General features: G+C 71.3%; 56 protein-coding genes (1 of these 56 cut by a window edge). 34 read left to right on the plus strand and 22 right to left on the minus strand.

The features are described 5' to 3' along the window. The first annotated feature begins 229 nt into the window (after positions 1-229). Together AB0K67_RS18540 and AB0K67_RS18545 are read left to right on the plus strand one after the other, a co-directional pair. Positions 230-655 carry a helix-turn-helix transcriptional regulator gene (locus tag AB0K67_RS18540; protein ID WP_364061018.1) on the plus strand — a complete coding sequence of 142 codons (426 nt, stop codon included), beginning with the start codon at positions 230-232 and terminating at the stop codon, positions 653-655. Between the two features lie 5 nt (positions 656-660). Continuing rightward, positions 661-1,074 (plus strand): VOC family protein, encoded by a 414-nt coding sequence (locus tag AB0K67_RS18545; RefSeq protein ID WP_364061021.1) that lies wholly within the window; start codon positions 661-663, stop codon positions 1,072-1,074. A gap of 234 nt (positions 1,075-1,308) precedes the next feature. Here the strand turns inward: AB0K67_RS18545 and AB0K67_RS18550 are convergent, their stop codons facing one another. The 3 genes from AB0K67_RS18550 to mce all read right to left on the minus strand — a co-directional run bounded on the left by AB0K67_RS18550 (position 1,309) and on the right by mce (position 4,652). Beyond that, positions 1,309-2,577: an AI-2E family transporter gene (locus AB0K67_RS18550; RefSeq protein ID WP_364061023.1), complete on the minus strand. Its 1,269-nt coding sequence runs from the start codon at positions 2,575-2,577 to the stop codon at positions 1,309-1,311. Between the two features lie 143 nt (positions 2,578-2,720). Beyond that, complete coding sequence (locus tag AB0K67_RS18555; RefSeq protein ID WP_364061026.1) at positions 2,721-4,025, minus strand: DivIVA domain-containing protein; 1,305 nt, start codon at positions 4,023-4,025, stop codon at positions 2,721-2,723. Positions 4,026-4,229: 204 nt separating this feature from the next. Then, positions 4,230-4,652 (minus strand): methylmalonyl-CoA epimerase, encoded by a 423-nt coding sequence (mce, locus tag AB0K67_RS18560; RefSeq protein ID WP_364061029.1) that lies wholly within the window; start codon positions 4,650-4,652, stop codon positions 4,230-4,232. An 85-nt stretch (positions 4,653-4,737) separates the two neighbouring features. Here mce and AB0K67_RS18565 point away from each other — a divergent pair, with 85 nt between their 5' ends. Further along, positions 4,738-5,925, plus strand: a complete 1,188-nt coding sequence (locus tag AB0K67_RS18565) for an acetyl-CoA C-acetyltransferase (protein ID WP_364061032.1) — start codon at positions 4,738-4,740, stop codon at positions 5,923-5,925. A 7-nt stretch (positions 5,926-5,932) separates the two neighbouring features. Here AB0K67_RS18565 and AB0K67_RS18570 read toward each other — a convergent pair whose 3' ends face one another. The 4 genes from AB0K67_RS18570 to AB0K67_RS18585 all read right to left on the minus strand — a co-directional run bounded on the left by AB0K67_RS18570 (position 5,933) and on the right by AB0K67_RS18585 (position 9,034). Then, positions 5,933-6,304: a hypothetical protein gene (locus AB0K67_RS18570; protein ID WP_364061035.1), complete on the minus strand. Its 372-nt coding sequence runs from the start codon at positions 6,302-6,304 to the stop codon at positions 5,933-5,935. A 207-nt stretch (positions 6,305-6,511) separates the two neighbouring features. Beyond that, positions 6,512-6,664: a hypothetical protein gene (locus AB0K67_RS18575; protein ID WP_364061038.1), complete on the minus strand. Its 153-nt coding sequence runs from the start codon at positions 6,662-6,664 to the stop codon at positions 6,512-6,514. A 154-nt stretch (positions 6,665-6,818) separates the two neighbouring features. Continuing rightward, positions 6,819-7,490 (minus strand): DUF4230 domain-containing protein, encoded by a 672-nt coding sequence (locus tag AB0K67_RS18580; protein WP_364061041.1) that lies wholly within the window; start codon positions 7,488-7,490, stop codon positions 6,819-6,821. Positions 7,491-7,642: 152 nt separating this feature from the next. Next, positions 7,643-9,034, minus strand: a complete 1,392-nt coding sequence (locus AB0K67_RS18585) for a hypothetical protein (protein ID WP_364061044.1) — start codon at positions 9,032-9,034, stop codon at positions 7,643-7,645. A gap of 228 nt (positions 9,035-9,262) precedes the next feature. On the opposite strand from AB0K67_RS18585, the gene AB0K67_RS18590 reads away from it, so the two are divergent. The 4 genes from AB0K67_RS18590 to AB0K67_RS18605 are packed head-to-tail and all read left to right on the plus strand — an operon-like array spanning position 9,263 to position 12,835. Beyond that, entirely contained in the window at positions 9,263-9,814 is a 552-nt protein-coding gene (locus AB0K67_RS18590; protein ID WP_364061047.1) for a MarR family transcriptional regulator, read from the plus strand. Next, on the plus strand, positions 9,798-10,730 hold the full coding sequence (locus AB0K67_RS18595) for a tetratricopeptide repeat protein (protein WP_364061050.1): 933 nt from the start codon (positions 9,798-9,800) through the stop codon (positions 10,728-10,730). Before AB0K67_RS18590 ends, AB0K67_RS18595 begins: the two co-directional genes overlap by 17 nt. A 9-nt stretch (positions 10,731-10,739) precedes the next feature. After that, entirely contained in the window at positions 10,740-11,369 is a 630-nt protein-coding gene (locus AB0K67_RS18600) for a cytidylate kinase-like family protein (protein ID WP_364061053.1), read from the plus strand. 56 nt (positions 11,370-11,425) lie between these two features. Then, a complete protein-coding gene (locus AB0K67_RS18605; protein WP_364061056.1) occupies positions 11,426-12,835 on the plus strand; it encodes an NAD-dependent malic enzyme in 1,410 nt (469 codons plus the stop codon). Positions 12,836-13,059: 224 nt separating this feature from the next. Here the strand turns inward: AB0K67_RS18605 and AB0K67_RS18610 are convergent, their stop codons facing one another. Beyond that, positions 13,060-13,557, minus strand: a complete 498-nt coding sequence (locus AB0K67_RS18610; protein ID WP_364061059.1) for a hypothetical protein — start codon at positions 13,555-13,557, stop codon at positions 13,060-13,062. A gap of 192 nt (positions 13,558-13,749) precedes the next feature. On the opposite strand from AB0K67_RS18610, the gene AB0K67_RS18615 reads away from it, so the two are divergent. From AB0K67_RS18615 to rodA, 5 genes are all read left to right on the plus strand, one after another. Beyond that, positions 13,750-14,778 carry a rod shape-determining protein gene (locus tag AB0K67_RS18615; RefSeq protein WP_364061062.1) on the plus strand — a complete coding sequence of 343 codons (1,029 nt, stop codon included), beginning with the start codon at positions 13,750-13,752 and terminating at the stop codon, positions 14,776-14,778. Positions 14,779-14,933: 155 nt separating this feature from the next. Continuing rightward, positions 14,934-15,716: a rod shape-determining protein MreC gene (gene mreC / locus AB0K67_RS18620; protein ID WP_364061065.1), complete on the plus strand. Its 783-nt coding sequence runs from the start codon at positions 14,934-14,936 to the stop codon at positions 15,714-15,716. Next, a complete protein-coding gene (locus tag AB0K67_RS18625; protein WP_364061068.1) occupies positions 15,706-16,401 on the plus strand; it encodes a hypothetical protein in 696 nt (231 codons plus the stop codon). Before mreC ends, AB0K67_RS18625 begins: the two co-directional genes overlap by 11 nt. Next, the gene (gene mrdA, locus AB0K67_RS18630; RefSeq protein ID WP_364061391.1) at positions 16,283-18,142 is read left to right on the plus strand and encodes a penicillin-binding protein 2; all 1,860 of its coding nucleotides are present in this window, start codon (positions 16,283-16,285) and stop codon (positions 18,140-18,142) included. Before AB0K67_RS18625 ends, mrdA begins: the two co-directional genes overlap by 119 nt. Next, positions 18,139-19,308: a rod shape-determining protein RodA gene (gene rodA / locus AB0K67_RS18635; protein WP_364061071.1), complete on the plus strand. Its 1,170-nt coding sequence runs from the start codon at positions 18,139-18,141 to the stop codon at positions 19,306-19,308. Before mrdA ends, rodA begins: the two co-directional genes overlap by 4 nt. A 2-nt stretch (positions 19,309-19,310) precedes the next feature. On the opposite strand, the gene AB0K67_RS18640 is transcribed toward rodA, so the two are convergent. The 3 genes from AB0K67_RS18640 to AB0K67_RS18650 form a co-directional block, all read right to left on the minus strand. Further along, positions 19,311-20,861, minus strand: a complete 1,551-nt coding sequence (locus AB0K67_RS18640) for a glycerol-3-phosphate dehydrogenase/oxidase (protein WP_364061074.1) — start codon at positions 20,859-20,861, stop codon at positions 19,311-19,313. Beyond that, positions 20,858-22,342 (minus strand): glycerol kinase GlpK, encoded by a 1,485-nt coding sequence (gene glpK, locus AB0K67_RS18645; protein WP_364061077.1) that lies wholly within the window; start codon positions 22,340-22,342, stop codon positions 20,858-20,860. Before glpK ends, AB0K67_RS18640 begins: the two co-directional genes overlap by 4 nt. A gap of 74 nt (positions 22,343-22,416) precedes the next feature. After that, positions 22,417-23,166, minus strand: a complete 750-nt coding sequence (locus tag AB0K67_RS18650) for an IclR family transcriptional regulator (RefSeq protein WP_364061080.1) — start codon at positions 23,164-23,166, stop codon at positions 22,417-22,419. A gap of 97 nt (positions 23,167-23,263) precedes the next feature. Here AB0K67_RS18650 and AB0K67_RS18655 point away from each other — a divergent pair, with 97 nt between their 5' ends. Next, positions 23,264-23,884: a TetR/AcrR family transcriptional regulator gene (locus tag AB0K67_RS18655; RefSeq protein ID WP_364061083.1), complete on the plus strand. Its 621-nt coding sequence runs from the start codon at positions 23,264-23,266 to the stop codon at positions 23,882-23,884. 49 nt (positions 23,885-23,933) lie between these two features. On the opposite strand, the gene AB0K67_RS18660 is transcribed toward AB0K67_RS18655, so the two are convergent. Next, positions 23,934-24,449 carry a hypothetical protein gene (locus tag AB0K67_RS18660; protein ID WP_364061086.1) on the minus strand — a complete coding sequence of 172 codons (516 nt, stop codon included), beginning with the start codon at positions 24,447-24,449 and terminating at the stop codon, positions 23,934-23,936. 110 nt (positions 24,450-24,559) lie between these two features. Between AB0K67_RS18660 and AB0K67_RS18665 the strand changes: the two genes are divergently transcribed. Further along, positions 24,560-25,138 carry a YqgE/AlgH family protein gene (locus tag AB0K67_RS18665; protein ID WP_364061089.1) on the plus strand — a complete coding sequence of 193 codons (579 nt, stop codon included), beginning with the start codon at positions 24,560-24,562 and terminating at the stop codon, positions 25,136-25,138. Between the two features lie 215 nt (positions 25,139-25,353). Here AB0K67_RS18665 and AB0K67_RS18670 read toward each other — a convergent pair whose 3' ends face one another. Continuing rightward, positions 25,354-25,968, minus strand: coding sequence for a TetR family transcriptional regulator (locus tag AB0K67_RS18670; RefSeq protein WP_364061092.1), 615 nt, complete (start codon positions 25,966-25,968; stop codon positions 25,354-25,356). Between the two features lie 160 nt (positions 25,969-26,128). On the opposite strand from AB0K67_RS18670, the gene AB0K67_RS18675 reads away from it, so the two are divergent. The 7 genes from AB0K67_RS18675 (at position 26,129) to AB0K67_RS18705 (ending at position 34,849) form a co-directional block, all read left to right on the plus strand. Beyond that, entirely contained in the window at positions 26,129-27,724 is a 1,596-nt protein-coding gene (locus tag AB0K67_RS18675; protein WP_364061095.1) for an MFS transporter, read from the plus strand. An 89-nt stretch (positions 27,725-27,813) separates the two neighbouring features. Further along, positions 27,814-28,071, plus strand: a complete 258-nt coding sequence (locus AB0K67_RS18680; protein WP_364061098.1) for a DUF3039 domain-containing protein — start codon at positions 27,814-27,816, stop codon at positions 28,069-28,071. 75 nt (positions 28,072-28,146) lie between these two features. Further along, entirely contained in the window at positions 28,147-29,094 is a 948-nt protein-coding gene (locus AB0K67_RS18685) for a zinc metalloprotease (protein WP_364061101.1), read from the plus strand. Between the two features lie 23 nt (positions 29,095-29,117). Continuing rightward, entirely contained in the window at positions 29,118-30,503 is a 1,386-nt protein-coding gene (locus AB0K67_RS18690; protein ID WP_364061104.1) for an MFS transporter, read from the plus strand. A gap of 519 nt (positions 30,504-31,022) precedes the next feature. Next, positions 31,023-32,270: a hypothetical protein gene (locus AB0K67_RS18695; RefSeq protein WP_364061107.1), complete on the plus strand. Its 1,248-nt coding sequence runs from the start codon at positions 31,023-31,025 to the stop codon at positions 32,268-32,270. Positions 32,271-32,394: 124 nt separating this feature from the next. After that, positions 32,395-34,146 carry a DEAD/DEAH box helicase gene (locus AB0K67_RS18700; protein ID WP_364061110.1) on the plus strand — a complete coding sequence of 584 codons (1,752 nt, stop codon included), beginning with the start codon at positions 32,395-32,397 and terminating at the stop codon, positions 34,144-34,146. Positions 34,147-34,471: 325 nt separating this feature from the next. Continuing rightward, complete coding sequence (locus AB0K67_RS18705) at positions 34,472-34,849, plus strand: STAS domain-containing protein (RefSeq protein WP_364061113.1); 378 nt, start codon at positions 34,472-34,474, stop codon at positions 34,847-34,849. A gap of 100 nt (positions 34,850-34,949) precedes the next feature. Here AB0K67_RS18705 and AB0K67_RS18710 read toward each other — a convergent pair whose 3' ends face one another. From AB0K67_RS18710 to AB0K67_RS18720, 3 genes are all read right to left on the minus strand, one after another. Continuing rightward, positions 34,950-35,474: a hypothetical protein gene (locus tag AB0K67_RS18710; protein ID WP_364061116.1), complete on the minus strand. Its 525-nt coding sequence runs from the start codon at positions 35,472-35,474 to the stop codon at positions 34,950-34,952. Positions 35,475-35,645: 171 nt separating this feature from the next. Continuing rightward, positions 35,646-36,215: a nicotinamidase gene (locus tag AB0K67_RS18715; RefSeq protein ID WP_364061119.1), complete on the minus strand. Its 570-nt coding sequence runs from the start codon at positions 36,213-36,215 to the stop codon at positions 35,646-35,648. 15 nt (positions 36,216-36,230) lie between these two features. Beyond that, a complete protein-coding gene (locus AB0K67_RS18720) occupies positions 36,231-37,514 on the minus strand; it encodes a nicotinate phosphoribosyltransferase (RefSeq protein ID WP_364061122.1) in 1,284 nt (427 codons plus the stop codon). A gap of 46 nt (positions 37,515-37,560) precedes the next feature. On the opposite strand from AB0K67_RS18720, the gene clpS reads away from it, so the two are divergent. The 5 genes from clpS to AB0K67_RS18745 all read left to right on the plus strand — a co-directional run bounded on the left by clpS (position 37,561) and on the right by AB0K67_RS18745 (position 40,331). Continuing rightward, positions 37,561-37,854: an ATP-dependent Clp protease adapter ClpS gene (clpS, locus tag AB0K67_RS18725; RefSeq protein WP_364061125.1), complete on the plus strand. Its 294-nt coding sequence runs from the start codon at positions 37,561-37,563 to the stop codon at positions 37,852-37,854. A 112-nt stretch (positions 37,855-37,966) separates the two neighbouring features. Then, positions 37,967-38,491 (plus strand): DUF2017 domain-containing protein, encoded by a 525-nt coding sequence (locus AB0K67_RS18730; protein WP_364061128.1) that lies wholly within the window; start codon positions 37,967-37,969, stop codon positions 38,489-38,491. 9 nt (positions 38,492-38,500) lie between these two features. After that, the gene (locus tag AB0K67_RS18735) at positions 38,501-38,902 is read left to right on the plus strand and encodes a M67 family metallopeptidase (protein ID WP_364061131.1); all 402 of its coding nucleotides are present in this window, start codon (positions 38,501-38,503) and stop codon (positions 38,900-38,902) included. Positions 38,903-39,109: 207 nt separating this feature from the next. Continuing rightward, entirely contained in the window at positions 39,110-39,382 is a 273-nt protein-coding gene (locus tag AB0K67_RS18740; protein ID WP_364061134.1) for a MoaD/ThiS family protein, read from the plus strand. A 1-nt stretch (position 39,383) separates the two neighbouring features. Further along, a complete protein-coding gene (locus tag AB0K67_RS18745; RefSeq protein ID WP_364061137.1) occupies positions 39,384-40,331 on the plus strand; it encodes a cysteine synthase in 948 nt (315 codons plus the stop codon). 185 nt (positions 40,332-40,516) lie between these two features. Here AB0K67_RS18745 and AB0K67_RS18750 read toward each other — a convergent pair whose 3' ends face one another. Both AB0K67_RS18750 and AB0K67_RS18755 read right to left on the minus strand, forming a co-directional pair. Continuing rightward, positions 40,517-42,394 (minus strand): DUF3352 domain-containing protein, encoded by a 1,878-nt coding sequence (locus tag AB0K67_RS18750; RefSeq protein ID WP_364061140.1) that lies wholly within the window; start codon positions 42,392-42,394, stop codon positions 40,517-40,519. A gap of 84 nt (positions 42,395-42,478) precedes the next feature. Further along, positions 42,479-42,805 carry a hypothetical protein gene (locus AB0K67_RS18755; protein WP_364061143.1) on the minus strand — a complete coding sequence of 109 codons (327 nt, stop codon included), beginning with the start codon at positions 42,803-42,805 and terminating at the stop codon, positions 42,479-42,481. A 102-nt stretch (positions 42,806-42,907) separates the two neighbouring features. On the opposite strand from AB0K67_RS18755, the gene AB0K67_RS18760 reads away from it, so the two are divergent. The 3 genes from AB0K67_RS18760 (at position 42,908) to AB0K67_RS18770 (ending at position 45,421) form a co-directional block, all read left to right on the plus strand. Next, entirely contained in the window at positions 42,908-43,699 is a 792-nt protein-coding gene (locus tag AB0K67_RS18760) for a thioesterase family protein (protein WP_364061146.1), read from the plus strand. Positions 43,700-43,847: 148 nt separating this feature from the next. Beyond that, a complete protein-coding gene (gene murI, locus AB0K67_RS18765; RefSeq protein ID WP_364061149.1) occupies positions 43,848-44,672 on the plus strand; it encodes a glutamate racemase in 825 nt (274 codons plus the stop codon). Next, the gene (locus AB0K67_RS18770) at positions 44,669-45,421 is read left to right on the plus strand and encodes an MBL fold metallo-hydrolase (RefSeq protein WP_364061152.1); all 753 of its coding nucleotides are present in this window, start codon (positions 44,669-44,671) and stop codon (positions 45,419-45,421) included. Before murI ends, AB0K67_RS18770 begins: the two co-directional genes overlap by 4 nt. 162 nt (positions 45,422-45,583) lie before the next feature. Here AB0K67_RS18770 and AB0K67_RS18775 read toward each other — a convergent pair whose 3' ends face one another. Next, a complete protein-coding gene (locus AB0K67_RS18775) occupies positions 45,584-46,825 on the minus strand; it encodes an MFS transporter (RefSeq protein ID WP_364061155.1) in 1,242 nt (413 codons plus the stop codon). Positions 46,826-46,893: 68 nt separating this feature from the next. Here AB0K67_RS18775 and rph point away from each other — a divergent pair, with 68 nt between their 5' ends. From rph to AB0K67_RS18800, 5 genes are all read left to right on the plus strand, one after another. Next, positions 46,894-47,613: a ribonuclease PH gene (rph, locus tag AB0K67_RS18780; protein WP_364061158.1), complete on the plus strand. Its 720-nt coding sequence runs from the start codon at positions 46,894-46,896 to the stop codon at positions 47,611-47,613. Beyond that, complete coding sequence (gene rdgB, locus AB0K67_RS18785) at positions 47,610-48,200, plus strand: RdgB/HAM1 family non-canonical purine NTP pyrophosphatase (RefSeq protein ID WP_364061161.1); 591 nt, start codon at positions 47,610-47,612, stop codon at positions 48,198-48,200. The genes rph and rdgB overlap by 4 nt, the downstream gene beginning before the upstream one ends. A gap of 242 nt (positions 48,201-48,442) precedes the next feature. Further along, on the plus strand, positions 48,443-50,083 hold the full coding sequence (locus AB0K67_RS18790; RefSeq protein WP_364061164.1) for a molybdopterin-dependent oxidoreductase: 1,641 nt from the start codon (positions 48,443-48,445) through the stop codon (positions 50,081-50,083). Positions 50,084-50,201: 118 nt separating this feature from the next. Next, entirely contained in the window at positions 50,202-51,008 is an 807-nt protein-coding gene (locus AB0K67_RS18795) for a toxin glutamine deamidase domain-containing protein (RefSeq protein ID WP_364061167.1), read from the plus strand. Next, a complete protein-coding gene (locus AB0K67_RS18800; RefSeq protein ID WP_364061170.1) occupies positions 51,005-51,274 on the plus strand; it encodes a hypothetical protein in 270 nt (89 codons plus the stop codon). The genes AB0K67_RS18795 and AB0K67_RS18800 overlap by 4 nt, the downstream gene beginning before the upstream one ends. Positions 51,275-51,375: 101 nt before the next feature. Here the strand turns inward: AB0K67_RS18800 and AB0K67_RS18805 are convergent, their stop codons facing one another. The 3 genes from AB0K67_RS18805 to AB0K67_RS18815 all read right to left on the minus strand — a co-directional run. Further along, positions 51,376-53,862, minus strand: a complete 2,487-nt coding sequence (locus AB0K67_RS18805) for an FtsX-like permease family protein (protein WP_364061173.1) — start codon at positions 53,860-53,862, stop codon at positions 51,376-51,378. A gap of 1 nt (position 53,863) precedes the next feature. After that, entirely contained in the window at positions 53,864-54,616 is a 753-nt protein-coding gene (locus AB0K67_RS18810) for an ABC transporter ATP-binding protein (protein WP_364061176.1), read from the minus strand. A gap of 121 nt (positions 54,617-54,737) precedes the next feature. Then, positions 54,738-55,230 carry the 3' portion of a response regulator transcription factor gene (locus tag AB0K67_RS18815; protein WP_364061179.1) on the minus strand. It continues 191 nt past the right edge of the window, so 493 of the gene's 684 nt are visible here — the last part of the coding sequence; the start codon falls outside the window, past its right edge — the gene reads right to left on this strand; the stop codon is at positions 54,738-54,740.

Consider the following 55,230-nt stretch of genomic DNA (forward strand, 5'->3'; position numbering starts at 1 on the left):
CGCGCGACGACCGGCCTGACGTGCGTGAAGCCGTGCGGTGACCGGGCCGGCCGAGTGCGAGGCGGAGCGCTGCCCGGCCGTGCCGATCCAGGTGGACAGTGGCGCAGCGGGTGACCGGGTGTGCGTGCAGAAGGGCGCGCCGCCGCCGTGACCAGGCGAGTGAAGGGCGGGGCGTGCGTGGCTGAGCCGGGGGCGGGGGATTGTCGGTGGGGTGTGCCATGCTGGGGACGTGACGCTTGAGGACCTGGTCAGGCTGCGGCGAGCACGCGATGTGATCAATCGCGACTATGCCGAGCCGCTCGACGTGCCCGCGCTGGCTCGCGTCGCCCTCATGTCGCCCGGGCACTTCTCGCGCAGCTTCCGTGCGGCGTTCGGGGAGACGCCCTACAGCTACCTCATGACGCGCCGCATCGAGCGGGCCAAGGCGCTGCTGCGGCGCGGCGACATGACGGTGACCGAGGTGTGCTTCGCGGTCGGCTGTACGTCGCTGGGCTCGTTCAGCTCCCGCTTCACCGAGCTGGTCGGCGAGAGCCCGAGCGCCTACCGCGCCCGTGACCACCACGAGGCGGCCGCCATCCCGTCCTGTTACGCGAAGAAGTATTCCCGGCCGGTGCGGCGTCAGGCGGCGAAGACAGCGTCCCGACACGTAACGTGACCGGCATGGACATCCGACTCAACACCTGCTTCATCGCGGTCGACGACCACGACAAGGCGCTCGCCTTCTACCGCGACTGCCTCGGCCTGGAGGTGCGCCAGGACGTCGGTTTCGAGGGCATGCGCTGGATCACGCTCGGCTCGCCCTCGCAGCCCGACGTCAACATCGTCCTGGAGCCGCCGCTCGCCGACCCCGACGCCTCGCCCGCCGACCGGCAGGCCATGGCGGAGCTGCTCGCCAAGGGGCTGCTGCGCGCGGTCATCTTCGAGACCGACGACTGCGATGCGACGTTCGAGCGCATCAGGGACGCCGGCTACGAGGTGCTGGAGGAGCCGACCGACCAGCCTTATGGCGTACGCGACTTCGCCGTCCGCGACCCGGCGGGCAACATGCTGCGCATCAACCAGGCGGCCAAGTGACCCTCCGGGCACTCCGGTAGCCGATGGTCCGATGGGGCGGCCCGCTGGGTCTCGGTCAGACGCGCCGGTGACGGCGCCGCTTGCCGTGACCGGCCCTCTGCTGCGTATCAGCCGGTGACGGCGCTGCTTGCTGAGGTTCGGCCATCTGCTGCGCATCAACAGGTTGCGCGGATCACCACGCTGCTCCGGACCGGCCCGGCCGGGGGCAGGTGCCCCGGTGGTGCGGGGCGGGGGTCAGATGCGGTCTTGGTGGGGTACGACGACCTCGCGGATGATCAGGGCGATCGCCGCCGCCACCGGGATCGCGAGCAGGGCGCCGACGATGCCGAGGAGGGCGCCGCCGAACAGGGCGGCGATCACGGTCACCGCGGGCGTGACGTCCACCGAGCGCTTCATCACCCTGGGGTAGACGAAGTAGTTCTCGATCTGCTGGTAGACCACGAAGAAGATCGCGCAGGCGATGCCCGCGGGCAGGGAGTCGAGCAGCGCCACGCCGGTGACGATGACCGCGCCGATGGTGGCGCCCACGAGCGGGATGAGGTCGGTCAGCGCCACGACGAGGGCGAGCGCGAGCGCGTACTGGACGCCGATGATCGACAGGAAGATCCAGGTCAGCACGCCCGCGATGGCGGAGATGAGCACGTTGCCGGCGACGTACCCGCCGATGCCGGTGAGGATCTCCTCGGCCATCGCCCGCGTCCGCGCCCGCCGCGAGGCCGGGACGAGCTTGAGCAGATACTCCTTGATCGTGTGCAGTGAGCCGAGGAAGTACAGCATGAGCACCACGAGCGTCACCGTGGTGAACACGCCGTTGAGCACCACCAGGCCCGCGCCCATGATGCCGCTGGCCAGCGCCGGGCCGAGCGTGGTGGTGACGAACGTACGGACCTGGGGGAGTATCTGGTACTCGGCGTCGAGCTTGCGCAGCGTGGGATGGTTGCTCAGCTCGGTGATGTAGCCCGGCAGGGCGTCGATGAACTCGGTGAGCTGCTTGCTGACCGGCGGCACGATCGCCAGCCCGAACAGCACGAACGCCACGATGACGCCGATGAACACGATCGCGATGGCGCCCCGCCTGGCCAGGCCGCGGCGCTGGAGCGCCTCGACGATCGGGTTGAGTCCGACGGCCAGGAACATCGCGACGACGACCAGGATGATCGTGCTCAGCGAGGCCACGATCATCTGGGCGAGCGCGATCGCCGTCAGCACGCCCAGGCCGCCGACCAGGCCGAACAGGAAGGGGCCGCGAGCCAGCGGCTTGCCGGGCGCCCCATAGGCCCGCCCGCCCACGCTGCCGGTGGCCTCCTCGCGTTCGGAGGGGCGTCCCGGCTCTCCGTCGCCGGCTGGCTCGCGTGATGCGGAAGGCCGCTCCGCCTGTTCGTGTTCCGGGGGTACTCCTGGCTCGCCGTCCGGTGACTGCTCGCGTACGGGAGGGTGGTCGGCCGGAGGCGGCGGGGGTGGTGCTTCGTCCCGCTTGGTCGCGGGCCCGACGTCTGCGGACAACAGAGAACTCCAGGAGGGGTCGGTGACGACGGTGCATGACGGGCTCGTACCGGTTCGTACACGCCCATCGGCAAAGAGAGAGCCTAGCGACCGTGCGGTCGCCAGGCTCTCCCCAGCCGTCGTTCAGCCCCCGTGAGCGGTCGCTACTCCTGCCACCACTCAGCGTCGTCCTCGGCCTTGGCCTCGGCCTTCGAAGCGGGCGTCGTCGCCGGGGCGGACGACTCCGAGGCCGACGTCGAGGCGGCGGCGAGTGCGGGCTTCGCCGGAGCCGCGGTGACGGGCTCGGGGGCGGGGGAGTCCATGCCCGGCAGCGGGGCGCCGCCGAGGAGCTGGCGGAGCTGCGCGAGGTGGCTGGTGATGCTGTCGCGCTGGCGGGTCAGCTCGTCGACCTGGCGCTGCATCGCGGTGCGGGTGCGCTCGGCCTCGTTCTTCGCCTCGGTGACGATGGTCTCGGCGCTGGCCTTGGCCTCGGCGACGATGCTCTCGGCGCTCTTGCGGGCGTTGGCGACGAGCTGCTTGGCGTGCAGGTCGGCCTCGCGGCGGGTCTGCTCGGCCTGCTGCGTGGCCTTAGTGGCCCGCGACTCGGCGGTGGCGGCGCGCTGCTCGGCCTCGGCGACCAGCTTCTGCGTGGCGGCCTGGGCGGTGGCGTGGCGCTCGGCCTCCTGGCGCTCGGCCTCCTCGCGGCGGGCGGCGAGCTGGATCTCGAACTCGGCTTCGTCCTGGGCCCGCTTGGCCTCGGACTCCTCCAGCACCCGCTGCGCCTGGGCGCGCATCTCGTCGGCCTGCCGCTTGGCGGCGGTGAGGATCTCGTCGCGCTCGCGCTTGGTCGAGGCCCGCAGCTGGGCGACCTCGCGCTCGGTGGTGGTGCGGAGCTTGGCGATCTCGCGCTCGGCGTCGGCGCGCTTCTCGGCGACCTCGTGGTCGGCGGTGGCGCGGAGCTTGGCGGCCTCGCGCTCGGTGGTGTTGGTCAGCTCCTCGGCCTCGCGGCGGGCGGTCGAGCGGATGTCCTCGGCATCGCGCTCGGCGCTGGTGCGCATCTCGTCGGCCTCGCGGGTGGCCTGGGCGCGCTTTTCGGCGGCCTCGGCCTCGGCGGCGGCGCGCATCTCGGCGGCCTCTACCTTCGCGGCGGCCTTGATCTCGTTGGCCTCGGACCTCGCGGCCTGGACGAGCTCGGTCGCCTGCTCCTCGGCCAGGCGGAGCAGCTGCTCGATGCGGGCGCCGAGACCGGAGTAGGTGGGGCGTTCCTGCTCCTGCAGCTGGCGCTGGGAGTCGGACAGGTCGCGCTGGAGCGCGGCGATCTGCTCCTTGGCCTGGCGGAGCTCCCCGTCGAGCTGCTTGAGATGGTCGTGGACCTGGTGCCGGTCGTAGCCGCGCAGCACGACGTCGAACTCGCGTGCTGGGGCGTCCTCGAAGAAGTTGTTGAGCTGGGCGTCGATGTCGGACTGCATGGAGGCTCGATCCTGGGTTGTCGAGACGGCTACACGGGCCGGACGGGGGGTTCGGGGCATCCGTACCAGGAGCCTGTGCCTCTCGGCAGGCCCCATGTCCGGTGGAAGGTCAAGCGTACTCCGCTGGTGCCGCGTGCGAAGCCCCGTCCAACTTTCTGCGTGACTAGTTACATATGAGCGGTTTTTACGTTTTGTGGCGGTCTGCTATCGCTTGGCGGCTTGGACCAGCTCTGTCAGCATTCCACCCACGTCTTTGGGGTGCAGGAACGCGATTTGCGAGCCCATGGACCCGTGCCTGGGACGCTCGTCCAGCAATCTCACACCCTTCTCCCCGATTTTCGACATGGCGTCAGCGACGTCGGGCACCCCAAATGCCACGTGATGGACGCCCTCGCCCCGCTTCGCCAGGAATTTTCCCACAGGTGAGTCGTCGGAGAGCGGTTCAAGGAGCTGAATGTAGGAACCCCCGCCCTCGCCGTCGGCGATGTGCAGCATGGCCTCCTTCACCCCCTGCTCCTCGTTGACCTCCCTGGCGACGACCTCAAGATCGAACAGCCGGGAGAACAGCTCGATCTTCTCTTCCAGATCTCGACAGGCGATCCCGATGTGGTCGATGCGCATGAACATGTGTGGTCCACCTCCATGGCGAGCGGCGCCTTACTCGTGGGTATGGTGTCAAAGACCCGACGCGCGAGCACAGGAGGCCGTTGTCATGTCCAGTTCCGTCATCGTCGCCGGAGCTCGCACCCCCATCGGCAAGCTGCTCGGTTCCCTGTCCGGACTGCAGGCCGTGGAGCTGGGCGGCATCGCGATCAAGGCGGCGCTCGAAAGGGCCGGAGTCGCCCCCGACGCCGTCGAGTACGTGATCATGGGCCAGGTGCTCCAGGCCGGCGCCGGGCAGATCCCCTCCCGCCAGGCCGCCGTGAAGGCCGGCATCCCGATGACCGTCCCGTCGATCACCATCAACAAGGTCTGCCTGTCGGGCCTCGACGCCATCGCGCTCGCCGACCAGCTCATCAGGGCGGGCGAGTTCGAGATCGTGGTGGCGGGCGGCATGGAGTCCATGACCAACGCGCCCCACCTGCTGCCGGGACTGCGCAAGGGCGTCAAGTACGGTGGCTCGCAGGTGATCGACTCTATGGCGCACGACGGCCTGTTCTGCGCGTTCGACCAGTGCGCGATGGGCGAGTCCACCGAGCGCCACAACGCCAGGCTCGGCATCGGCCGCGAGGAGCAGGACCGCCTGGCGGCCCGCTCGCACCAGCTCGCCGCCGCGGCCATCAAGAACGGCGTGTTCGACGACGAGATCGTCCCCGTCGAGATCCCGCAGCGCCGGGGGGAGCCGGTCATCGTCAAGGAGGACGAGGGCGTACGCGGCGACACCACCGTCGAGACGCTGGCCAAGCTCCGCCCGGCCTTCGCGCCCGACGGCACGATCACCGCGGGCTCGGCCTCCCAGATCTCCGACGGCGCCTGCGCGGTCGTCGTGATGTCCAAGGCCAAGGCCGAGGAACTGGGACTGCCCTGGCTGGCCGAGATCGGCCGCCACGGCAACGTCGCGGGCCCCGACGCCTCGCTGCAGTCGCAGCCCGCCAACGCCATCAAGCACGCCATGAAGCGGCAGGGCGTCACGGCCGACGACCTCGACCTGGTGGAGATCAACGAGGCGTTCGCCAGCGTGGTGCTCCAGTCGGTCAAGGAGCTGGGCGTGCCGCTCGACAAGGTCAACGTCAACGGCGGCGGCATCGCGCTCGGCCACCCGATCGGCGCCTCGGGCGCGCGCATCGTGCTCACGCTGGCGCACGAGCTGCGCCGCAGGGGCGGCGGCCTGGGCGCGGCCGGTCTGTGCGGCGGCGGCGGCCAGGGCGACGCGCTGCTGATCAGCGTTCCGAAGTCCTGACGCCCGCTCAGGAGGGGCCGTCCTCCGGCGGCGGCTCGGTGGTCATGCTGCCGTCCTCACGGGGTGGCTGAGCGGTCATGCGGACGTCCCCTCGGGGCGGCTCTGTGGTCATGTGTACGTCGGCCGCGTTCCCAGTCGCGATGACGCCCGAGTTGTCGCCGTTGACCACCACGGAACCTGCTCCTGCATTCCGGGGCGGGTCGCCGCGGATCAACCCGTACACGGAGACCCCCAGCCCGGCGAGCCCCACGAACGCCCCGACCACCCCGGTCAGGGTGTCGGTCTCGTCCAGCCCCGTGCCCGCGGCGTGGACGCAGAGCGCCGCCAGGGCGACGACAGCGACCACGGAGCCGCTCCACACCAGTGCGCGCCTGCTCATACGAGCATCATCATCCGCCCGCGCGCGATGACACAACGTGACGAACGCCGGGCATGACGAAGCCCCGGTCCGCGCTGAAGGACCGGGGCCTCGTCGATGCCGCCTCCCGCACCGGCCAGGACTCCGGCACGGAAGTTCGCGGCCGCCCCTACGGGGGCGCTTCAGCCCGGCCGCGAGGGAGGATGCGGCCGGGCCGTCTGTGGGCGGTCATGAGGACAGCAGCCGGGCGAAGACCGAGCGGTGCCGGCGCTCGGCCGGCCGCTCGCGTCCCGCCTGCCGCGCGCGGCGCTCCTCGGCGGCGGCGCGGCGCAGCTCGGATGCCTGGTACTGCATGACCGCGTAGTCGAATTCGGCGTTCATCCCGATGCCCCTTCAGTTCGTTCCCCTGCACTCTTAAGACTCCGCCTAAGGCCCCCTCCCGCACATCGGGCGGATGCCCTATCTCTCGGCGCCGGCCCGGATGAGGAGTACTTAGACGGGCGCACGAAGCGCCTAAGGCGCAGGTGAGGAGCGTCTAGGGCTCGTCGGTGAACTTGACCGTGACCTTGGTGAAGCCCAGGGATCTGAGCAGTCCCGACAGCATCGCCTTGGTGTTGGCGTCGGCCCTGGCCCGCAGGTCGCCGGCCACGGCCGCCTCGGTGATCTTCTTCTCGGCCAGGAGGTACAGCTCCCGCTGGTCGCCGGGCGAGCCGGACAGGAAGTCGCTCACCCGGTCGATCAGGCCGCGCTGCTGGGCGAAGACATAGGAGCGCCGGTTGTCCAGGTTGGGCTTCTCAAGCTGCGCCCTGGGCACGCGGACGGTGGCCTCGGTGCGGTCCTGCGAGACCGTCACGCCGTCCGCCGCCAGCGTGGAGAAGTCGACGTAGGCGTCCACCCCGCCCGCCCCGACGAACAACGTGCGGGTGCCCTTGATGGCGTCGGGCAGGAAGGCGGCGTCCTTCTCCAGGTCGACGACCACCTGGAAGTTCCCCGTCGCGGCCTCGAACCTGGCCAGGTCCTTGATGGACTGCAGCACCACCGGCTGGCTGCGGTCGATGGTCCGCTCGCCCAGCGGGTCGAGCCACGACCAGGCCAGCCGCCCGCCCACCACCAGCAGCACGGCCAGCACCAGCAGGCCCGCCGCGTATCGCCACCACCGGCTCCGCCCGGGACTCACCGCGGGCGGCGACGTCTGGGAAGTCGTCATGCGGCATGAGTACCCGCTGAGCGATCATCAGTGCCCGCTTCCCGGTGACAACTTGGCTCCCTTTAGGAGACGGACCCGCTTCAGGAAACGGACCCGCCGCCGGACGCGGACCCGCCTCAGGACGCGGACCCGCCTCAGGACGCGGACCCGCGTCAGGAGACGGAGCCGCCCGCCGCCTCGGGCCGGCCAGCCGACGGGGTCTGCGACGTGGTGCCGGGCGCCGCGTCCACCGTGGTCCCGGGGCCCGGGTAGACGGGGTAGACGTGGCTCGACTCCGGCGTCGGACGCACCTGCGGTGCCATGCGCGCGTGGCCCGGGCCGCCGCCGAAGTGGGTGCTCGACAGGCGGCAGCCCTGGAAGTCGGTGTAGAACATGCGCAGCCACTCGCGGCGCTGCGGCTCGCTCAGCGAGGAGAACCACTGCGTGGCGAACTGGTGCTCGGGCAGCGGAGTGCCCGGCAGCGGCTCGCCGCGCAGCCAGGCCGTCACGATCTGCCGGTAGCCCTCCGCCACCGTGGTCTGGCAGCGGGGCGCCAGCGACTCGACGTACTCGTACGCCGCCTCCTCGGCGAACCCGGCCGACAGGTCGGGCACGTGCACCGGCGCGAGCCCGTTGGCCGGCTTCAGCTCGTCGTCCAGCGGGCGCTGCTCGACCCGCGTGAACGCGGCGGGCGTGCCCGCCAGCCTGGAGGCGATCTGCGTGAACGTCGCCCCAAGCTCGGTCAGCCCCGCCCGCATGCCGGGATGCACGCACACGGTGATCGGCCACTCCTGGCAGCTGTAGGCGATGTCGACCGCCGCGGCCGGCTTGGCCTGGGTCAGCACCCGCGACACTCCCATGCCGGCCGCGAGCACGGCGAGCAGCGCGCACGCCAGCACCATGGCCTGCCTGGTCACCAGCGCCGCCCAGCCGAGCAGCAGCGCGGCCGTGATGCCGAGCAGCCAGATCGTCTGGTCGAGGAACGTCGTGCCGCTGAGGCCCTGGAACAGGTCGTACGGCTCGCCGGTGCCGGGCGCGAGCTTGTCGGCCCAGCCCCGGTCGTCGGCCAGCCAGGAGAACAGCCCGTAGCAGGCGAGCCCGGCGATCGGCGGCGTGTACGGCCGCGGCGCGACCCAGCCGGCCACCCACCCGATCACCGAGTAGAGCGCCAGCCCGGCCATGCCCATGCCGAGGCCCGAGAAGCTGAGCCGGCCCGCCTGGTCGGTGAGCACCGTCTTGACGGCCAGCACCAGCACCGTGGCGCCGAACGAGCCCAGCACCACCACCACGATCGCGAGCGGCGCCTTGAGCGCCCGCCACGTCGTGAGCGAGCGCCCGCGCAGCGCGCGGCGCTTGCGCAGCGCCACCCAGGCGGCGAAGGCCGCGGCCACGGGCCCGGTCAGCCGGAGCGAGCCGATGACCGCGGCCACGATGTTCTCCCACGCGTCTACGCCCGGGATCAGGACGTTCCACGCCGCGATCAGGCCGACAGCAAGCAGGACGGCGACGGTGACGGCCGCGCTGTGCTTCAGCTCCTCCCGTGAAACGCCCGCGTGCTCACGCACCCTTATCCCCGTTGAAGTTCATCAAGCACCCCCCGTGCCCCGAGGCGAAGCGGAGCCGGACAGTCACGGCCGGTCCCCACAGGCCGTGAACTTGGCGTCCGCGTCACCATACGTACGAGAACCATAACTGAGCGTGATGATTGACGTCCGGATTCTTGGTCAAGCAAAGAGAGCTGTCGCTGACAGTAATCAGACGAACCGGGACGAGCGGCGCGCTACCGTAGCGCTGTGTCGCAGCCCAAGCCGCTCAACCTGCCGTTCGATCCCATCGACCGCGCCGCGGAGAGCTGGCGCGCTCACTTCGGGCCTTCCGCCGCCATGGCCGCCGTCACCTCGATCATGAGAGCGCATCAGATCCTGCTGTCGCAACTTGACTCGCTCCTGAAGCCCTATGACTTGACCTTCGCCAGATATGAGGCGCTTGTCCTGTTGACCTTCAGCAGAACGGGTGCGCTGCCGCTGTCCAAGATCGGGGAACGTCTCATGGTTCATCCCACGAGCGTCACGAACACGGTGGACAGGCTGGAGAAGTCCGGTTTCGTGTGCCGCATGCCCAACCCGCGCGACGGCCGCGGCGTGCTCGCCGAGATCACCGACAAGGGCAGGGACGTCGTGCGCCGCGCCACCGCCGACCTCATGGAGGCCGAGTTCGGTCTCGGCATGTACGCCGAGGACGAACTCCACCGGATGTTCGACCAGTTGCGCACGTTGCGGGTGGCGGCGGGTGACTTCCCGGCTTCGTCCATACGGCAAGATGAAGAGCATGGCGGACTTCTCTAGGCCCGGGTCACTCTACGGAGCGATAGACCTGGGCGCGCGCAAGCAGGCTCTTGAGGCGCAGGCCCGGCGGGAGGCGGCAGGTCCCCAGGCGGCGTCGGCCTCGGTCGTCGACGTGACCGAGGAGACGTTCTCTGCGGAGGTGATCGAGCGGTCGATGACCGTGCCGGTCGTCATCGACCTGTGGTCGCCGAGGGCGCCGGGCAGCGCACAGCTCAGTCCCGTCCTGGAGAAGGTGGTCGGCGACCTGGGCGGCAAGGTCGTCCTGGCCAAGGTCAACGTCGACGCCAGCCCGCAGATCGCGCAGGCGCTGCGGGTGCAGGCGGTGCCGACCGTGCTGGCGATCTTCCAGGGCCAGGCCGTGACCGGATTCCAGCAGGTGCTGCCCGAGCAGGAGGTGCGGCGCTGGCTCGACGAGCTGATGAAGGCCGTCGAGCAGTTCTACCAGGCCAATCCGGGCGCCAGGCCGCCGGCGCAGGGCGAGGGCCAGGCGCAGGCCGCCCCGCCCGCCGACCCCGACCTGGTCGCCGCCGAGCAGGCCATCGAGGCGGGCGACTACGACGCGGCGATCGCGGCCTACGAGCGGCTGCTGGCCCGCGCGCCCGGCAACGAGGACGCCAAGATGGGGCTGGCGGGGGTCAGCCTGATCAAGCGCACGTCTCAGCTCGACCCCGCCGACGTGCAGCGGCGCCAGGAAAACCCCGACGACATCGACGCCCAGCTCGACGCCGCCGACCTGGAGATGCTGGCCGGCAAGGTCGACGAGGCGTTCAACCGCATCATCGCGGTGGTCAAGCGCACCTCAGGCGACGAGCGCGACCGGGCGAGGAAGCATTTGCTCGGCCTTTTCGACACCCTGCCCGCCGATGACCCATCTTTGGGGAAAGCGCGCAGAGCGTTGGCGAGCGCCCTGTTCTAGCCTGGGGGTATGCGGGTCGTCACCATATCGGCGACATACGGCACGGCCGGTAGCCAGATAGGCCCGGCCGTGGCCGAGCGGCTCGGCGTGCCCTTCGTCGACCGCGCGATCCCCAGCGCGGTGGCCGAGGAGCTGGGCTGCACGCTCGAGGAGGCGCTCGCCCACGACGACCGCGCCGAGCACGGCCTGGGGCGGCTGTTCTCCGGGGCGATGCGGCTGCCGACGGTGACGTTCGGGGGCGTCGACATGTACGTCCCCGGCGCGATGCCGCTCGCCCCCGAGGAGTTCGTCCGCCACACCGAGCGCCTGCTCAAGGAGATGGCCCGCGACCAGGGCGGCGTCTTCCTCGGCCGGGCGGGCGCGGTGGTGCTCGCCGGCCATCCCGGCGCGCTGCACGTGCGGCTCGACGCGCCGCTGCGGCGCCGCGTTCACCAGACGGCCACGCTCGGCTCGATGAGCGAGCGTGAGGCACGCGACATCATCGAGGACAACGACCGCGCGAGGACCGCGTACGTACGCCACTTCTACCGCGTCGATCCGTCCGATCCGTGCCTGTATCACATGGTTCTCGACAGCACCACGATTCCCATTCCCGCGTGCGTGGAGCTGATCGTCATGGCGGCCGAGGCGCGGGGTTGACCGAAAGCCCCCTAACATGGGAGGCATTCTTGGTCAGTCCCGAAGGAGCGATCGACGTGACGACCGTCCCAAGTGTGTCGTACTCCATCACCGTGCGGCTTGAGGTGCCGGCCGGCGGCAGTGCCGTAAGCCAGCTCACCCACGCCGTCGAGTCGGCCGGGGGGGTCGTCACCGCCCTCGACGTCACCAACGCGGGGCATGAGAAGCTCCGCATCGACGTGACCTGCGCGGCGAGGGACACCGACCACGCCCAGGCGATCGTCGACAGCCTTGAGGCCATCGAGGGCGTCGTCATCCACAAGGTGTCCGACCGCACGTTCCTCATGCATCTCGGCGGCAAGATCGAGATGAAGTCGAAGGTGCCGCTGCGCAACCGCGACGAGCTGTCCATGGCCTACACGCCCGGCGTGGCGCGCGTGTCGATGGCGATCGCGCGTAACAAGGAGGACGCGCGGCGCCTGACCATCAAGCGCAACACCGTGGCGGTCGTCACCGACGGTTCGGCCGTGCTGGGGCTGGGCAACATCGGTCCCGAGGCCGCGCTGCCCGTCATGGAGGGCAAGGCGGCGCTGTTCAAACGCTTCGCCGGCATCGACGCCTGGCCGATCTGCCTCGACACCCAGGACGTCGACGAGATCGTCCGCACCGTGCAGGTGATCGCTCCCGGGTTCGGCGGCATCAACCTCGAGGACATCGGCGCGCCGCGCTGCTTCGAGGTCGAGCGGCGGCTGCGCGAGCTGCTCGACATCCCCGTCTTCCACGACGACCAGCACGGCACCGCCATCTGCGTGCTCGCGGCGCTCACCAACGCGCTGCGGGTGGTCAACAAGAACATCGAAGACGTCAAGATCACCATGGCGGGCGCGGGCGCGGCCGGCAACGCCGTGCTGCGGCTGCTGCTGGCGGCCGGGGCCCGCAACGTCATCGTCTGCGACTACCTCGGCGCCGTCCACAAGGGGCGCGACGACCTCGACGACTCGCTGCGCTGGATCGCCGACCACACCAACGCCGAGGGCTACTCCGGCGACCTGCGCGGCGCGGTCAAGGGCGCCGACGTGTTCGTGGGCGTGTCCGCGCCCGGCATCCTCACCGGTGACGACATCGCCTCGATGGCGCCCGATCCGGTCGTGTTCGCGCTGGCCAACCCCGAGCCCGAGGTGTCGCCCGACGAGGCGCGCCAGCACGCCGCCGTGGTCGCCACCGGCCGCTCCGACTACCCCAACCAGATCAACAACGTGCTGGCCTTCCCCGGCGTGTTCCGCGGGCTGCTCGACGCGCAGGCCGCCGGGGTGACGCAGGAGATGCTGCTGGCCGCCGCCGGTGCCCTGGCCGCCGTCGTCACGCCCGAGGAGCTGGGGCCCAACTACATCATCCCCAGCGTCTTCCACCCCGACGTCGCCACCGCGGTTGCCGCCGCCGTCCGCGAGTCCGCGGGCGGTCGTGCCCGGGGCTTCACCGAGGCCTGATCTCCCGCGAGGCCGCGCGCCCCGGCCTCCGCGCTGGAGCCCGTCGCCGGTCCGTCCGCCTTCGAGCTTCGCGCCGAGGCCGGTCCATCCCGGTTCGGCTGCCGAGCCGGGCGCCCAGATTCCCGCGCTGAGGCTCGGCCGTTGGAGTTCGGCCGCCGCACTGAGGCTTTGTCCGCCCCGTCCCCTTCACTCAGGGGGCGGGGCGGTCGCATGTGCGCGGCCGGTCATGAGGCGGGGACGGCGCTGGTCGCGGCGGGCATCAGGCGGTGGCTCTCCTGGAAGACCAGGTTGTGGGCGTCGGCGGCGGCGATGGCGCGGAGCGTGTCGAGCTGCCCGGCCGCGTCGGACTCGTCGAAGACGTTCAGCGGCCAGTCGCCGACCGTGTTGCCGCGCAGGTGCGGGTGGAGGAAATCGCAGCCGAAGTGGGCGACGAGCGCGATCGGCTGCACGCGGGCGGCGCGCTGCTCCGGCCAGGTGAGCGACCACATCGCGTTCAGCCCGCCCTCCCGCGACCGGGTGACGCCGCTGGCGACGACCTCCCCGGTGCCGAGCAGCAGGTCGGCATTGGCCTCGTCGAGCACCCGGCACGCCACCGGGTCGAGCAGCTCGACGGCACGGGCGAAGAGGCGTTCCTTGTCATCGCGCGTGACGGCCCCGCCGTGCACGCCGTCGCGCAGATCCGTGAAGTGCCTGATCAGGGCTTCGTTCATCGGTGTACGCATGCCCACCACCTGCCCCGCCATAGGCGCACGCCACCTCACCTTGGGTACAACTCCCGCTACAGAAAAGCTCTACTCACATGTTGCGAAAACTTGCTTATGGAGTTATAAGTTTTTCAGATGCGGGCGAAGTGTCACACCGCCCTGAGTGCTGTTCCTCTGTCACCGCGGGTCCAGTCCATTTCCTGGGGGGACATGTCTGTGCTGGATTTCCTCGGCCGTGACATGGCAGTAGACCTCGGCACGGCCAACACGCTCGTCTACGTCCGCAACAAGGGCATCGTCCTCGATGAGCCCTCGGTCGTGGCGCTCAACACCAGGACCGAGAAGATCGTCGCGGTCGGCGCCGAGGCCAAACAGATGATCGGCAGGACGCCCGGTCACATCGTGGCCATCCGCCCGCTCGCCGACGGCGTCATCACCGACCTGGAGGTGGCGGAGCGCATGCTGCGCTACTTCATCCAGAAGGTGCACCGCCGCCGCCACTTCACCCAGCCGCGCCTGGTGGTGGCCGTGCCGAGCGGGACGACCGGGGTGGAGCAGCGCGCGGTCAAGGAGGCGGGCTACCAGGCGGGCGCCCGCAAGGTGTACATCATCGAGGAGCCCATGGCGGCCGCCATCGGAGCCGGGCTGCCGGTGCACGAGGCGGTCGGCAGCATGGTGGTCGACATCGGCGGCGGCACGACCGAGGTGGCGGTGATCTCGCTGGGCGGCATCGTGACCGCCCGTTCGCTGCGGGTCGGCGGTGACGAGCTGGACGAGGCGATCATCTCGTACGTCAAGAAGGAGCACTCGCTGCTGCTGGGCGAGCGCACCGCCGAGCAGATCAAGATCGAGCTGGGCTTCGCCTGGCCGCAGGAGGAGGAGCCGAAGGCCGACATCAGAGGCCGCGACCTGGTCAGCGGGCTGCCGAGGACGGTCACGATCTCGGCGGGGGAAGTCCGTGAGGCCATCGAGGAGCCGGTGCACATGATCATCGACGCCGTCCAGACGGCGCTCGACCAGTGCCCGCCCGAGCTGGCCGGCGACCTGGTCAGGACCGGCATCGTGCTGACCGGCGGCGGCGCGCTGCTGCGCGGCCTGGACAAGCGGATGAGCCAGGCGACCGGCATGCCGATCAGGACCGTGGACAACCCGCTGCACTCGGTGGCGCTGGGGTCGGGACGGTGCGTGGAGGAGTTCGACCGGCTCCACGGCGTGCTGATCCCCGAACCCAGACGGTAGGGCCGTACACCCGACCGGCCTGCCTCAGGCGGGCCCTTTTCGAGAACGGGTGTGCCCGGCCGATCCGGTTCCCCCGATGGCCCGCCAGGGAGGGTGGCGTAAGCGCCCTCCCCGAAGTCGTTCCGGCACGTTCTGCTTTCGAGAGGTGGTGAGCGATGCGTGGGCGTCCGTTGCGGCGTCACCGGGTACTGGCGATCCTGCTGGTCGCCGGTGCCGTGCTGGTCACGCTGGACCTGCGCGGGCACGCGTCGGTGATGCGTGCCGCGTCCGCCGCCGTGGTGGGGCCGGCCGAGGAGTTGCTCGGCGAGGCCACCAGGCCGCTCGGCTCGCTCGCGGGCGGCGGTGACGCGGTCCGCCGCGCCGAGGAGGCCGAGCGGCGCGCCAACCGGCTGGCCGCCGAGCTGTGGGCCGAGCGGGCGGCCCGCGCCCGCGACGCCCAGCGCCACCGCATCGAGGCGGCGCATCCGAGCGTGTCGCTGGTCGACGCCCGGGTGGTCGCGGTACGCGGCGACAGCGTCACCATCGACGCGGGCACCCGGCAGGGAGTGGCCGCCGACATGGCCGTCGTCACCGCGGACGGCCTGGCGGGACGGGTCGTCGAGGCCGGTCCCGACGTCGCCACCGTACTGTCGATCACCGCGCCGTCGGCCGCCGTCGGAGTCAGGGTGGCCGGTTCCGGCGTGATCGGCACGGTCGAGGGCCGCCGCGACGGGCTGCTCGCGCTGCGGCTGCTCGACGCCGACACCGAGCTTCGGCCGGGCCGGCGGGTGGAGACGCTGGGGTCGAGCGGGGGCAGGCCATACCCGCCAGGCGTGCCCGTGGGCACCGTCGAGCGCGTGGACCCCGCCCGTGACCAGCTCACCCGCACCGCACTGGTGCGCCCGGCCGTCACCTTCAGCACCCTCGACGTGGTGGGCGTGATCAAGGATGCGGATTAGGCTCGCCGCGGCGGTGGCGCTGGCCCCGCTGCTCGACGTGACCCTGCTCGGGCGGCTGCCGTTCCCCGCGCCCGATCTGTCGCTGGCCGTGGCGGTGGCGGCCGGCGTGCTGACGGGGCCGGTCTCCGGAGCGGTGACCGGCTTCGCGGCCGGGCTGGTCGCCGACCTGGTGCCGCCCGCGCTGCCGCCCGCCGGGCGCAGCGCGCTGCTGTTCTGCCTGGCCGGATACGCCGCGGGATGGCTCGCCCGCAGGCTGCCGGGCACCGCCGGGGTGTTCGCCGCGAGCGCGGCCGGCGGCCTGCTCCCGGTGCTCGCCGCGCTGCTCCTGGGTGTCTGGCCGGGCGCGCCCGCGCCGGAGCCCGGCCACGTGGCGGACGCCACGGCGGCCATCGCCCTGCCGGACGCCGGAGCGGCGCTCGCCGCGTTCCCGTGCAACCTGATCGCCGGCCCGCTGATGTGGCGCCTGCTGATCCGGCGCCGCCGGGCTTCACGGAGACTTCCCGATGCGACACTCACGCTTCCGGCTGCCACTGGTGCACCTGCTGGTGGCGGTGCTCTTCATCACCTTGCTCGGACGGCTGTGGCAGGTGCAGATCGTGGACGGCGAGCGCTACACCCGAGCCGCCGTCGCCGACCACGTACGCCGCATCGCCATCCCGCCCGTGCGCGGGCGCATCCTCGATGACCGGGGCCGCCCGCTGGCCCGCAACCGCGCCGAGATGACGGTCTCGGTGGACCGCGTGGCGCTGCGCCGCCAGCCCGACGGCGGCCGCGCCACGCTGCGGGCGCTGGCCGAGCTGCTCGACCGGCCCTACAAGGAGCTGGCCAGGCGGATCCGGCTGTGCGGGCCGAAGGTGGGCAAGCCGTGCTGGGCGGGCTCGCCGTACCAGCCGATCCCGGTCGCCGAGGGGGTGGCCGAGCGCAAGGCGATGCAGATCGTCGAGCGTCCCGAGCGCTTCCCCGGCGTGAGCGCGGCGCCCGCCCCCGTACGCGACCACCCGCGCGGCGAGCTGGCCGCGCACGTGCTCGGCTACCTGTCGCCCGGCGAGGGCAAGGGCGCCGACGGCCTGGAGGCCGCCTACGAGGCCGACCTGAAGGGCCGCCCCGGCAGCAGGGAGGTGGTGGTGGACAGCGCGGGCCAGGTGCTGCGCACGGTGCGCGAGCAGCCGCCGGTGCCCGGCTCGACGCTGGTCACCAGCATCGACGCGGACGTGCAGCGGGTTGTGGAGCGCGCGCTGAGCAAGGCGGTACGCGGCGCGCGCGGCGCTGACTCGGGCGCGGCCGTGGTGATGGAGGCGCGCACCGGCAGGATCGTCGCGATGGCCTCCGCCCCCGGCTATGACCCCCGCGTGTGGACGGGCGGCATCGACCAGGCCGACTACCGGAAGCTGACCAGGGACGACCGGCTGCTGTCGCGGGCCGTTCAAGGTCAGTGGCCGCCCGCGTCCACCTGGAAGATCGTCTCCACGGCCGCCGCCGCGGCCTCCGGCTACCCGCTCGACGGCCGCTACGACTGCCCCGGCTCGTACCAGGTGGGTGACCGTGCGTTCCGCAACGCGGGCGGCGCGGACCTCGGCACCATGAACCTGCACCGCGCGCTCGTCGTGTCGTGCGACACGATCTACTACCGCTTCGCCGAGCAGCTCTGGGGCAAGGGCGACGACGAGGCCATGCAGCGCATGGCGCGGGCGTTCGGCTTCGGCGCGAAGACCGGCGTGGACCTGCCCGGCGAGGCCGCGGGACGGGTGCCCGACCGGGCGTGGAAGAAGGCGTTCTGGGAGGCGACCAGGGACGAGACGTGCGAGGCGGCACGCAAGGGCTACCCGGAGGTCGCCAAGAAGGACCCCCGCAGGGCCGCCTACCTGAAGGCGGTGGCCGCCGAGAACTGCGCGGGCGGCTACGCCTGGAGCGCCGGAGACGCCGCGAACTTCTCCATCGGCCAGGGCGACGTGCTGGTCACGCCGCTGCAGCTGGCCCGCGCGTACGCGGCGCTGGCCAACGGCGGCACGCTGTTCAGCCCGCGCGTCGGCAAGGAGGTGCGCGGCCCCGACGGCGCCCTCGTACGGAAGATCACCCCGCCCGTCGCGGGACGCCTGCCGGTGCCCGCCAAGACCCTGCGCTACCTGCGCGACGCCCTGGCCGAGGTGCCGAGGTCGGGCACGGCGGCGCAGGCGTTCGACGGGTTCCCGTTCGGCAGGCTGGCGGTGGCCGGCAAGACCGGCACGGCCGAGGCGTACGGGACCACCGACACGTCCTGGTTCGCCTCCTTCGCCCCCGCGAAGAAGCCGAAGTACGTGGTGGTGGCCGTGGTCTCCAAGGGCGGCGCGGGCGGCGAGGCCGCGGCGCCCGCCGTCAGGGAGATCTGGTCCGGCATGTACGGCCTGGAGGGCCGCAAGGCCGCGCTGCCCGAGCGGAGCCGCCGATGACCGCCACCCAGGATCCCCAGGTCCTGCGCCGCCTGCGCGCGGACGGCGCGCTGCCGGGCCCGCGCCGCCGCGGGCTGCTGCGGCTGCTCAAGGCCGTGGACTGGCCGCTGCTGCTGCCCGCCCTGGCGCTCTCGCTGGCCGGCGTGCTGCTGGTCTGGTCGGCGACCCGGCCGAGGATGGCCGCGGCCGGTGACGACCCGCAGACGTACCTCGTCAGGCAGTCCGTGAACGTGCTGGTCGGCCTGGCCGTCATGGCGGTGGTCGCGCTGCCCGGCCGTGGCGCGCTGCGCGCCTGGGCGCTGCCCGCCTACCTGGTGAGCGTGCTCGGCCTGGCCGCCGTGCTGACCCCGCTGGGCAGGACCGCCAACGGCGCGCAGTCGTGGCTGAGCATCGGCGGGCTTGAGCTGCAGCCGTCGGAGCCGGCCAAGGTCACGCTGGTGCTCATGCTGGCCGTGCTGCTCGCCGAGCGCTCGCGCAGGCGGGTGCCGCTCGCGCTGGCGGCGGCCGGGCTGCCGCTCGGCCTCATCATGCTCCAGCCCGACCTCGGCACCGCGATGATCATGGTGGTGACCACCGGCGGCATGCTCGTGGTGGCCGGTGTGCGCTGGCGGTGGCTGGCGCTGCTGGCCGGGGCGGGGGCCGGCGCGGCGGTCGCGGCCTGGTTCCTCGGGCTGCTCCGCCCGCACCAGGTGCAGCGGCTGCTCACGTTCGCCGATCCGATGGCCGATCCGCAGGGCGCCGGCTACAACGCGGCGCAGGCGCTGGTGACGGTCGGCTCCGGCGGGCTGTTCGGGCGCGGGCTGTTCCACGGCGACCAGACCGGCGGCAGGTTCGTCCCCGAGCAGCACACCGACTTCATCTTCACGGTCGCGGGGGAGGAGCTGGGCTTCGCCGGCGCGGCGCTGCTGCTCGTGCTGCTCTGGCTGGTGCTGCACAGGGCGCTGGCGATCGCGGCGGCGGCCGCCACCCCGTACGGCAGGCTGGCCGCCGCCGGCATCGTGTGCTGGCTGGCCGCGCAGACGTTCATCAACGTCGGCATGGTGGTGGGGCTGACCCCGATCGTGGGCGTGCCGCTGCCGTTCGTCTCGTACGGCGGCTCGTCGATCGTGGCCTGCCTGGCGGCGGTGGGCGTGCTGATGTCCGTACGCCGCCAGGCGAGCCGGTGACTTCAGGCCAGCAGTTCGGCGATCTTCGCCCGGACCTCGGGCGTGTCCAGGCCGCGTACGGTGAGCGTGGTGCGGCGGCGGACGATGTCGTCCACCGTGGCCGCCCACTCGTGGTCGCGGGCGTAGACCGCCTGCGCCCAGATGTCGGGCCCGTCGGGGTGGATGCGCTCGCCGAGCGACGGGTCCTCGCGGATCATCCTGGCCAGGTCGAACGCGATCGACCCGTAGTGGGTGGCGAGGTGCCTGGCGACCAGCGGGTCCATGCGGGCATCGCGCTCGCGGTCGGTCCACAGCCGCATGGCCACCGCGTCGGGGCTGGCCAGGCCCGGCAGCGGCACCGCGGGCAGCGGGGTGACCAGGTCGTCGCCGAGCGGCCGGTCCGGCAGGTGGGCGAGGATGTCGAACACGTGCTTGCCGATGTGCCGGTACGTCGTCCACTTGCCGCCCGCCACCGACAGCATGCCGCCTGAGCCCATGGTCAGCACGGTCTCCCGCTTGGCCGCCGTCACATCCTCGGGCCCGCCGGGCAGCACCCGCAGGCCGGCGAAGGCGTAGGTGATGTCCTCGCGCCTGAGCTGGGTGTCGCGTACGGAGTGCCCGGCCTCGTCGAGGATCTGCGCGATGTCGGCCTCGGTCGGGCGGACGTCGGCCGGGTCGCCCACGTACTCCTCGTCGGTGGTGCCGAGCAGCAGGTGGTCCTCCCACGGGATGGCGAACGACACCCGGTACTTGTCGATCGGCGTGGTCAGCGCCGCCTTCCACGGCTCGTGACGGCGCAGCACCAGGTGCGCGCCCTTGGACAGGCGGATGCTCGGCGCGGCGTCCGGGTCCTCCATGCGCCGCAGGTGGTCCACCCACGGCCCGGTGGCGTTGAGCACGAGCCTGGCCGAGACGCCGAACTCGGTGCCGTCGAGCCGGTCGCGCAGCTCGGCGCCGCACACGGTGCCGTTCGTCTTGCGCAGGTCGACGACCTCGGCGTGGTTGAGCACGGTGGCGCCCGCGTCCACGGCGGCCCGCACGGTCATGACGGCTACGCGGGAGTCGTTCATCTGGTGGTCGCCGTAGACGGCCGCGCCGCGCAGCCCCTCGGTGCGCAGCGCCGGCACCTTGGCCACGGCCTGGTTCGGCGTGATCACCTTGCCCATGCCGTCGCCGAACACCGACAGCGCCGAGTACAGGAACACGCCCGCGCCCAGCTTGGCCGCGCCGTGCGGCCCGCCCTTGTAGATGGGCACCAGGAACGTCAGCGGCTTGACCAGGTGGGGGGCGATGTCGGCGGCCAGCGCCCGGCGCTCGCGGTGGTTCTCCGCCACCAGCTTGACGTTGCCCGTCTGCAGGTAGCGCAGGCCGCCGTGGACGAGCTTGGACGAGGCGCTGGAGGTGGCGCCGGCGAAGTCGCCCGCGTCCACCATCGCCACCCGCAGCCCTGCCTGGGCGGCCATCCAGGTGACCGAGGTGCCGAGGATGCCGCCGCCGATCACCAGCAGGTCGAAAGTGGTGGTGGAGAGCTCCTCGCGGACCTGTGCCCGGTCGGTGCCGATCGTGGTCGTCATGCACACTCCTCCTGCTCGACCCAGTCGAGGGTCCTGGCCACGGCCTTCTTCCAGTTGCGGTATTCGCGCTCGCGGACCTGCTCGTCGATGGCCGGCCGCCACTCGGCGGCCTTGTGCCAGTTGGCGCGCAGGCTGTCGAGATCGGGCCAGTAGCCGGTGGCGAGGCCCGCGGCGTACGCGGCGCCGAGCGCGGTCGTCTCCGACACCATCGGCCTGATCACCGGCACGGCAAGCACGTCGGCGAGCGTCTGCATGAGCAGGTTGTCGGCCGTCATGCCGCCGTCGGCGCGCAGCGTCGTCAGGTCGAGGCCGGAGTCGGCGTTCATGGCGTCGACGACCTCGCGGGTCTGCCACGCGGTCGCCTCCAGCACGGCCCGCGCGATGTGTCCCTTGGTCACGAACCCGGTCAGCCCCGCGATCACGCCCCGCGCGTCGGAGCGCCAGTGCGGAGCGAACAGCCCCGAGAAGGCGGGGACGAAGTAGCAGCCGCCGTTGTCGTCGACGGTCCGCGCCAGCGTCTCGATCTCGGCCGCGCTGGAGATCAGGCCGAGGTTGTCGCGCAGCCACTGCACCAGCGAGCCGGTGACCGCGATGGCGCCCTCCAGCGCGTACGTGGCCGGTCCCGCGCCGATCTGGTAGCCCACGGTGGTCAGCAGGCCGTGCTTGGAGACCACCGGCTCGTGCCCGGTGTTCATCAGCAGGAAGCTGCCCGACCCGTACGTGCTCTTCACCTCGCCGGGGGAGAAGCAGGTCTGGCCGAACAGCGCCGCCTGCTGGTCGCCGAGCGCCGACGCCACCGGGACGCCGTCCTGCGTGCGCCCGTAGACCTCGGCCGACGGCCGGATCTCCGGCAGCATGGCGCGCGGCACCCCGAGCGCGGCCAGCAGCTCGTCGTCCCACTCCAGCGTGTGGATGTTCATCAGCATCGTGCGGCTGGCGTTGGTCACGTCGGTGATGTGGCGGCCGGTGAGGTTCCACAGCAGCCAGCTGTCCATCGTGCCGAACAGCACCTCGCCGCGCTCGGCCCGCTCGCGCAGGTCGTGCTCGTCGAGCAGCCAGCGGATCTTGGGCCCGGAGAAGTAGGTGTGCAGCGGCAGCCCGGCCCGCTCCCTGAACAGCGGCTCCCGGTCGGCCAGCGACCTGGTCAGCGCGTCGGTGCGGGTGTCCTGCCAGACCACCGCCGGGCAGACGGGACGGCCGGTGTCGCGCTCCCACAGCACCGTGGTCTCGCGCTGGTTGGTGATGCCCAGCGCGGCGATCTGGCCGTTGTCGATGCCGGCCCCGCTCACCGCCTCGGCCAGCACGCCGCGTACGCATTGCCAGATCTCGCCGGCGTCGTGCTCGACCCAGCCCGGCCTGGGGAAGATCTGCCGGTGCTCGCGCTGGGCGACGGAGATGATGTGGCCGCCTTCGTCGAAGACGATGCACCGGCTGGACGTGGTGCCCTGGTCGATGGCTGCGATGTAGTGCGGTCGAGGCACTGGGTTCCTCGCTAGTGCTCCGGGTTCGACAATGCCGAACGAATGCTATGTGGTGGGTGGTAGGTGTTCAAGTGTCATCTGGCCAGGTCACGAGTGATCGCCCGGGCGGCGTCCCGTACGTAGGAGACGTACTCCATGTGCAGCTCGCCGCCGGGCGCGAGCCGCTCGACGGCGCCGCGGATGCCGATCGCGCCCACCACCAGGCCGCGCGGGTCCTTGATCGGCGCGGCGATGGCCACCTCGCCCTCCGTCAGCTCCTCCATCTCCGCCGCCCAGCCGCGCGATCTCACCAGATCGAGCTCCCGCTCCAGCGCGGCCGGATCGGCCAGCGTGTTCTTGGTGTACGGCTCAAGGGGGCCGGCCGGCGGCTCGTCGTAGGGGTCGTAGGCGAGCAGCACCTTGCCCAGGGCGCTCGCGTGCGTCGGCAGATACGTGCCCACCTGCAGCGTCTGCATGCTGTTGTCGGGGCGGAAGACGTGGTGGATGACCAGCACGTGGCCCTCGTGCAGGGTGCCGATCCAGGCGCTCTCCCTGCTGCGGCCGGCCAGCGCGTCGGCCCAGTTGATGGAGCGGGCGCGAAGCTCGTTGACGTCGAGGTAGCTGCTGCCGAGGTGGAGCAGGGTGGCGCCCAGGCGGTACTTGCCCGTCTCCTGGTCCTGCTCGACGAAGCCCACCCGCACGAGTGTCCGCAGGATGCCGTGTAGCGTCCCCTTCGGCAGGCCGAGCGCCCTGGCCAGCTCGGCGACCCCGAGCTGGCGCGGGCCGGAGGCGAGCAGCCGCAGGATCGCGGCGGCTCGTTCGACGGACTGAATCGTCTCTCCCACGTGAGGGACACTAGCGCACTTTCGTTCGGCAATGCCGAACGCGAGCCTAATGGAACGCCAGTTTCGATAAGCTGTCGGCAGACGGCGAGGAGACTCGATGGACCGACCTTCCCGTTCGGCGGGAACCGTGCGGCCGGGCGGCCGCACCGCGCGGGTGCGCGCCGCCGTGCTCGAGGCCACGCAGGACGCGCTGGTCGAGCATGGCTTCCACGCGCTGAGCATGGATCAGATCGCGGCCAGGGCGGGCGTCGGCAAGACGACCGTCTACCGGCGCTGGGGCACCCCCGCGGGCCTGGTGACCGATCTGATGAACGAGCTCGCGAACCAGTCCGCGCCGCACTCCGACACCGGCGGCATCGAGGGCGACCTGCGCGCGAACGCGCTGATGGTGCTGGAGGCGATCAACGACCCCCGGCTCGGCGCCACGTTCCAGGCCGTCATCGCCGCCGCCACCGGCGACGAGGAGGCGGCCCGCGCGCTGCGCACCTTCTACCGGCGCCGCATCGACGAGTGGGCGGCCGTCGTGGACCTCGCCGTCGCCAGGGGCGAGCTGCCCCCGGGCACCGATGGGAAAGAGCTGATCAAAGCCGTCTCCGCGCCGCTGTACTACCGGCTGGTCGTCACGCGCGAGCCGGTCACGCGGGAGGCCGCGCTGGCCTCCGTGGACCGCGCGCTCGCCGCCGCCAGGGCGGGCGCGTTCGTGGCGGAAACCGTGTGACAAGGCGTCCGTGACAGCGGGTTCGGCCTGGAAGGCGCGTGAACCCGTGTCACGATGAGCGTGGCCAGATCGAGCCGTACCACCAGAGGATCCCGCCCATCACGACCATGCCGCCCGCGGTGGCGAGCTTGCCCAGCAGGTCGGTGGGCGGGCCGGTGAACGGAAGCTGCCGGCGGTGGTGGCCCCACGGGCAGTCGTTCTCCACCCGGGTCGAGTCGATCAGCGTCTCCGGCGTGCTGTCGCTCACCGAGAACGCCTCGATCTCGGCGCTGCTGCCCCTGCGCACCTTCACGTGCCGGACGATCGACTTGCGGGCCGGGATCGACCCGCTGGCCACGCTCTCGCCGTCGGCCTTCAGGTCGAACCTGACCATCTGACGGGTCTGGTTGTGCAGCCGTACGGTCGCCCGGCCCGTACGGCAGGCCACGTCGTCCACCGTCATCGTGAACGGGTCACCGGTGTCCGACCCCGGCCAGGCGTGGGCGGGCGACGGCAGCAGCAGGGGAAGGAGCACGAGAGCCGCCAGCGGCAGGCAGGCCAGGACGAGACGAGTACCGATGCGCATGGCTCCCCCCGAACGTGATCTTCGCTACCTAAAGTTCCCAAGCGTGCACGAAAAGTAACATGGGGGGATCGGGGGAGCGCGCACCCCCGGTGAGCCTTCATGATGGATGTATGGCGGAAGCGATCTACGTCGGCGGGTTGTTGGTGGCGACGCCGCTTCTCGACGACCCCAACTTCCGGCGTAGTGTCGTGCTGATCCTGGAACACGACCACGACGGCGGAACGTTGGGCGTCGTGCTCAACAGGCCGAGCGACATCTCGGTGACCCAGGTGCTCCCGGTCTGGGATCCTCTCGTCACCGGGCCGCCGGTGCTGTTCGAGGGCGGGCCCGTGCAAACCGACAGCGCGCTCGCATTGGCCGCGGTCCCGAGCGGCGAGGAGCCCCTGGGCTGGCGGCGGCTGCACGCCGGCACCGACTCGGTGGCCAGGCTGGGCACGGTCGACCTCGACGCGCCCCCCGAGATCCTTCAGGGCGAGATCGCGCAGATGCGCATCTTCGCCGGGTATGCGGGGTGGTCGGCGGGCCAGCTCGAAAGCGAGATAGCCGAAGGCGCCTGGTACGTCGTCGACTCCGAGGTCGGCGACACCTTCCACGCCGACCCCGCGTCCCTGTGGCGGCAGGTGCTGCGCCGCCAGCGCGGGGAGCTGGCGTTCGTGGCGACCTGCCCCGACGACCCGACCATGAACTGACCCTTCTCCCCGCGAGTTTCCCGCAAGCGCTCGCCTGCGGCCTCCGGGGGCGCGCGCTCGCGGCGGGCCTTGTACGGCCTCCGCTCGCGGCGGGCCTTGTACGGCCTCCGCCCGCGGCGGGCCCTGTGCGGCCTCGGCTCGCGGCGGGTGCGGGCGCGCTGCCGGGAGGGCGCGCCCGGGGACGCGGTCGGCGGCTCGTGCGGCGCCGCCGCGAGTCAGGGCTGCTGGTCCCACCCGGGGCGCAGGCAGCGCTCGGTCATCTCCAGCGTCTGCGCCATGCGCTCCTTGATCTCCGCCATCGACGTGGTGTTGCGCGGGCACTCCATGCCGACGCGCATGGCGGACAGCGCGAACGCCACGATCAGGTGGGCGAACTGGTCCTCGTCCGGGTCGGTGCCGCGGCGGGCGGCGATCTCCGCGGCCAGGCGGCGCTGGGTCTCCGCGCTTCTGGCCGCCGAAAGCCCGACCAGGTGCGGGTAACGCTCGAAAAGTCTGCGGAGCTTGAGGAACCTCTCCACGTCCTCCGGCGTTGACTCCTCCAGGTCGGCGAGCACGGCGCGCAGCCCGCTCATCAGCGAGGCGAACGGCGGCTCGTCGTGCGGGCGTTCGGCCAGGGCGTCGAGCATGATCGCTTCACCGTGGTCGTGGAACCACAGCACCAGGTGGTCCTTGCTGGTGAAGTAGCGGAAGAAGGTGCGAGGGGAGATCTCGACCGCCCCCGCGATCTGCTCGACGGTGGTCGACTCGTACCCTTGTTCGAGGAAGAGGTCGAGCGCGGCGTCGAGGATGGCGGCGCGCGTCTTCTCCTTCTTGCGTTCCCGCAGACCCACTGTCGTCACTCCCTCGACATCGAACTGTCACAGTGTGCCATAAGTCATAGCCCGCCATAAAAAAGTCAGTTGTGAAGTGTCATACTGTGTCATTAGATTACCTGAGGCTTGACATACATGTGCCCTGATCTTGGGCGACACGTGGGAAATAGGGGGATTTATGGCTCACGCGAAGGCGGTCGACGCACCGTCATCGCCCGGCCCGGCCGAGACGGGGACCGGGGGCAACCCGTGGCTTGTTCTGCTGGCGGTCAGCCTGGGCGTCATCATGGTGATGCTCGACGGCACGGTCGTCGGCATCGCGAATCCGGTCATCCAGGCCGACCTGAAGGCGTCGCTGTCCGACCTGCAGTGGGTGACCAGCGGCTACCTGCTGGCGCTCGCGGTCTTCCTCATCACCGCCGGCAAGCTCGGTGACCTCTTCGGGCACAAGCGGGTCTTTCTCATCGGTGTGGCGGGCTTCGCCTTGTCGTCGGTGGGCATCGGCTTCAGCGCCGAGCTCGCCGACATCATTCCCGGTGTCACCCCCATCGGCGCGCTGATCGGCCTGCGGGTGGCCCAGGGTCTGTTCGGCGCGCTGTTGCAGCCCGCCGCGCTGGCGCTGCTGCGCGGCGCGTTCCCCGGCCCCAAGCTGAACCAGGCGATGGGCGCGTGGGGCGCCATCATCGGTCTGTCCAGCGCCGCCGGGCCGATCGTGGGCGGCCTGCTCGTCGACAGCGTCAGCTGGGAGTCGGTCTTCTTCATCAACGCCCCCGTCGGCGTCATCGCGCTGATCATGGGCATCATCCTGATCAAGGAGAACCGCGCGCAGACCCTCGCCAGGATCGACTGGCTGGGCGTGGTGCTGCTGTCGGGCGCGATGTTCTCGCTGGTCTGGATGATCATCAAGGCCCCCGACTGGGGCTGGGGCGACAGCACGACCCTGACGTTCCTCGCCGTGTTCGTGGTGCTCATCGGCCTGTTCATCTTCTGGCAGAGCCGCGCGAAGCAGCCGCTGGTGCCGCTGTCGCTGTTCGCCAACCCGTCCATCTCCATCGGCACCTTCCTGATGATGATGGTCGCCTTCGCCATGTTCGGCGCGATGTTCTTCCTGGGCTTCTTCTTCCAGGGCGTGCACGGCCTGGCGCCGCTGGAGGCGGGCCTGCGCATGCTGCCGATGAGCGCGGGCATGATCTTCGCCTCGCCGCTGGCCGGCATGATGCTGAGCAGGTTCGGCCCGAAGCTCACCATGGCCGGCGGCCTGCTGATCACCGCGTTCGCGATGTTCCTCATGTCGCGGCTCGGCATCGACGCCACGTTCATCGAGAGCGCCATCCCGTTCGTGCTGCTGGCCTTCGGCCTCTCGCCGGTCTTCGTCGGCGCCACCGAGATCATCGTGGGCAACGCGCCGGTCGAGCTGAGCGGCGTCGCGGGCGGCGTGCAGCAGTCGGCCATGCAGGTCGGCGGCGCGCTCGGCACCGCCATCCTGGGCGCGGTGATGGCGTCGGAGATCTCCAGCAAGATGCCCGGCTACCTCGGCCCGATCGCCCAGCAGATCCCGCCGGAGCAGATGGCCGCGCTGGAGAAGGCCGCCGCGTTCGGCGCGGCGCCTCCCGGGCTGCCCGAGCCGATCGTCAACGCCGTGCACAACTCCTTCATGGACGGCATGCACCTCGCCTTCGTCGTGAGCACCTGCATCGCGGTGATCACCGCCGCCCTGACGATGTTCGTCAAGGCCGGCAGGAAGACCGAGGGCGCACCGGTCCACATGGGCTGAGCCCCGGCGCGCGTACGCACGGCCTCCGTCCTTCCGGGGCGGGGGCCGTCGCGCTCTGCGGGGTCCTGGACGGGCATAAACTCGATGGGGTGAGCACGAAGATCCTCCCAGAGCAGGAGACCACTCCGCGGACGTCGCACGGCGACGGCGATCACGAGCGGTTCGCCCACTACGCGGACAAGCACAAGATCACCGAGAGCATGGTGACCGGCACGCCCATCCGCGCCCTGTGCGGCAAGGTCTGGGTGCCCAGCCGTGACCCCAAGAAGTACCCGGTCTGCCCGGAGTGCAAGGAGATCTACGAGAGCCTGCCGCCCGGCGGTGGCGAGGGCGACGACAAGCAGTGAGTGTTGCTGAGCGGTAATCCCCGTACGGAGCGTTACGGTCTGTAGCCAGATCGTCTCGCAACCGTGGGGGATTGCATGGTCCGGCGCGCGACCGCCGTCTCGTTGGCATGCCTGTTCGCGGCCGGGCTCGTCCCGCCGCTGCGGCCGGGCGCGGCGCTCCCGCACGGATCGGCGTCCAGGTCGAAGGCCGAGCCGGAGGAGCGGTGCGACGACGGGCGGCCGGAGACGGCCGCTCCTGCCCGCGCTCCCGGCCCGCGATCGCCCAAGCCCGAAGACGTCGCCAAGGTCATCGCCGAGCTCGGCCGCCGCCTGGCCGGGGTCACCCCGCCGACGCGGATCACCGTGCCCACCCGGGTCCACGTGATCGCCGGCGCCGCCGGCCGCCCGGTCTCCGACGAGGCGGTCAAAGCCCAGATCGACGTGCTCAATTCCGCGTACGCCGGCAAGTTCGGCGGCGTCGACACCGGCGTGCGCTTCCGCCTCGACGGTATCGCGGTCCGGCACAGCGAAGCCTGGTTCACCGACCCCGTCGGCAACGAGAAGGTCATGAAGAGGGCCCTGCACGAGGGCGGGCCCGGCACGCTCAACCTCTACATCGCCCAGCTCAGCGAGCTGATGCTGGGCTTCGCCAGCTACCCGTACTGGTACGAGGGCGCGCCCGCGCTCGACGGCGTCGTGATCGACTGGCGCAGCCTGCCCGGCGGCACGATGACCAACTACAACCAGGGCTTCACCGGTGTCCACGAGATCGGCCATTGGCTGGGCCTGTTCCACACGTTCGAAAACGGCTGCCGCGAGCCCGGCGACGGCATCGACGACACCCCGGCCGAGGCCCGGCCCACCGAGGCGTGCCCGCAGGACAAGGACACCTGCGCCGACCGGCCGGGCAAGGACCCTGCGCACAACTTCATGGACTACTCGCACGACCGCTGCATGTGGGAGTTCACCGCAGGTCAGGCCCGACGCATGCACGAGATGTGGGCGGCGTTCCGTGCCCCGGCGAGGGGCAGGTCGGAGGTCTGAACCGGGCGAACTACGATGTGCGGGTGACAGCACCAAAAGCACTCGACACTCCCATGAAGCCGCCAGGCATCTTCAACCCCGCATACCGGGCGGCCACCTTAGGGATCCTGCTGGTGGTCACGCTGATCGCCTTCGAGGGCATGTCGGTCGGGGTGGTCATGCCGTCCATCGCCGACGAGCTGAACGCCCTCGACCTGTACGGCATCAGCTTCTCCGCCTTCCTGATCGCCAGCCTGTTCATGAACGTCGTGGCCGGGCTCTGGTCGGACCGGCGCGGCTACCCGGCGCCGTTCCTGGCCGGCGTGGTGCTGTTCGCCGCCGGCATGGCGCTGGCCGGGGCCGCGTCCAACGCCGGGATGTTCCTTCTCGCGCGGGTCGTGCAGGGGCTCGGCGGCGGCGCCGCCATCGTCGCCCTGTACGTGATGATCGCCCGCGTCTACCCCATGGACATCCGGCCCAAGGCGTTCGCCGCGATCTCCGCCGCCTGGGTGGTGCCCGCCATGGTGGGGCCGTCCGTGGCCGGGTTCGTCGGCGACACGTGGGGATGGCGTTACGTCTTCTACGGCATCGTCCCGCTGGTCGTGCCCGCGCTGGTGATGCTCGTACCGGCGCTGCGCATGGGCTCCGAGCACGAGGCCGAGCCCGCCACGGGCCCGCGCTCCAGGCCCGTGGCGATGACGCTCGCCGCCACCGCGACCGCGGGCGGCGCAGGGCTGCTGCTGTACGGCGTGGACGGGCTGCACCGCGACGCCATGCCCGCCGCCTTGGAGAGCGCGGCCGGGCTCGCGCTGGTCGTCTTCGGCCTGTACCGGCTGCTGCCGCCGGGCGCGCTGCTGCTGCGGCGCGGGCTGCCCACGACCGTCCTCATGCGCGGCTTCTTCTCCGCCTCCTTCTTCGGCGTCAACAGCTTCATCCCGCTCGCCTTGCAGGAGGTGAAGGAGTTCGACACCACCTCGGCGGGCATCGCGCTGACCACCGGCGCGCTGGGCTGGTCGGCGGGGGCGTACCTGCAGGCCAGGCACTCCGCCGAGGCGCACAAGCGGATCAGGCTGGGCGCGGGCTGCGTCACCGCCGGCATCCTCGTCAGCCTGCTGTCGGTGCTGCCGGGCGTCACGGGGTGGGTCGCCGTGCCCGCGTGGATCATCGCCGGCCTCGGCATGGGCTACGGCATCACCACCGTCAACGTCACCGCGCTCAAGCAGTCGCCGCTGAACGAGCAGGGCGCGAACTCGGCCGCGCTGTCGGTGTCCGACCAGTTCGGCTCGGCGCTGTCGGTCGGGATCGGCGGCGCGCTGGTGAACGTGATCGGCCATGCCCCGTCCCAGATCGCCACCGGATTCCTCGTCATCTCCGGCCTCATGGCCGCCATCGCGTTCAGCGGGACCCTGCTCGCCGGGCGCACCCGCTGAAATTTCCGTCCCTCCCGTCACAGTCGTCACAGTTCGCCTGCCGGCGATCGCAAGGAGTGATAGGACAGCGGGCAGGGAGGTGACATGGAAGGTGATCACCGGGTCTGGCCCCCGCTGCCGGGGCCCAGGCACCGCCGTCCTTCGGCTCCTTCGCCGTCGCCTTCCCCCGACCGGCCCCAGCTCGATCAGCCACCGCCCGATCAGCCACCGCCCGATCGGACACAACCCGATCGGACACAACCCGACCGGCTTCCGTCCGGCCGGCCCCCGTCCGACCAGCCACTGTCCGTCCGGCGACCGTACGGCCAGCCACCGCCCCGGGCCGACCAGCCACCGCCCCGGGGCGCGCAGTCCCCGCCCGGCCTGACCGCGGTTCCGTCCGAGGACGCCGAGCCTCCGGCCGGTCGAACCCGGCCGCCGGGGGATGGTGCCGCGCCTTCCGGTCCGGCGCCGGGGGGTGGTGCCGCGCCCCCCGCCGGTCTCGCGCCGGAGGGCCGTGCTGCGACCTCCGCCGGTTCCGTGCCGGGGGGTGGTGCCGCGCCCCCCGCCGGTCTCGCGCCGGAGGGCCGTGCTGCGACCTCCGCCGGTCCCGCGTCGGCGGGCGGCGACCCGCTGACCGCCGTACCGTCCCCGCGCCCCAGGACCATCCGGCCGCCGTACCAGGACGACCGCCGCCGGGCCGAGCAGCACTGGGCGGAGAGCCGCGGGACCGCCTCGGACCCCAGCCGGCAGCCGCCGCCCGCCTGGGGACGCAGGCGGGCGCAGGACCGCGCCGCCGAGCCCGCCTGGGGCGCGGAACCCGCCGGGCCCGCAGGCCCCCTCAGCGGGGAGGGGAGCCGCCGCAGGCGGCCGCACGACGACGGACCGGACCGGCAGCGGTCCGGCGACCCCGGCTGGGGCGGCTCCGACGGCTCGGGCTGGGCGCGTACCGAGGCCCAGGGCTCCGGGAGGGACGGCGACGACGGCTGGGGACACGACCCCGCCTGGGCGCGTGACGAGGACGCGGGGCGGAGGCGGCGGCATCCGCTCGATCTGGAGCCGGACAAGGAGTTCTGGGGCGAGGACGACCTGGACGACGACGCGGACGACGACGAGCCGTCCTGGAACCCGCGCATCCGCGGCGCCGTCCGCCAGAGCGGCGCCGCCGACGACGACCTGCCTCCCTCGGCCCGGCTCTACCGCTCGCCCACGGCGCCCAAGCAGCACGCCACGCGCGCCCAGAGCGGCGCGGGGACGGCCAAGAAGGTCGCGGCCGTGCTGGCGGCGCTGGCGGCCGGTACGGCGCTCGTAGCGGCGGCCACGAGCGCCGCCCTGCGGTTCGTCGCCCCGCAGCCGGAGGCGGACCGCCTGAGCGACTCGCTGGCCGGGGTGGCGGCGCCGTTGCCCGAAGGCTGGCGTACGAGCCCGGTGCCGCCGGTGACGGGCTTCACCTCGGTCGCCCGCGACGGCGACGGCGCGGTGGTGATGGCCCGCCCGGTGCCGGGGCCGATCGAGGACGCGAAGAAGACCGCGGCGCAGGCCGCCCAGCTCTACTCCAGGCTGCTGCTCAAGGGCGACCGCGTGACGGTGGTGGACGACCGCGGCACCCGGGACGGCTACACGCGGGCGCTGCGCGCTGAGTACCGCGATGTGGTCAACCGCCCGGCGTTCCTGCGCGTGATGCTCGTCACTCGTGAAGACCAGCCGGTGCTGCTCGTCGGGCTGCTGCAACCCGAGGACCAGGTCCGCAGGCAGGCGCTTGAGGCGGTCATGACGAGCCTCCGATAAGCCGCATAGCACGTGAGGAGAACCTTGGCCAGAATCCTCGTCTCACGGCACGTCTTGTCGGTGGCCCCGATTACCCTTGGATCACTGTGAGAGAGCGAAGCACACCAACCCCAGAGGTGATGCGGTGAGCACCTTCGCCGCGTCCCACCTATCGCCTTCCTATCCAGATCGGGCCGCCTGGGGCACCGCTCCCAAGCTGCGCGCCTGGCAGCAGCAGGCGTTCGACCTCTACTTCAGCCGCGAGCCGCGTGACTTCCTCACCGTGGCGACGCCGGGCGCGGGCAAGACGACCTACGCTCTGCGCATCGCCAGCGAGCTGCTCGCGAGGGGCGTGGTCAAGGCGGTCACGATCGTGACGCCCACCGAGCACCTCAAGCGCCAGTGGGCCGACGCCGCAGGGCGGGTGGGCATCGCCGTCGATCCCGAGTTCAAAAACAGCCAGGGCACCACCTCGCGCGACTACATCGGGGTGGCGGTGACCTACGCGCAGGTCGCCATGCATCCGGCGCTCCACAGGGCTCGCACCGAGGCCCGCAAGACGCTCGTCATCTTCGACGAGATCCACCACGCGGGCGACGCCAAGTCGTGGGGCGACGGCGTCCGCGAGGCGTTCGAGCCCGCCACCAGGCGGCTGCAGCTCACCGGCACGCCGTTCAGGTCCGACGACAACCCGATCCCGTTCGTCACCTACGAGGAGGACGCCGAGGGGGTCAAGCGCAGCGTCTCCGACTACTCCTACGGCTACGGTCCCGCGCTCGCCGACGGGGTCGTCCGTCCGGTGATCTTCCTGGCGTACTCCGGCGAGATGAAGTGGCGCACCCGTGCGGGCGACGAGATCGCCGCCTCGCTCGGCACCCCGCTCACCAAGGATCAGCTCTCCCAGGCGTGGCGGGCCGCGCTCGACCCCAAGGGCGACTGGATCCGCCAGGTCATGCACGCGGCCGACCGCCGGCTCACGGAGGTGCGCAGGGGCGTGCCCGACGCGGGAGGCCTGGTCATCGCCACCGACCACGAGACCGCCCGCGCGTACGCCCGCCACCTGCGCAACATCACCGGCGAGACCGCCACGGTGGTGCTCTCCGACGACCCCGGCGCGTCGAAGAAGATCAAGCAGTTCTCGGCCTCGCAGGACCGCTGGCTGGTGGCCGTGCGCATGGTGTCGGAGGGCGTCGACATCCCCCGCCTGTGCGTGGGCGTCTACGCCACCTCCACCTCCACGCCGCTCTTCTTCGCCCAGGCCGTGGGCCGCTTCGTGCGCGCACGCAAGCGCGGCGAGACCGCGTCCGTCTTCCTCCCCTCGGTGCCGACCCTCCTGGGCCTGGCCAACGAGATGGAGGCCGAGCGCGACCACGTGCTCAACAAGCGGCCGCCCGAGGACGGCCTCGACGACACGCTGCTCGAACAGGCCAACCGCCAGAAGGACAACCCCGACGTCCTGGGCGACGAGCTGCCGTTCGAGACGATGGAGGCGACCGCGACGTTCGACCGCGTGCTGTTCGACGGCGGCGAGTTCGGCACCGGCGGCGCTGTGGGCTCCGCCGAAGAGGAGGACTTCCTCGGCCTGCCCGGCCTGCTCGAGCCCGACCAGGTGGCCACGCTGCTGCGCAAGCGGCAGTCCGAGCAGCAGGCGGCGCGGCGCAGGCAGCAGGCGGCCCAGCCCAAGCAGGAGCTGGCTCCGCACGAGCAGATCGCCGAGCTGCGCCGCGAGCTCAACGGCCTCGTCGGCGCGTGGAACCACCGCACGGGCCAGCCCCACGGCGTGATCCACAACGAGCTGCGGCGGGCCTGCGGCGGGCCGCCGATCGCGCAGGCGACGCTGGAGCAGATCCAGGAGCGCATCGCCATGATCCGCCGCTGGGCCACCCAGCGCCGCTGACCGTCCCGGCCGGCGGCGCTTGGCTCCCCGCCCGGGACGGGCTCTGCGCCCGGGATGGGCTCTGCATCCGGGATGGGCTCTGCGCCCGGGGGTTCTGCATCTGGGACGGGCTCTGTACCCGGGACAAGCCCTGCGCCCGGGTCGGGCTCTTCGCCCGGGACGGGCGGGAGGTCCGTGGTTATCCCAGGTCAAGGGATATGAGGCTGGCCGTCACGTTACGTGACTATGCGCATTTGGTCACAGAGCGCTGGCCATCTGTTAGAAGCTCGACGGAACCGGCAACAACACTCTTGGCTGTCTTGGGATACGCAGAAGGACTTTGCCCATGTCGTCTGAGGCCACCGGAAAGCCGACGCTCACCGTCACCTCTGGCCTCTCTCGAAACGCGATCATCATCAAGCTCGAAGGCGAACTCGACGTCAACGCGTTGCCGATCTTTCAGGAGCACATCCAGCGCATCTGGGAGCTGCCTCCCAAGCCCTTTCTCATCCTCGACCTCGGCGAGGTCTCGTTCTGCGACTCCATGGGCATGAACGAGCTCGTCCACCTCATGCAGCGCTGCGAGGCACAGGGCACCCGGCTGCTGCTCGGCGGGGTGCAGGGGGTCATGGCGCGGGTGTTGTCGATCACCGGGCTGCGGCACGCGTTCGAGGTGTTCGCCCGGTTCGACGACGCGATGCGGCTGGCCGTCACCCACGCCTGACCGGCGGGCGCCGGCTTGCTCGGCCCTGGCCACGCGTGAGCGGCAGGGCGCCGGCTCACTCGGCCCCGGCCGCGTGCCGCCGGCCCGTGACGCCCCCGGCTCATGTGGCGGGGATCGGGCGGCCGCTGTGGCCGTCGACCGGGGTCACGCCGGGCTTGAAGTGCAGCGGCACCGCCAGCGACGCCGTGCCGCCGCGCACGTGCACCGGCCGCGTGTAGGCGTGGCGCGACGGGTGGCGGCCGGCGCGCGGGGGCGCGTACACCCAGATCATGAGCTGCTTGCCGCGGGGGAGCAGGACCACCTCGGCACTGCCGCACTCGCCGGAGACCGCCGGCCAGGTCAGCACCAGATGCCGGCCCACCTCGGCGGAGGCGGGAACGGGCTCGTGCGCCCGGCAGGGCGGAGTGGCGGGCGGCCGGGCGGCGACGGCGCCGGTCGCGGGCGCCGTGCCCGCGTGCGCCGGGGCGGGCGGCGGGCGCAGCGCGCTCATCGCGATGGTGCCGGCCTCAAGCAGAGCCAGCGTCACGACGGCCGCCGTGCGGTCGGCCCAGGTGCCCCTGAGCAGTAACCACAGGGCGAGCGGCCCGAGAACGAGCCAGGCCACGCCGAGTGACACAGGCAGCATGGAGAACCTCCCACCGCTAGGAAGAGTGATCACTCTCCGTGGTACTCCTGCTTCGGAGCGTGGTCCGTTCTCCTCGATATCACATGACCGCAGCGTTGCAAACCGTATACGTTGGGTGAACGTGTACGGCCGCGCGCCTGAGCGGCCCGGTGCCGGTGCCGGGGCCGGGGCTCAGCGCACGACGGGGGTGCCCTCGAGGGTGACGCCGGCCTGCTTCATCTCCGCCAGCGCCGCCTCGGTCGTCTCGGGCGCCACGCCGGCCGTCAGGTCCAGCAGCACCCGCACGGTAAGGCCGTGCTCGGCCGCGTCGAGCGCGGTGGCGCGGACGCAGTGGTCGGTGGCGATGCCCACCACGTCCACCTCCGTCACGCCGCGGTCGGTCAGCCACCGCACCAGCGGCACGCCGTCCTCGGAGAGACCCTCGAAGCCGCTGTAGGCGGCCTCATAGGCCCCCTTGCTGAAGACCTCCTCCACCCGGGAGGCGTCGAACGCGGGATGGAACTCGGCGCCCGGCGTGCCGGCCACGCAGTGGGCGGGCCAGCTCGCGGCGTAGTCGGGGGTCTCGGCGAAGTGGTCGCCGGGGTCGATGTGGTGGTCGCGGGTGGCCACAACGTGGTCGTAGGGGTTCTCGGCCACGTGGCGGGAGATCGCCGCGGCCACCTCCGACCCGCCGGCCACGGCCAGGCTGCCGCCTTCGCAGAAGTCGTTCTGCACATCGACGACGATCAACGCGGTGCCCATAGATAGCACGATACGTCAGGCGAATTCGGTGGGAATCGCCGCATACCCCCGGCCGAGCTGGAGCGCCTCCTGGGGGAGCGTGGCGACGGCCGCGGCGTGGCGCTCGCGGGCGGCCGACAGGGGTTCGCGCCCGACGATCTCGCCGTCGCGCACCAGCTCGTGCAGCAGCGGCACGCCGCCCTCGGGGACGAGCCCGCCGGTGGTGATCAGCTCGGTCTCGGCGTGGCCGGACTCGTTGAGCAGCCGGTACGCGTTCTTGCGCCCGCCGCGCGACGGCTTGCCCACCGACCGCTTGGCCACGGCCTCCAGCTTGCCCGTCGCCGTCTCCCTGGCCACCAGCTTGTAGACCAGGGCCGCCGTGGGCACGCCTGAGCCGGTCACCAGCGAGGTGCCGACGCCGTAGCCGTCCACGGGGGCGGCGGCGAGCGCGGCGATGGCGTACTCGTCGAGGTCGGAGGTGACGATGATGCGGGTGTCGAACGCGCCCAGCGAGTCGAGCAGCTCGCGCACCTCCTGGGCGGCCGCGGCCAGGTCGCCCGAGTCGATGCGGACCGCGCCCAGCTTGTTTCCGGCGACCTCGACGGCCGTGCGCACGGCCTCGGCCACGTCATAGGTGTCCACCAGCAGCGTCGTCTCGGGCCCGAGCGAGGCGATCTGGGCCTCGAACGCCGCCTGCTCCGAGTCGTGCAGCAGCGTGAACGCGTGGGCCGCCGTGCCCGCCGTGGGCACGCCGTACATCTTCCCCGCCATCAGGTTGGAGGTGGAGGCGAACCCGGCGATGTAGGCGGCCCGCGCGGCGGCCACCGCGGAGTGCTCGTGCGTACGCCGCGAGCCCATCTCGATGATCGGCCGCTTGCCCGCCGCGTTGGTCATGCGCGAGGCGGCGGAGGCGATGGCGCAGTCGTGGTTGAGTATCGACAGCGTGAGCGTCTCCAGCAGCACGGCCTCGGCGAACGTGCCCTCCACGACCATGATCGGGGAGGCGGGGAAGTAGAGATCGCCCTCCCGATAGCCGTAGATGTTGCCGGAAAACCGGTAATCGGCGAGAAACGCCAGGGTCTCCTCGTTGACGATGTTGTGCTCACGCAGAAAGGTGAGTTCATTGTCACCGAAACGGAAGTTCTCCAGCTCGTCGAGGACGCGCCCCGTTCCGGCGACGACCCCGTATCGCCGCCCACCGGGGAGATGGCGGGCGAACACCTCGAAAACCGCCCGCCGGTGCGCGGCACCGCTGCGCAGGGCGGCCTGCAACATTGTCAGCTCATAGTGATCTGTGAGCAACGCAGTGCTCATGGTCATTCTCACGACTCGAAGACTACGGCCCAGATAGGGCAGACTCATGGATGTGGGTAGCACCGCTCCAATCGCCGTTGAGCGTCCGTCATCGGACGTCCGGCCCGATCTGCCTTGGGTGACCATCGTCTGGAACGACCCCGTCAACCTCATGTCCTACGTGACCTATGTCTTCCAAACGGTCTTCGGCTACACCCGCGAAAAGGCCGAGAAGCTGATGCTCGACGTGCACCACAAGGGCAAGGCCGTCGTGTCCAGCGGCACGCGCGAGGAGATGGAAAGAGATGTGCAGATTCTCCACTCCTACGGCCTGTGGGCGACGCTCCAGCCGGACTCGGCCAAGTGAGACGCGGCCAAGTGAGACGCGGCCAAGTGAGACGCGGCCAAGTGAGACCCGGCCAAGTCAGACCCGGTCGAGTGGGACGCGCGGGTCGCGGCACTACCAGGAAGAGGCACAGGTGAGTTCGGGGTTCTCGCGGGGGAAGGACGGCGGGGTCGTCGCCGAGTTCGAGGCGGCGGAGGTCTCGCTGCTGCGCTCGCTGGTCTCCATGATGCTCGGCATCGTCTCGCCGGGGCAGACCAGCGACGACCCGCTGGAGCGCGCGCTCGGCATCGGCGACAGCACGGCGCCGTCCGACCCCGTGCTCGCCCGGCTGTTCCCGTCGGCGTACGAGGACGAGAAGGACGCCGCCGAGTTCCGCCGCTACACCGAGGCGACGCTGCGCGACGGCAAGCGGGCCGACGCCCAGACCGTGCACGACACCGCGCGGCCGGGCCGCGCCGAGCTGTCGGCCGAGGAGGCGCAGGCGTGGCTGCGCTCGCTCAACGACCTGCGCCTGACGCTCGGCACCAAGCTCGACGTGACCGAGGAGGTCCACGACGAGATCGCCGTGATGTCGGAGGACGACCCCCGCTACCCGGCGTACGTCACCTACGACTGGCTGACCTACCTCCAGGACAGCCTGGTCCGGGCGCTCTGGTAACTTCCGGGCATGCTGTCGATCTCGCAGGAACTGGCTGACAAGATCGTCGCGCATGCCCGCGCCGATCACCCGGACGAGGCGTGCGGCGTCATCGCGGGCCGTCACGGCGTGCCCGAGCGCTTCATCCCGATGCAGAACGCCGAACGCTCGCCCACCTTCTACCGCTTCGACTCGATGGAGCAGTTCCGGGTGTGGAAGGAGATGGACGAGCGCGACGAGGAGCCGGTCGTCATCTACCACTCCCACACGGCCACCGAGGCGTACCCGTCGCGCACCGACGTCTCCTACGCCTCCGAGCCGAACGCCCACTACGTCCTGGTCTCCACGCGGGACGAGAACGAGGTGGAGTTCCGCTCCTTCCGGATCCTCGATGGGGAGATCACCGAGGAAGAGGTAAGGTTTCTCCCATGATGGTCAGGCCGGTGCAGAGCTTCCTGTTCGCACACACTCCTGCCGTCGTCGTCTACGACTGTCCGGCCGGAGACCCGCTGGTCTCGCGCCCGTAGGACGTCTCTGTCCGGCGAGCGGCGCAGCCGGCGTACGAGCCCATGGAATCCGCACCACTCCATCGGCGTTGCTGCCGATGGGACGACGACTGACCTGAGGAGACTGACCGCGATGGCCATCGAGGTTCGCATCCCGACCATCCTGCGTAACTACACCGACGGCGCGAAGGCCGTGAGCGCCGAGGGCGCCACGCTCGAAGAGCTGATCAGTGATCTCGAGTCCCGCCACCCCGGCATCAAGGAGCGGCTGGTCGACGACGGCAGCCTGCGCCGCTTCGTCAACGTCTACCTGAACGACGAGGACGTCCGCTTCCTCGGCGGCCTCGGCACCCCGCTGTCCGACGGCGACACGGTGACCGTCCTGCCTGCCGTGGCCGGCGGGTGACATGCGTTTCGACTCGCTGATCGACTCGGTCGGCCGCACCCCGCTGGTCGGCCTGCCCAGGCTGTCGCCCTCGGGTGAGGTGCGCATCTGGGCCAAGCTGGAGGATCGCAACCCGACCGGGTCGATCAAGGACAGACCGGCCCTGTGGATGATCCAGCAGGCCGAGAAGGACGGGCTGCTCACGCCGGGCTGCACCATCCTTGAGCCGACCAGCGGCAACACCGGCATCTCGCTGGCCATGTCGGCCAAGCTCAAGGGCTACAGGCTGATCTGCGTGATGCCGGAGAACACCTCCGAGGAGCGCCGCCAGCTCCTGCGCATGTGGGGCGCGGAGATCATCTCCTCGCCCGCCGCCGGCGGCTCCAACGAGGCCGTGCGGGTGGCCAAGGAGCTGGCCGCGAAGAACCCGTCGTGGGTGATGCTCTACCAGTACGGCAACCCGGCCAACTGGCGCTCACACTACGAGACCACCGGCCCGGAGATCCTTGCGGACCTGCCGACGGTCACCCACTTCGTGGCGGGTCTCGGCACCACCGGCACCCTCATGGGCGTCGGGCGCTACCTGCGCGAACACGTGCCCGGCGTGCAGATCGTGGCCGCCGAGCCGCGCTACGGCGAGCTGGTCTACGGCCTGCGCAACGTCGACGAGGGTTTCATCCCTGAGCTCTACGACGAGTCCGTGCTGACCACCCGCTTCTCGGTCGGCTCGGCCGACGCGCTGCGGCGCACGCGCGAGCTGCTGGCCTCCGAGGGCATCTTCGCCGGCGTCTCCACCGGGGCCGCGCTGCACGCGGCGCTGGGGGTGGCCAAGAAGGCGGTCAAGGCGGGGGAGCGGGCCGACATCGTGTTCGTGGTGGCCGACGGCGGGTGGAAGTACCTGTCGACGGGCGCGTACGAGGGGACGCTCGAAGAGGCCGAAGAACGCCTCGAAGGCCAGCTCTGGGCCTGACCCGCGGGCTCCGGGTCCCAGGCGGGCTCCGGTTCCAGCAGGCTCGGGGGCCGGCCGGCGGGCTCCTGGGCGTGGTGTGACCGGCGGGCCTCGCGCGGCCCTCGCTCACCGGTGGGTCATGAGAACGGCAGGCGGCCGGCCCCTGTGCAAGGGGCCGGCCGCCTTTTCGCGTGTTCGGAAAGCCGTCAGTTGAACAGCAGCCGCATCGAGAAGTTCGCCTCGGTGTCGGTCTGGCTGCCGCTCACGCCGACGGCCCGCAGCACCTCGGCGTTGGCCTTGTCGTCACCCTGCATCGACTGGAGGTAGAGGTTCTCGATCTTGTCGAGGTCGACGAAGATGGCGAAGTTGGCGTCGTCGGCGTTCGGGATGGCCGTCTGGAACGTCTCCGACTCGCCCAGCGTGCCCTCGGTGGCCAGCTTCTTGGCGTAGTCGTCGGTGGTCGCGACGGTGAAGACGCCGTCCCCGGCGACCTTGGCGATCTGCGGGGCGGGCTGGCCGTTCTGCGCGAACGCGTTCAGCACCTTGTCCACGATCGCCTGCGCCTTGGCCGCGTCGGTGGTGACGCGCACGCCGCCCTTGATCTGGTCGGTGTTCAGGCCCTCGCTGTCGACGGCGACGGTGAAGTTCTGGCCGAGCACGGTGGCGAGGTCGGCGGGCAGGTTCAGGCCGAACCGGGTCTTGAACTGCTGCAGCATCTGCGAGACCTGGGCGTTGCCCGCGGCCGTGGCCTGCTTTTCGATCTCGGCCCACTGCTTGGTGACCATCTGGTCGAGGCCGGAGATCGAGATGGCGCCCGCCGTGGTGTCGGGGAGCGTGCCGATGTTCGCCTTGGGCAGGTCGCCGTCCGGGGCCATGCCCTTGGCGCCGCGTACGACGCCGGCGAGCTCGACGTAGGCGCTGTCGAAGCGCAGGGCGCCGGCGAACCTGGCGTTCTTGATCGCTTCGATCGACGCGACCTGATCGGCGGGGATCTCCTTCTTGGCGAGGTCGATGATGCCGCTCATGGAGGCCCAGAACGACAGCACGCCCTGCTCGCCGACCGCGCCCATGTCCTCGCTGAACTCGGCGTTGTCCGTCAGGCTGCCCTCGGCCTCGGCGTACTTGGTGGCGAGGTCCTGGGACTCGGTGATCAGCGCGTAGTCGTCACGGAAGGCGATGCCGTACTTGTCGTCCTCCATGAGCTTGGCGATGCCGGCCTTGGCGGCCTCCTGGTCCGTGACCTGGACGGCCACCGCGATGTCGGGCTCGTCCTTGCCGGACGGGACGGCGGCGACGCCGATGCGGCTGCCCAGCCAGGGGTCCACGTCCTTGGCGAAGTCGGCCTTGGCGCTGCCGTCCTCGTTGAGGAGGTCGAACAGGGCCTTGCGCGGGTCTTCGCCGGAGAAGGCGTCCTTGGTCGCGGAGAACTTCCTGGCGATCTGGAAGAGCGCCACCTTCTGGTTCGCGGCCGGGTCGAGGTCGAAGCGGGCGTAGGCGATGGAGTTCGCGGGCAGGACGTCGCTCGGCTGGGCGCCACCGCCGCCGAGCGCGCCGACGGCCCACACCGCGCCGCCGCCGAGGAGGACGACGGCCACCGCCGCCGCCACCGCGATGATCCAGCTCTTGCGGCCCTTCTTCGCGGGCTCGGCCGGGCCGAAGCCCTCAGGGCCCTGCTGTTGCCAGCCGCCTTGCTGCCAGCCCTGCTGCTCCTGCTGCCAGCCGCCCTGCTGGTACTGCTGCTGGGGTTGCTGCTGCCAGCCCTGCTGCGCGGGCTGCTGCTGCCAACCTTGCTGCTGCTGCCAGCCGCCCTGCGCCTGCTGGCCGCCGTACGGCTGCTGCGGGCCCTGCGGGGGCTGCGGCTGGCCGTACTGGGGGTTGTAGGGGGGCTGCTGCTGGCCGTAGGCCCCCTGATGCCCGTAAGCACCCTGCCCCTGTGCGGACTGCTGGCCGTAAGGCTGCTGGGGAGGGTAGGGCTGCCCCGGATACTGCGCCGTCGGCTGGTTCTCCGGCTGCTGCCCCTGGTTCCAGTTGTACGCCGTGGTCCGGTCAGGATCCTGGCCATAGGGGGGATTGTTAGCAGACATCACTCAACTCACAATGTGGACTTTTGACCACAGAGAAGGTAGCTGATGTTGCTAGACGTGCGCTTGCAATGTACTGAAGTCGGATTAGACCCGATTCAGCTCATTTCGCAGGACGCCGATGTGCACCTCCCCGCCTCCGTAGTCGACGACGTTCTCCCACGGCACGAAGGTGCAGCCGGCGTAGACGATGCGGGCCAGCAGGCGGGACAGCCAGGACGACCTGCCCTGGCGTTCGCGGGTGAGGCCGAGCAGGAACGGCGCGCGCACGCTGGAGACCACCAGACCGTAGACGGTGTGGCTCTTCTGGAGCTCGCCCTTGTGCTTGACCACGCGGATGTCCACCACGAAACCGACCCACACCCCGTTGGAGTCCCAAACGGACTGTCCGATGAGTTCGGTGACACTAGCCATGATCAAACGGTGTCAGCCGAATCACATTTTCGCAGGTAGGCGCGCTGATGGGCGAATGCTCTAGCATGTCTAGAACATAGTTCGGACGTGAGGCGGGAGCGGATGACGAAGTTCGACGAGGCCACGCAGGCGATCAAGGTCGATGATCACACCTATGACGTCTGTCTCGATCCCGGATATGCGATCGGCGGGCCGCTCAACGGCGGCTACCTGATGGCGACGATCCTGCGGGCGGCGGTGGACGCCTCGCCGTTCGAGCATCCGGTGAGCACGACGGCGCAGTTCCACAGGGCGCCCGTGGCGGGTCCCGCCCAGGTGATCGTGGAGCCGCTGAAGGCGGGCAAGACGGTCGCGTTCGCCCGCGCGAGCCTGGTGCAGGACGGCGTGACGCAGATCGAGGGCCTGATCACCACGGCCACACTGCACGACGTCGAGCCGATTTATGCCGATAAACCGGCTTACGAGATGCCGCCGATCGAGGAGTGCGTCAAGCTCCCCGACCCCAAGCCCGAGTCGAACATGACCTTCAACGCCCAGATCGAGCTGGTCTTCGACCCGCCCACGATCGGCTGGCTGCACGGCAGGCCCACCGGCCGCCCCGAGTCCCGCGCGTACTTCAGGATGGCCGAGCCGCAGGACCCCGACCCGTACGTGCTGGCGCTGGCCGTGGACGCGCTGCCGCCCGTCGTCTTCTCCTCCGGAGCCCGCGGCTGGGCCCCCACCGTGGACCTCACCTGGCACCTGCGCGCCCTGCCCGCCCCCGGCTGGCTCACGCTGCTCGGCAGCGGCCGGCTGGTCGCCGACGGCTGGTTCGACGAGGAGGTCGAGGTGCGCGACTCCACCGGCCGCCTGGTCGCCCAGTCACGCCAGCTCGCCCGCGTCGGCCGGGGCTGACGGACGCGGCTCAAGGCGGAGCCGATCGCATGTTCACACGACCGATGGTCGCACTGTGACCAAGGCAACACCGCGACATGCTCATGGGTCACCGGTGTGAGGATTCTTACGCAGTGCTGATCGGCGCAGGTCGCCTACCCTCGAGAACGTGCCGGACGCGAGTATTGGGATCTTCGACAGCGGGGTGGGCGGCCTGACGGTCGCGCGAGCGATCATCGATCAGCTCCCCCACGAGTCCATCACCTACGTGGCCGACACGGCGCGGCAGCCGTACGGGCCGAAGCCCATCGCGGAGCTTCGGGCGTACGCGCTGGAGGTCATGGACCACCTGGTCGAGCAGCACGTCAAGATGCTCGTGATCGCGTGCAACAGCGCGAGCGCCGCCGTGCTGCGCGACGCGCGCGAGCGTTATGACGTCCCCGTCGTCGAAGTGATCATGCCGGCCACCCGCCGCGCGGTGCGCGCCACCCGCAACGGCAAGGTCGGCGTGATCGCCACCAGGGCGACGATCGAGTCCATGGCCTACCACGACGCCTTCACCGCCGCCCCTGATGTGGAGCTCACCGGCGTGGCCGCCCCGCGCCTCGTGGAGTACGTCGAGCGCGGCGAGACGATGAGCGACGAGCTGATCGAGGTCGTGCGCGAGTACCTGCAGCCCATCAGGGCCGCCGGATGCGACACGCTCATCCTCGGCTGCACCCACTACCCGCTGCTCACCGGCGCCATCTCCTACGTCGCCGGCGAGGGCGTCACGCTCATCTCCAGCGCCGACGAGACGGCCAAGGACGTCTACCGGATCCTGCACGACCGCGGTCTGGCGGCAGGAAGCGACGCCACCCCCCGGCACCGTTTCCGCGCCACTGGCGACTCCCTGCTCTTCGCCCGGCTCGGGCGGCGTTTCCTGGGGCCGGAGATCGATGCGGTCGAAGTCGCACCAGTGGGGGGTACGACCTTCAACGGGAGGCCCACATGAAGGTGACCATCGTCGGATGCTCGGGCAGCTACCCCGGGCCCGACAGTCCCGCGTCCTGCTACCTCCTCGAGGCCGACGGGTTCAGGATGGTGCTCGACCTCGGCAGCGGCTCGCTGGGCGCGCTGCAGCGCCACATCGGCCTGTACGACGTGGACGCGATCTGCCTGTCCCACCTGCACGCCGACCACTGCCTCGACATCTGCGGCTACCACGTGGCCAGGACGTACGGGCCGAACGCGCCGTACCCCATCGTCCCCGTCTACGCCCCGGCCGACGCGCCCAGGCGGCTGGCGGGCGCGTACGGCATGCCTGACGAGCCCGCGCTGGAGACGGCCTTCGAGTTCGTCCCGCTGCGCCCCGGCTCGTTCGAGATCGGGCCGTTCACGCTGACCGCCGGCCTGGTCAACCACCCGGTCGAGGCGTACGGCTTCCGCGTCACCGACGGCCGCAGGAGCATCGCCTACTCCGGCGACACCGGCGAGTCGCAGGAGCTGGTCAAGCTGGCGGCGGGCACCGACCTGCTGCTGTGCGAGGCGTCGTTCGTCGAGCGCCCCAACCTGCCTCCCGGCCTGCACCTGACCGGACGTCAGGCGGCCGAGCACGCGGCCAAGGCGGGCGTGGGCCGGCTCGTGCTGACGCATCTCGTGCCGTGGAACGACCAGGCGACCGTGCTGGAGGAGGCGTCCACCGGCGGTTACGCGGGGCCGGTCGAGCTCGCCCGCAGCGGCGCCGTCTACGACCTGTCCTGACCGCCGCCGCGGCGCCTTTCACGGCGTCCGCCACAGCATCTGACACAGCGTCCGGCCCAGTGTCCGGCCCAGCGTCTGACACAGCGTCCGGCCCAGCGTCTGACACAGAATCTGACACAGAATCTGACACTGGGCCGCCCGCCATGGCCGCCTCCGCGCGCGTCACTGGCGGGGCTGCGCCTCGGCGAAATCGCGCATGCGCGGCAGCGGTGAGAACAGCAACGGCACGAACGCCACCGCCCGGCCCAGCATGAGCAGCCACAGCGCCTCCCGCACCCCGATCTGCTGCGCCACCAGGCCGCCGAGCAGCGCGCCGAGCGGCATCACGCCCCAGGTCACGAACCGCACCGACGCGTTCACCCGGCCGAGCAGGTGGTCGGGCGTGACGGTCTGGCGGTAGGTGCTCTGGCCGACGTTCGACATGGTGGCGGCCCACGAGATCATCATCGACGCGAGCGCGAAGCAGATCACCCGCCAGTCGGCCTGCGTCATCGGCAGCAGCAGCCCGAACGGCGCCCCGATGGCGGTGGCCAGCATGGTCGCCCTGGCGGTGCCGAGGCGCCGCATCAGCCACCCGCCGGTCAGCCCGCCGAGCACCCCGCCGATGCCGCCGGACATGAGTAATGCCCCGATAGCGCCCGGGGCCAGCTTGACCGTCTCGGCGAGGAACAGCACCGACAGGCCCAGCACGCCGCTCACGCACAGATTCCCGAGCGCGGACGAGGCACTGAAGGCCCGCATCAGGCGGTCCTGCCACACGTACGCCACGCCTTCCTTGATGTCCCGCCGCATCGGGCCGCGTTCCGCCTTCTCGATCGGCGGCTTGTCCGGCACCTTCACCGTGGACAGGAAGAGCACTGACGCGAGCGCCCCGAGAGCGGTGGTCAGGACCGTCCGGGGCGCGCCGAGTAACTGCACCAGCGCGCCGCCGACGCCCGGGCCCGCGAGGAACGCGCCCGACCGCACCGTCTCGAGCTTCGCGTTGCCGTCACCGAGCTGCGTGGTGCTGACCAGGTTGGGCAGGTACGTCGAATCCGCCACGTCGTTGAACACCTGGGCCACGCCCGCCAACAGGGCCACCACCAACAGCATCTCGATGCTGAGCAGCTCGAGGCCGGCCGCCAGCGGGATGCTGCCGAGCAGCACGAATCGTGCGAGGTCGGAGGCCATCATCACCCGACGTTTGCGCATCCTGTCGACCCACACCCCCGCGGGCAGGCCGAGCAGGAGGAACGCCACCGTCTGCAGCGACGACAGCAGACCGACCTGCGCCGGACCGGCGTGCAGCGTCACCACCGCCACGAGCGGCAGCGCCACACGCGAAATATTCGCTCCGAGTTCGTTCGCGGCGTGCGAACCGAGGAACCGGAGAAAGTCAGGGTTTCGCAACACCCCCGTTGTCATTGCGTCAGGATCTATGTGATGGACACATTTGGTCAAGCGTGTGGTGGCACGGAGATAGGGTGATCTGTATGTCCCGACAGGATGGCCGCAACCCTGACCAGCTCCGTCCCATTACCATCACCAGGCAATGGCTCGCCCATGCCGAAGGATCAGTGCTGGTCGAATTCGGCGGCACCAGGGTGTTGTGCGCGGCGTCCGTGCAGGACAGCGTGCCTCGCTGGCGCCGGGGGAGCGGCCAGGGCTGGGTTACGGCCGAATACGCGATGCTGCCCAGAGCGACCAATACACGTAACGATCGTGAATCGGTTCGGGGAAAAATCGGTGGACGTACTCACGAGATTTCCCGGCTGATCGGCCGATCGCTGCGTGCCTGCGTCGATTACAAAGCGTTGGGGGAGAACTCCGTACTGCTCGACTGCGACGTGCTCCAGGCCGACGGCGGCACGCGAACGGCCGCCATCACCGGTGCCTACGTCGCGCTCGCCGACGCGGTCGAGTGGATGCGCCAGCGCGGCATGTGCCCCGGCGAGCCGCTCATCAACTCCGTCTCGGCCGTCTCCGTCGGCGTGGTCGGCACCGTCCCCATGCTCGACCTCTGCTACACCGAGGACGTCGCCGCCGAGACCGACATGAACGTCGTGATGACCGGCGACGGCCGCTTCGTCGAGGTGCAGGGCACCGCCGAGGGCACGCCGTTCGACCGCGACGTGCTCAACAAGCTTCTCGACCTCGCCGTGACCGGCTGCGCGGAGCTGACGCGGCTGCAGCAGGAGGCACTCGCTTCATGAAGATCGTGCTGGCGACCCGCAACAAGGGCAAGATCGCGGAGCTCCGGCGCATCCTCGACGGATTCGACATCGTCGGGCTCGAAGAGTTCCCCTCGATCGGCGAGGTCGCCGAGACCGGGGTCACGTTCGAGGAGAACGCCCTCATCAAGGCGCACGCCGTGGCCAAGGCGTCCGGGCTGCCCGCCGTCGCCGACGACTCGGGGCTCTGCGTCGACGTGCTCAACGGCATGCCCGGCGTCTTCTCCGCCCGCTGGGCCGGCCGCCACGGCGACGACCGCGCCAACCTGGAGCTGCTGCTCGCCCAGGTCGCCGACGTGCCCGCCGACAAGCTGACCGCCCACTTCGCCTGCGCCGCCGCGCTGGCCCTCCCGTCCGGCGAGGAACGCGTCGCCACCGGCACGCTGCCCGGGCGGCTGGTCAAGACGCCGAGGGGGACCAACGGGTTCGGCTACGACCCGATCCTCGTGCCCGACGGCGAAGAGCGCACCACCGCCGAGATGGCGCCCGAGGAGAAGGACGCGATCAGCCACCGCGGGCGCGCCTTCCGCGCCCTCGCCCCGATCGTCCGCGACTTGCTCACCCCCTGACCGTCTGAGGGCTTCACGCCTCCCCGGGCCGCGGCGTCAGTGGCCGGCATCCGCTCAGTGCGCATGTGAGGGCGTTCACGGCCCGGCCGGGGTCCCGGTGTACGCGCCTGGTGCGCAATGGCTTCAGCGGGGCGTGTGGTGCCTCCTGGGCGGTCTCCAGGGCGGCTCCGGCGGCAGAGATGCGGGGCATACGTAACCATCGCGTAAGAAACCTGCGGGGTCGGCGGGCGTAGCGTCGGAGCGTGAGCAAATCGAGCGTTCCCGCCTGGGCGGGCGGGCTTGCGGGGCTGGTGTCAGGAGGCGTGGCCCTCGGGGTCGCGCGGCTCGTGGCCGGGGTCGTCGGGCCTTCGTCGTTCCCCGTGGTGGCGGTGGGGGACACCGCCATCGACGCCGCGCCGGCGCCGCTGAAGGACTTCGCCATCCGGACCTTCGGTGAGAACGACAAGGCCGTGCTGGTCGGTGGCGTGCTGGTGGTGCTGGCCGTGGTCGCGGCGGTCATCGGGGTGTCGGCCAGACGCAGGCCGAGCCTGGGGATCGCGGGGTTCGCGGTGTTCGGGGTGCTCGGGGCGCTGGCCGTGCTCACCCGGCCCGGCACCGGGGCCGTGGATCTGCTGCCCACCGTCCTCGGCACGCTGGCCGGTGCGTGGACCCTGCGGTGGTTGCTGGGCCGTGCCACCACCCTCGTCCCTGCGTGGGCTCCCGAGCGTGCGCCCCAGCCCGCTGCGGTGCACGGCGGAGCCGCGGACGACCGGCACGAAGTGCCCGCTGACGAGCCTGAGCGGCCGGCGGTGATGCGGCCGGGCGGGGCGGTGGCCGAGTTCGATCGGCGGCGGCTGCTGACCGGCGTCGCCGGGGGCGTGGTCGTGGCGGGCGCCGCGACGGTCCTGGGTCAGCAGCTCGGCGGGCGGCAGGCGGTGGACGCCGCCAGGGCCGACGTGGCGCTGCCCAGGCCCACGACCCCGGCCAGGCCGCTTCCCGCGGGCGTGGACTTCAAGATCCCGGGCCTGTCGCCGTTCGTCACGCCCAACAGGGACTTCTACCGCGTGGACACCGCCATCGTCGTCCCCCAGGTGAACCCGAACGAGTGGACGCTGCGCATCCACGGCCTGGTGGACCGCCCGATCGAGCTGACCTACGCCGACCTGCTGGGGCGCCCGCTCACCGAGGCGGACGTCACCCTGACCTGCGTCTCCAACGAGGTGGGCGGCCCGTACGTCGGCAACGCCCGCTGGCTCGGCGTGCGCATGGCCGACGTGCTGCGCGAGGCGGGCCTGCGTTCGGACGCCGACATGCTGCTGTCCACCTCCGCCGACGGCTTCACCTGCGGCACCCCGGTGGACGTCGTCATGGACGGCCGCGACGCGCTGTTCGCGATCGCGATGAACGGCGAGCCGCTCCCGGTCGATCACGGTTTCCCGGTACGGCAGGTGGTACCCGGCCTGTACGGCTACGTCTCGGCGACCAAGTGGGTCGTGGACATCAAGGTGACGAGGTTCGACGCCGACGTGGCGTACTGGACGCCGCGCGGCTGGGCGGAGAAGGGCCCGATCAAGACCCAGTCGCGCATCGACGTGCCCGGCTCAGGCGACAAGGTGAAGGCGGGCCGCACCACGATCGCCGGGGTGGCCTGGGCGCAGCACACCGGCATCGACGCGGTCGAGGTGCGGGTGGACGGCGGCCAGTGGCGGGTGGCGAAGCTCGCCGAGGTGCCGGGACCGGACACCTGGCGGCAGTGGTCGATCGACTGGGACGCGACTCCGGGCGAGCACACCATCCAGGTACGCGCGACCGACGCGGCCGGGCGTACGCAGACCGAGCAGCCCGCCCCTCCGGCCCCCGACGGCGCCACCGGCTATCACACGATCACCGTGCGCGTGAGCTGACGTATGCGGCGTTTGCCCAGGTAGATGCCCTGGCTCTTGCGGGGAATCTCGCCGACTTCGCCCCCTTGTCACCGCGCCGCCTCTACGATCGTCGTCGAAGCATGACAGGAGGCAGGCCGTGTTCCGCGAGCACAAGCCGAGTGTCCGGTGGGTCCTTCCAGATGGCCGATACAACCCCGTCGTCGCCGACGGGATGCGGTGGCTCGACTACGAGCACGCCGCCGAGACCGATGCCGACTCCGCATCCGCCGCCGCGCCATCGGACGAGCTTCTGCCCGCGACGGCCGCGCAGCCCTCTGGCGGCGGCGACTGGTTCGACGGCCCGCACCGGCCGCCCAGGCTGGCCGACAGCCGCCCCTACGGCGTGCCCGGCGGGCTCGCGCACCCCGACCCGCAGGTGGAGCGGGACCTCGCGGAGGCGGTGCGCGGCTGCGTACGCTTCCCCGACCCGCGCGGCACGTGGGTGCGCCTGGTCAACGGCGGCGGCCCGGCCGACGACCCCTTCAGGGCGTCCAACGCCGCCGACTGCGCGCTGGCGGTGCTGTCCACCTGGCACGGCGAGCCCGCGGCGGCCGCGCCCCGGCTGCCCGAGTACGACCGGATAGGCCGCCCGGTGCTGACCGGCGAGCAGGGCAGCGTGGCGCGGATCGAGCGCTGGGTCGGCCACCGCCTGCAGTACGCCGGGCAGGGCAGGCACGCCTACCCGATGATCGCCCACCGGCTCGCCGAGGCCGGTCACGGGGCGAGCGCCGTGATCGTGGTGCGCTGGCCGGGCGGCGGCAGCCACGCGTGGAACGCGGTCAACTTCGAGGGTGAGGTGATTTGGATCGACGCGCAGCGGGGCCACATGTCGGTCGAGCCGCCGTACCGGACGGTGACCGGGGTGTTCTGCGTGATCCTCGACAGGCAGGGACGGCCGCGATGAACCTGGAGCAGGCCAGAGCGCTGGCGGAGGAGTACTTCAACGGGGTCCGCCCGCCGGAGGAGGCGGTGCCCGTGGGCGTCTACGGCTTCGAGGGCGGTTACGTCGGGTGGGTGCGCGACCTGGAGCCCGACGACCCGGTCTGTCTGCCGGATACGGCCGGTGCGGGGTGCATCGTGATCGATCGGGCGACGGGCGAGGTGGTGGTGCGGCCGCTGCTCGACGTGGAGACGGTGGCCGAGCTCTGGCCCGGCCCGACCCCGCGCTGAACGCTCCCGTACGCGCGAAGCCGGGCGCCGCCCCCATGAGGCGCCCGACCTGCGCGTTCCCTCCTATCCGCTTTTTCTGGATTTATTCACAGATGTCGGATTCAGTCGGCCGCCAGCGATCCCACGATGGACGCCCGGGCCGCCCGCCGCGCCGGAAGGACGGCCGCCAGCACCCCCGCCACCCCGGACAGCGCCACGAACACCACGACCTGCGCGACGGGCACCACATAGCGCGAGTCCGGCAGCAGCGCCCGCATCGCCACCCACCCGTAGACGAGCCCGAGCGCGACGCCCACCAGCGCCCCGATCAGCCCGAGCAGCAGCGCCTCCACCGACAGCATCCGGCGTAGTTGCGCCCGGGTCAGGCCGAGGGCACGCAGCAGGGCGGACTCACGGGTACGTTCGTGCACCGACAGCGACAGGGTGTTCGCGATGCCGAGCAGCGAGATGAGGATGGCCAGCCCGAGCAGCCCCATCATGATCATCACGAGCATGTCGAGCGTCTCGTCGAACTGCCCGCGCACCTCCGTCGCGCTGTTGACGTGCACGTTCGGGTAGGGCGCGGCGGCGGCGTCCACTACCGCGCGGGCCCGCTCCGCGGGCACGCCGTCCTTGATCGAGACCAGCACCTGCGCATCGGGCACCGCGCCGAAGTAGGCGTCGAACGCCCGCTCGGGCACCGTGACCGCGGGCAGCACGGTCTGGTCGCCGTCGACCAGCGCGACCACCGTCAAAGAGACCGTGCCCGCCCGCTCGGTCGCCAGCTCAGCGGTGCCGCCGAGCCGCAGCCCGAGCCGGGCCGCCGTGCGCTCGTCCACGGCCACCTGACCGGCCGCGAACCCGTCCAGCGACCCGGCCGTCACATACGGCTCCACGCGCCCGCTGAAGGTCCCCACCTGCTGCGTCCTGCCGCCGAAGACGGCCGTGACCCGGCGGACCTGCGCCACCGAGTCAAGCTCGGGCCGCCCGCGCAGCTCCTCGCCGACCGAGCGCGGGATGACCGACTCGTGCTCCTGGTCGACCAGCACGTAGTCGATGGGGAACTGCTCGTCCAGCTTGGCCGTCATGGTCAGCCGGGTCGAGGCGCTGACCACGGAGATGAGCGTCATCAGCGTCACCCCGATCGTCAGCGCGACCGTGGTGGTGGCCGCCCGCCTGGGGTTGCGGGCCGCGTTGTCCACCGCGAGCCGCCCCGGCACCCCGAACAGCCGGCGCGGCAGCAGGCCCACGACCGCGCTCAGCGGCCCGACCAGCACGGGCCCGAGTATCAGCACCGCGAGGAACGTCAGCGCGCCCCCTGCCATGACGACGACCAGCGCGGCGTCTCCTGGTGGCATCCGGAACGCGCCCACGCCGCTCGTGCCGGCCCCCGCCAGCAGGAAGAGCGCCGCGAACAGGACGCGCACCTTCCCGGTGCGGAACGCCTGCTCCTCGGGCTCGCTGCGCAGCGCGGCGATCGGCGCCACGCGGGTCGCCGCCCTGGCGGGCAGCACGGCCGCGCACACCGTGACCGTCACGCCCACGCCGAGCGCGACGCCGACGGTGACAGGGGAGAGCGAGACGGCCGCGTCGGTGGGCAGCGGGACGTCGAACGCACTGAGCACGGTCAGCGTGAGCGTGGCCAGGCCGTACCCGGCGGCGAGGCCGGCGAGCGAGGCGAGCAGGCCCACGACGGCCGACTCCAGCAGCACCTGGCCGAACACCTGCCGGCGCGTCGCCCCGATGCAGCGCAGCAGCGCCATCTCGCGGGTGCGCTGGGCGACGAGGATGGTGAAGGTGTTGTAGATGACGAGCGCGGCCACCAGCATCGCGACGACGCCGAACAGCAGCAGGCCCACCGTGACCACCCGCCGCTCCACGCCCGCCTGCTCAGCGAGCCGGTCGGCCAGCTCCGCGCCGGTCATGACCTGGTAGGAGCCCCCGGCCGCCGCCGCGACGGCCTGCTCGAGCCCGGGGCCCGAGCCCTTGACGTCGATCTCGGCGTACCCCTTGGCGCCGGTCATGCGCCGCGCCATCTCCGGGGTGAAGCCGACCGCGCCGGTGAAGGCGAGCTGCTGGTCGAGTCCCACGTCGATGAGGCCGACGAGGCGGAAGTCGTGCCGCCGCTTGCGGGAGTCGAGCACAGTGATCATGTCGCCGAGCCGCAGGCCCTGGGCCTTGGCGGTGTTCTCGTCCAGCACGGCCGCGCTGTCATCGGTGCCGGGGCCGGTGCCCGCGACCACGTCGGTGCGATCGAGCGGGCCGGTGACGACCGAGACGGCGGTGGTGGGCGCGTTGCCGGCGGTCTTGCCGTTCTTGCCGAGCACGGGCGCGCTGCCGCGGATGAGCCCCTGTGCCTCGGTGACGCCGGGCAGCCTCCTGATCCGGTCGAGGAGGTCGGCGGGCAGCGGCTCGTCCTGGCTCTTGGCGAGCACGGCGACGTCCACCTTGCCGGCGTTGGCGGTCACCCGCTGGGCGAAGCCCGCCTCGATGGTGTCGTTCAGCACGAACGTGCCCGCGATGAAGCCCACTCCCAGCAGGATCGCGAGCGACGTGAGCATGAGTCTCAGCCGGTGCGCGCGCAGCCCGGCCAGCGTGGTCTTCAGCACCTCACGCCTCCAGCCGGACGAGCGTGTCCAGCACGGACTGCGGCGTCGGGGCGGTGACCTCGGTCACCAGCTCGCCGTCGCGCAGGAACACCACGCGGTCGGCGTACGAGGCCGCCACGGGGTCGTGGGTGACCATGACGATCGTCTGGCCCAGCTCGCGTACGGACGAGCGCAGGAACGCCAGCACCTCCGCGCCGCTGCGCGAGTCCAGGTTCCCGGTCGGCTCGTCCGCGAAGATCACCTGGGGCTTGCTCATCAACGCCCTGGCCACCGCCACCCGCTGCTGCTGCCCGCCGGACAGTTGCGCGGGCCGGTGCGAGAGCCGCTCGCGCAGCCCGACGGTGTCGATGACCCGCTCGAACAGCGCCTCGTCGGCCTGGCGGCTCGCGATGTCCAGCGGCAGCCGGATGTTCTGCTCGGCGGTCAGCGTGGGCAGCAGGTTGAACGCCTGGAAGATGAAGCCGATCCGCTCGCGGCGCAGCAGCGTGAGCTGCCGGTCGCTCAGCCCCGTCAGCTCGACGTCGCCGATGTGCACGGTGCCGGACGTGGCCGCGTCGAGCCCGGCCAGGCAGTGCATCAGCGTCGACTTGCCGGACCCCGACGGGCCCATGATCGCGGTGAACGCCCCCGTTTCGAAGGACACGGTGACCCCGCGCAGGGCGTGGACCCGGGCGTCGCCCTCGCCGTACACCTTGGTCAGTTCGGTTGCCACCACGGCGGCGGGCGCGCGCCGCCGGGTCTCGGTGAGCGTCACGTTCACTCCTCGATCGCAGGTCACGGATGCCGAACGCGACCAACGCTAGGAGCGGAAAAGTCCCGTCTCGTGGGCCTTGAGGAGGGATTTCACCTGCGCCGCCAGATGACCCCGGTCAGACTTATGGCCGATGTGACGGCGGCTGCGGGGCGTTCTGACCGGACCCGTGGGCGGGCACGACCAGGCCGGCCTCGTACGCGTACACGACGGCCTGCGCCCGGTCCCGCAGCCCCAGCTTGGCCAGCACCCGGCCCAGATGCGTCTTGACCGTCGCCTCGGCCACCTCCAGGCGGGCCGCGATCTCCGCGTTGGACAGGCCGCGCGCCACCATGAGCAGCACCTCGCGCTCGCGCGGCGTCAGGGAGGCGGCCTCCGGCGGCGCCTGACCGTCGGGCAGGTGCTCGGCGAAGCGGTCCAGCATGCGGCGCAGCGTGCTCGGCGACATCACGGACTCGCCCGCGTGCACCACCCGGATCGCGCTGACCAGGTCGGCAGGGGGCACGTCCTTGAGCAGGAACCCGGCCGCGCCCGCCTTGACCGCCGCGAAGGCGTACTCGTCGAGGTCGAACGTGGTGAGGATGAGCACCTTCGGCCCCCTGATCAGCCGGGTGGCC

It is taken from the genome of Nonomuraea sp. NPDC052634 (assembly GCF_040678535.1).
GTDB classification, from domain to species: domain Bacteria; phylum Actinomycetota; class Actinomycetes; order Streptosporangiales; family Streptosporangiaceae; genus Nonomuraea; species Nonomuraea fastidiosa.

Excerpts from the sequence above, each read along its gene's own strand:
- AB0K67_RS18565 (WP_364061032.1), top strand. The coding sequence starts at position 4,738 with ATGTCCAGTTCCGTCATCGTCGCCGGAGCTCGCACCCCCATCGGCAAG.
- AB0K67_RS18570 (WP_364061035.1), bottom strand. The coding sequence starts at position 6,304 with ATGAGCAGGCGCGCACTGGTGTGGAGCGGCTCCGTGGTCGCTGTCGTC.
- AB0K67_RS18655 (WP_364061083.1), top strand. The coding sequence starts at position 23,264 with ATGGACCGACCTTCCCGTTCGGCGGGAACCGTGCGGCCGGGCGGCCGC.
- AB0K67_RS18595 (WP_364061050.1), top strand. The coding sequence starts at position 9,798 with ATGGCGGACTTCTCTAGGCCCGGGTCACTCTACGGAGCGATAGACCTG.
- AB0K67_RS18615 (WP_364061062.1), top strand. The coding sequence starts at position 13,750 with ATGTCTGTGCTGGATTTCCTCGGCCGTGACATGGCAGTAGACCTCGGC.
- AB0K67_RS18625 (WP_364061068.1), top strand. The coding sequence starts at position 15,706 with ATGCGGATTAGGCTCGCCGCGGCGGTGGCGCTGGCCCCGCTGCTCGAC.
- AB0K67_RS18705 (WP_364061113.1), top strand. The coding sequence starts at position 34,472 with ATGTCGTCTGAGGCCACCGGAAAGCCGACGCTCACCGTCACCTCTGGC.
- AB0K67_RS18775 (WP_364061155.1), bottom strand. The coding sequence starts at position 46,825 with ATGACAACGGGGGTGTTGCGAAACCCTGACTTTCTCCGGTTCCTCGGT.
- AB0K67_RS18660 (WP_364061086.1), bottom strand. The coding sequence starts at position 24,449 with ATGCGCATCGGTACTCGTCTCGTCCTGGCCTGCCTGCCGCTGGCGGCT.
- AB0K67_RS18740 (WP_364061134.1), top strand. The coding sequence starts at position 39,110 with ATGGCCATCGAGGTTCGCATCCCGACCATCCTGCGTAACTACACCGAC.
- rodA (WP_364061071.1), top strand. The coding sequence starts at position 18,139 with ATGACCGCCACCCAGGATCCCCAGGTCCTGCGCCGCCTGCGCGCGGAC.
- AB0K67_RS18600 (WP_364061053.1), top strand. The coding sequence starts at position 10,740 with ATGCGGGTCGTCACCATATCGGCGACATACGGCACGGCCGGTAGCCAG.
- AB0K67_RS18665 (WP_364061089.1), top strand. The coding sequence starts at position 24,560 with ATGGCGGAAGCGATCTACGTCGGCGGGTTGTTGGTGGCGACGCCGCTT.
- rph (WP_364061158.1), top strand. The coding sequence starts at position 46,894 with ATGTCCCGACAGGATGGCCGCAACCCTGACCAGCTCCGTCCCATTACC.
- mreC (WP_364061065.1), top strand. The coding sequence starts at position 14,934 with ATGCGTGGGCGTCCGTTGCGGCGTCACCGGGTACTGGCGATCCTGCTG.
- AB0K67_RS18710 (WP_364061116.1), bottom strand. The coding sequence starts at position 35,474 with ATGCTGCCTGTGTCACTCGGCGTGGCCTGGCTCGTTCTCGGGCCGCTC.
- AB0K67_RS18580 (WP_364061041.1), bottom strand. The coding sequence starts at position 7,490 with ATGACGACTTCCCAGACGTCGCCGCCCGCGGTGAGTCCCGGGCGGAGC.
- AB0K67_RS18640 (WP_364061074.1), bottom strand. The coding sequence starts at position 20,861 with ATGACGACCACGATCGGCACCGACCGGGCACAGGTCCGCGAGGAGCTC.
- AB0K67_RS18735 (WP_364061131.1), top strand. The coding sequence starts at position 38,501 with ATGCTGTCGATCTCGCAGGAACTGGCTGACAAGATCGTCGCGCATGCC.
- AB0K67_RS18555 (WP_364061026.1), bottom strand. The coding sequence starts at position 4,025 with ATGCAGTCCGACATCGACGCCCAGCTCAACAACTTCTTCGAGGACGCC.
- AB0K67_RS18675 (WP_364061095.1), top strand. The coding sequence starts at position 26,129 with ATGGCTCACGCGAAGGCGGTCGACGCACCGTCATCGCCCGGCCCGGCC.
- AB0K67_RS18715 (WP_364061119.1), bottom strand. The coding sequence starts at position 36,215 with ATGGGCACCGCGTTGATCGTCGTCGATGTGCAGAACGACTTCTGCGAA.
- mce (WP_364061029.1), bottom strand. The coding sequence starts at position 4,652 with ATGTTCATGCGCATCGACCACATCGGGATCGCCTGTCGAGATCTGGAA.
- AB0K67_RS18770 (WP_364061152.1), top strand. The coding sequence starts at position 44,669 with ATGAAGGTGACCATCGTCGGATGCTCGGGCAGCTACCCCGGGCCCGAC.
- AB0K67_RS18800 (WP_364061170.1), top strand. The coding sequence starts at position 51,005 with ATGAACCTGGAGCAGGCCAGAGCGCTGGCGGAGGAGTACTTCAACGGG.
- AB0K67_RS18755 (WP_364061143.1), bottom strand. The coding sequence starts at position 42,805 with ATGGCTAGTGTCACCGAACTCATCGGACAGTCCGTTTGGGACTCCAAC.
- AB0K67_RS18610 (WP_364061059.1), bottom strand. The coding sequence starts at position 13,557 with ATGCGTACACCGATGAACGAAGCCCTGATCAGGCACTTCACGGATCTG.
- AB0K67_RS18545 (WP_364061021.1), top strand. The coding sequence starts at position 661 with ATGGACATCCGACTCAACACCTGCTTCATCGCGGTCGACGACCACGAC.
- AB0K67_RS18745 (WP_364061137.1), top strand. The coding sequence starts at position 39,384 with ATGCGTTTCGACTCGCTGATCGACTCGGTCGGCCGCACCCCGCTGGTC.
- AB0K67_RS18720 (WP_364061122.1), bottom strand. The coding sequence starts at position 37,514 with ATGACCATGAGCACTGCGTTGCTCACAGATCACTATGAGCTGACAATG.
- AB0K67_RS18685 (WP_364061101.1), top strand. The coding sequence starts at position 28,147 with ATGGTCCGGCGCGCGACCGCCGTCTCGTTGGCATGCCTGTTCGCGGCC.
- AB0K67_RS18750 (WP_364061140.1), bottom strand. The coding sequence starts at position 42,394 with ATGTCTGCTAACAATCCCCCCTATGGCCAGGATCCTGACCGGACCACG.
- AB0K67_RS18575 (WP_364061038.1), bottom strand. The coding sequence starts at position 6,664 with ATGAACGCCGAATTCGACTACGCGGTCATGCAGTACCAGGCATCCGAG.
- AB0K67_RS18760 (WP_364061146.1), top strand. The coding sequence starts at position 42,908 with ATGACGAAGTTCGACGAGGCCACGCAGGCGATCAAGGTCGATGATCAC.
- rdgB (WP_364061161.1), top strand. The coding sequence starts at position 47,610 with ATGAAGATCGTGCTGGCGACCCGCAACAAGGGCAAGATCGCGGAGCTC.